Source organism: Methanobrevibacter thaueri (assembly GCF_003111625.1).
Lineage (GTDB): Archaea > Methanobacteriota > Methanobacteria > Methanobacteriales > Methanobacteriaceae > Methanocatella > Methanocatella thaueri.
Genome location: NZ_MZGS01000019.1, coordinates 1 through 57,671, shown reverse-complemented (window position 1 = coordinate 57,671; position 57,671 = coordinate 1). Strand labels below are relative to the sequence as shown.

The window sequence follows — 57,671 nt, the reverse complement described above, 5'->3', positions numbered from 1 at the left end:
GGTTCATCCACACCTTCACGTTTTTTCCATAAAGCGAAATCCTGCTGGTTTTTCTTTGTGGTTTCGGCTATTTCACGATGGGATTCAAGCTCTTCAACATTCCTGTTGGATAGCTTACCGAATTCGTCAAAGGTATCGATTTCAAAATAAACTCCATCCTCGGTTTCATAAGCAAATCCCTTGTCAATCAGCCTTTGGATTTGATCTATGATTTCAGGCATGTGGTCTGTTGCCCTTGCAAACAGGTTCACGCCATTCACATGCAATTTTTCCATGTCTTCACGGTACCTTTTCTCAAATCTGCGTGCCAAGACATCGGATGGAATTCCGCTTTCCTTTGAGCGGTTAATAATCTTGTCATCAATGTCGGTTACGTTTTGAATGTAGAATACTGCATATCCTTTGTATTCCAAGTATCTTTTTATTGTATCAAAAGAGATGTATGTTCTTCCATGTCCTATATGTGCGTCATCGTAAACGGTAGGACCACATACAAATAAGTTAACTCTATTTTCATTAATAGTTTCAAAATCCTCTTTACTACGAGTTAAAGTTGAATAAATTTCCATAAGAATAAACCTCGAAAAAAAGTAATTAAAAAGGCAAGTGAGGGATTTGAACCCCCGTATTATGGTCTGCAGCCACACACCTAAGCCACTCGGTAAACTTGCCATCAATATATATAGGATATTAAAATATTGGTAAGTAATAGTTTAAATACTTTACTATATTTTCCAATATTTTTAGCAATTACTGGCTTCAGAACCTAAACAAGATTGACAATCCTCACCAAGGTCGGATTTGTCGATGTTGAGTTGTTCTAAAACATCTGCTGTTTCAACATGTTTGCATATAGCACATGTCCTTCCTATCAGTTGTGCTTTTGTAGCTCTTCCATCTGCTAATTCTTGAGCAAAGTCCTTTATCATTTGTCTAACATTATCATCAAGCTTGATTCCACTTCCACGTTTATCAGTGATGTATTGGGAAACGGCAGGTTGAGTAATGTCCATCAGTTCAGAAACATCTTTCTGCCTCATTCCTAAATTTAAAAGTTCCTTTGCCAATTCTGATCTAATAGCGGGTATCACATACCATACTACGATTTCACAAGGTGGTTTCATAAAATATCCCTTCTATTTTTTAAACAAATCCTCTAAATCTTCTTGTTCGTCCCTAATATCCTCAGTAAAGCAAATCTCATGCTTATCGAATAATATTTTGAAACGCTCATCATTCTCTTTGAGGTGTTGCTCAATAGTTCTGATTGCATCAGCGACAGGGTCTGGAAGTTTATTGTGGTCAAGGTCAACTTCCTTGTGAGGAACGCCCCTACATTTTACAATGCGTCCAGGAACGCCTACACAGGTTGACTCCGGAGGAACGTCCTTCAACACAACGGCTCCGGTACCTATTTTAGAGTACTCTCCAATTGTGATGTTACCCATTACCTTAGCACCGGCACCAACAATCACTCCCCTTTCAAGGGTCGGGTGCCTTTTGGTCTTTTCAGTACTGGTTCCTCCAAGGATTACTCCCTGATAGAGCAATACGTCATCGCCAACAATTGCTGTTTCTCCAACAACAACTCCCATTCCATGGTCGATAAATACTCTTTTACCAAATGTTGCTCCGGGGTGAATCTCAATTCCTGTAAGAAATCTTGCTAAATTGGAATTCATACGGGCCAAAAGTTTTAAAGAATGATTCCATAGCCAATGACTGACTCTATGGAATAATAAAGCGTAAAATCCTGGGTAGCATAAAAAAATCTCTAATGTAGAGCGAGCAGCAGGATCTTTCTGTTTGATTGCTTTAATTTCATCCCTTAAATTTTGCAACATCTGATATACCTCTAAAGTTTACAATTAAAATATTATAACATATGGTATATATAATTATTCTTATTCAAATAACCAGTCTACAGAGAGATATCTCTCACCGTTATCAGGTAAGATGGCTATTATTCTTTTACCTTTATTTTCTTCTTTTTTAGCTAAATCCAAAGCAGCCCAAGTTGCTGCTCCAGAGGATATGCCTGAAAATATACCTTCTTCACGAGCAAGGGCAAGTAAAGTTTTTCCAGCATCTTCATTTGCAACGGGAACAATCTCGTCAATCACATCTGCATCATAGATTGAAGGAACAAATCCTGCACCAATACCTTGGATCTTGTGAGGTCCTTTTTCACCTTTTCCTAAGGTCTGTGAATCTTTCGGTTCGACTGCAACAATCTTAACGCCAGGAACCTCCTCTTTCAATACCTTACCGATTCCAGTGATTGTTCCACCGGTACCGACACCGCCAATTACAATGTCAACTTTGCCTTCGGTATCCCTTAGGATTTCCTGAGCGGTGGTTTCTGCGTGGATTTTAACGTTTGCAGGGTTGTCGAATTGACCTAAGATAATGGAATCAGGAGTTTCCTCATTGAGTTCATTTGCCTTTGCAATAGCTCCGCCCATTCCATCAGCACCAGGAGTCAATACCAATTCTGCTCCTAAAACGCTTAGGAATTTTCTCCTTTCAATGGACATGGTTTCAGGCATGGTTAGGATTAACTTGTAGCCTTTTGCGGCCGCTGCGAATGCAAGTCCAATACCTGTGTTTCCGCTGGTAGGTTCGATGATTGTTGAACCTTCCTTGAGCAATCCTTTTTCTTCCGCATCTTCAATCATTGCAACTGCAACCCTGTCCTTTACACTACCGGTTGGGTTGAATGATTCTATCTTTACATCTACTTCTGCTTCTAAGTCTTTAGTTAAATTGTTTAATCTTACGATTGGAGTGTTTCCGATAGCATCTGTTATGCTGTCAAGCACTCCTCTTTTCAATTTTGGAATATTTGCCATGATTTTTTCTCCTACTAATTAATTATATTTTAGGCATATTAAAAGGGTTACTTTAAAAGTTAATATAACATTCGTTATAATAACTATTGTTATATAACATTGTTTTACTTTATAAATGTTTTGGTATGACTAAAAAAATAATTAGATATTGTCGTTAAAGTAATCGCAAATGTCAGTGCATGGACAAATCTCACACTGAGGGCCAATCGGTTTGCAGATGTTTTGACCAAACTGAACCATCAAGTCGTTCAATTTAATCCACAGTTCCTCAGGAGCAATCTTGCACAATTCCACCTCAGTATCTTCCGGATTCTTGGTATCCACCAGACCCAAACGATTTGAGATTCTGTGAACATGAGTGTCAACAGGAATTGCAGGAAGCTCAAAAGCAAAAACCATTACGCAGTTTGCGGTCTTACGGCCAACTCCAGGCAGTTTGACCATTTCCTCAACGGTATCAGGAACCTCTCCCCCATACTGGTCAATCAGAATCTGTGAAACCTCCTGAATGCGGGCAGCCTTAACATTATAAAAGCCCGCAGGCCTAATCAATTCCTTAACGTCATCAATCGGAGCGTCGACAACGGCATAAATGTCAGGATATTTGCTGAATAAATTATTGGTGGCCTGGTCTGTGTTCTCATCACGGGTTCTTTGGGATAAAATGGTCCTGATTAAAACCTTATATGGATCATGGTCCAAGAATGTCCTGATGGTAAACACACTTTCCAACTCTTCAATCAACTTGATTACACGCTCTTCCTTATTCATTTTCTAACTCCAATTCAAATCCTAATTCTGCCATTGACTCAATGAAATTCGGGAATGACACGTCAAAGACTTCGCCGTTTGTGATTTCAATGTCATGCTTAAGGCCTATTAGACTGAATGCCATGGCCAGTCTGTGGTCTCCATGTGAATCGACAACACCGGAGCTTACGCCTCCTGTAATGCTCATTCCATCTTCATGTTCAACTAGCTTACAGCCCAGTTTCTCCAATTCACGGCAGGTCGTATCGATTCTGTCGGTTTCCTTAACTCTCGCATGGGCAACACCAGTGATGTGGGTTGTGCCTTCAGCCATTGCAGCCAGAACCGCAACGGTAATCAGTAAATCTGGCGCATTTGACAGGTTGACGTCAATGGCTTTCAAATCACCATTGGAGGCTATTTCGACATAATCCTCCCCACGGATAATTGTGGCACCCATCTTTTGCAGGATGTCCAAAATATATTTATCGCCTTGCTTGGAATCCCTGAACAGATTTTTGATCTTGGCCTTTCCACCGTTAATGGCTATTAACGCCAAAAGATAAGATGCTGAGGAATAATCTCCCTCAACAGTATAATCGCAGGCAACATAATCCTGCTTTTTAACCTTAAACTCATCAATGCGACAGCTTTGATGCTCCTTGTCGCAGGACTCATGCTTTAAATAATATCCCCTTAAGGATTTCACGCCGAATTTTTTCATGATATCCAATGTCATGTTTACATAAGGCTTTGACTTGAATTCGGGCAACACATATAAAGTAACGCCCTTATCGGACAACGGTGAAGATATTATGATTGATGAAATGTACTGTGAACTGACATTGCCGTAGATGTTGGTTTCACCGCCGACATATCCCGGTTTAATTAGGATTGGTGCCTTATCATTATCATTAAGTGATTCGGTTTCAATCCCCAAAGGCATCAATGCGTCCATAAGAAGTCCCATTGGACGGGTCTGCAGGGATTCGTCTCCGGTCAATATGACCTCATTGTCACTTAAGGCGGAAATGCTGGTCATTAACCTTAATGTAGTTCCGGAATTTGCCAAGTCTATCGGTTCTTCAGAGGAATTATGCAGTTTACCTCCGGTTCCAACGACTTCCAAGTAATCATCAGTTTTCTTTATCTTTGCACCTAAAGCCTTGCATACCCTAATTGATGATAATGTGTCTTCTGAATATAACATATCATAGAGTTTAGATGTTCCATTAGCCAAACTGGCCAGAATAACCGCCCTATGTGAATAACTTTTTGATGGCGGTGCCTTGACAACCCCGCCTATTTTTGAAATATTTTTAACCTTAAGCTTCATTTTATCATATCGAAAAGACAATATTCTTATCGATTTTCCCTCAATTTTTTCTATATTAAGGTTTATTTTGTATTATTAATATAATTTTTTGGAAACTTTTGAAAAGAGTTTTGAAAAATAAAAAAAAGAAAAAGAATTAATGAAGTGAATTTCATTTATTCTTGCATTAATCAGATAATCACATTGGAAACAACGTCAGATTCCCCGGCGACCAGAATGCTTTTCCCATCTTGAGCATATCTGAACATGGCAACACCATCATTTTCACTGTAGAATCCTTCCCTGCCGTTGATGGTCTTTTTAACTTCCCCATCTTCAGGAGTTATTTGATCATCAGTGAAGTTTTTATCCTTGACGGACATTACCTGAATGTTAAGCAAATCGCCATCCTCATTTAGGTATTGATAATTGCTTAATGTAACTTCGCCGAATCCCAAATCATAGGAATCATTATCCTTTGTGAGGTCTTTCTGTTCACCATAACCTTTAGGAACATTGAAATCAATTCCATCGATAGTCACATTTGTATCTGCGTCAAATGGAGTGATATCCATTGCATCCAATATGCCATAGTCCTCATCGGCTGCGGACAATGGAGTTAAGGCCATCATTCCCACAACCAAACCAATGATTAAAAAATATTTTACGTTCATGTGAAAATCTATATGAATCGATGTAATTAAACTTTTACATTTATTTAATCATGACCCCCTGCAACATTTTTTCCAAAAAAACATAATTTTAAAAATTATTTGGAACATAAATATTACTGTTAAACAATAAAGGAGGAAAGATTATTTTAAACAAGAAAATATTTCTGATAACTGCACTGATATTCCTGATAATAAGTATCAGTGCGGTCAGCGCAGAAGATATTAATAATACTGACCACACTTTGGAAACCACTGATTCTGAAGTAATCTCTGCAGATGGACCTACCGGGTCTTATGCAGACTTATTTAATGCTATTCAAGCCAGCGATAATGAGTTAAATATCAACTCAGATTATAAATTCAATAGCACAACAGATGGGAATTATAAAGAAGGAATAAATTTCAATTTCAATAATAGCGAATACCTCATCAATGGTAATAACCACATAATTGATGCAGACAATAAAGCTTCCGTATTTAAATTTTCTAACGGTAAAATTACTATCAATAATTTAAAGATTATTAATGCCAACAGCTCTTCAATTATACTTAATAACTGTATAGTGCACACCAATAACGTGACCTTTGAAAACAATCATGATAATGATGAGGGAGCAGCCATATATGCCCGTCAAAGTAACTATTACAGCAATCATGATAAATTCATAAATAATTATGCTAAAAACGGGGCTTCAATCTTCACTACATTATGCATAGTCGAGGTGAACAATTCAACATTCATCAACAGCAAGCCAGTGCACTGGAGTCTGATTTATGGATATCAGTCAGAAATGGTGATTAAAAATACCGTCTTTGCAAACCTGACCTCAAGATATGCCACCGCAATCTACAGTGAAGGAAACAAACTCACCGTCTTGAATTCCAAATTCATCAACCTATTTGCTAATGCAACCGCAGGAGCCATTGGGACTAAGGAAATTAAGTCACTGACCATTGACGGATGCAGCTTCATTAATGTTTCATCATCCAAGGATGCCGGAGCCGTTTATGTAGACATTAATGCCGGCCTCATGGGCAAGGAATATGAAGCCACTGTAAACTGCTCATCCACCGTATCCAAAACATTATTTGAAAACTGCTCTTCAAACTTCGGAGGGGCATACCTTCAATTAGGCGGAAAATTGAATCTGATTGAAAGCAACTTCACAAACAATACCGCAGAATATACCGGAGGGGCAGTATACATCTCAGATGCGATACCGTTGATTGGTAACTGTAAATTCAACAAAAACACCGCCAAATACTTATACGGTGGCGCATTGTACATTGACGACAGCAACAGCAGGATAACCCAATGCAGCTTCATGTACAATCATGCAGGCACTTTCGGCGAAGCAATTTATCTGCATGACACCAAATACGAAATAAAAAATTCACAATTTTCAATGGGAGAAAAGGAAACTATAGTCAGCCTTTTTGACAAGGCAGGTTCCACTTTGAAAAACAATAATTTTAATGGCGGAAAAACCTTATTGGACCAGAAAATCTCTAACACCATAGTCAGTTATGAAGGCAAACAGATTATTCTAAACCCAACAATCATCACAAATGCAACCGCAAGCAGTTCCAGATTTGACTTGCGTGACTACAAGGTAAACGGCATAAGCCTGGCAGGAGTTGTTAAAGACCAAGGAAACAATGGTGCATGTTGGGCATTCGGTGCTACCGGCGCACTTGAATCCGCATTCTTAAAAGCAACCGGAATATTGCTTGACATATCTGAAAACAACATCCAAGGTTCTGCAACACGTTACAGTGAATATGGTACTGAAGTTATAACCGAGGGAGGATATTCCACCTCAGGAATGGGCATATTCCTTTCATGGTTAGGGGTCCTCTCAAGTGAATTGGACAGCTATGATGAACTTGGAAAAATAAGCGTTGCCTCATTTTCACCTGGAGCATCCTATCACATCCAGGATGCATTAATCATACCAAAACGTGAGAGCGCTTTGGATAACGCTAAATTTAAGGAAGCTTTAATAAACTACGGAGGAATAACAGTTCACCTGTACGGCGCTTCTGCAAATAATAACTATTACAATCCTGAGACCCATGCACAATACTACAACGGCAATGGATATGGAAACCACTTCGTAACATTGGTTGGATGGGATGACAATTATTCAAGGGATAATTTCAAAATAAAACCAAAAGGAGATGGAGCATGGATTTGTAAAAACAGTTGGGGAAGCAACTGGGGTGAAAACGGATACTTCTACGTATCATACTATGACACTACCTTTGCAATGACCTCCAACTCTGTCGCTTACATTATAAACAATACCGAAAACTACACCACCGTATATCAATATGATATTGGAAGATCTAACAGATTCTTCATCGATGGAGGAAATATCATTAATTTCGTCAATAGCTATGAGGCTATCGGCAATGAACTAATAAAAGCTGTTGGAACCTACTTTGAAAAAGCGGGCGAATCATATACAATAAAAGTGTATGTTGACGATGCGGTAGTCTACACACAAACCGGAAAATCAACTCATGGTGGATTTGAAACAATCAAATTGGCCAAACAAATTGCAGTTAATTCAGGCCATAAGTTTTCAGTTGGAATAGAAGCAAAAGCAATCCCACTGATTGAAGGAACAAGACTTCATTTTGAAAGCGGAAAAACAATTGCATACTACTCTGACAACACTCATGAGGACTTAGGAAAAATAAACAAGGCAGCCTGTATCAAGGTATACACCGTTGCAAATCCAAATCCTGGAGAAAGTAAATCCCAATACTATTCAAAAGACAAAAATCTGACAGTTTACTCAACTGCTGAAGGAAAAACAATTAGTCTTTATAAAGGAAATGAACAGTTAGGTTCTGCAATCGTCACTGGCGGTAAAGCATCATTCGGTTTAACATTAGACCCTGGAAACTATAGCCTCATTACTTCCTATGATGATGGAGACATTATCGAAGGATTCGAAATAATGAACACCATCGAGATTCCTGAAGAAATTAAAATCGGATACAATACCAATTTAAAACTTGATCCAGTATTTTATGATGAAAACGGTGTTGAATTATTCGACTGCGAAGTAACAATCATGTTAGACAAAGAAACCGCCATAATTCCTATTGACAACAATGATGGAACTCTACACTTTGTATTACATGACCTGTCAATTGGAAAACACACCTTGATTCTGAAAAATCCTGAAACACTCGAAGAGTCTGTAACCACAATCACTGTTGTTTCAAGATTCAGCGAAGATTCAAATGTGAACATGTTCTATGGCGACAAATCAACCTTTAAAGTTCGTGTATTTGATAATTACGGAAATCCGGCTAGTGCAAACCAAATTGTTGTTATCAAATTAAACAAAAAAACATACAAGGTGAAAACAGACAGCAAAGGTTATGCAAAACTAAGCATACCTAATACTGTAAAGCCGGGAAATTACGCATTAACCGCAACTTATGCTGGCCAAACCATCAAACACACAGTTAAAGTAAAACAATCTTTAAAACTCTCAAAGGTTAAAGTTAAAAAATCCGCTAAGAAACTGGTCATAAAAGCCACTTTGAAAGGAAAAAAACCTATTAAAGGCAAAAAATTAACATTCAAATTCAATGGTAAAACATACAAGGCAAAAACCAATAAAAAAGGAATTGCAAAAGTAACCATTAAAAAATCAGCACTTAAAAAGCTCAAAGTTGGCAAAAAAGTCAAATATCAAGTGACCTATCTCAAAAATACTGTTAAAAAAAGTGTGAAAGTTAAAAAATAATTTAACTTTCTTTTTTTATTTTTTTAAAATCAATTTCAAAGTGCAGGACTATCCTCCACCAGGAATGGTGTACTTATCATTGACACCATAGAATATTCCATCCCCTCTACGTTTTTCGCTCACATTCAGCAATGCATTATTGAAGATAATGTTCAATAGCTTATATCCATCCTTGTCAATGAGATCTGTTAATGTAGTGTTGTTTTCACGTATTTTCAGTGCTTCCCTTTCAATGCCGAAGCAGGAAGCATATAAGATCTGTGCTGAATTTTCAGATGCAGATTCCGGAGGGTATTTTTCAGTTAATTCTTTTGACTTGAGATAAGTCTGGAAAGCCTTCCATTCTTTCTTGATTTCCTTTCCTTTGCTTGTCAATTTAGCGTTTTCCAGGATATCTCCATAATTTTTACCGTCAAATCCATTTTCGTTTTTAACGGCTTCGACAAAGTCATTGAAATCCTTTTCGAACTTGTTGGCAACTGAAGTGTTGTTGCTTTGCTTCGCCATTGCCTTCAAGTTGAACTTTTTATTTTTGTTCATGTTCTTAAGCAGCTTGAGGGCCAATGTTTCTGAAGTTTTTAACTCTCCCTTATTTGATATTCTAAGAGTTATCTGCTTCATGACCTCCATATCATGCGGAGTCAATTTTTTGCCCACTTCATGGGATTCATCTAAATCAATGTCACATTTGATTTGGTCTTTGTTGATTAAATCAAGAACAGTGAGGGATAACGCCTTTACCCCTAAATTGTTATCGTTTGAAAACAAAATGGACACCATAGGATATGAATCCTCACTTGGAGGATTTTTAACATTTTCATCATATTGGTTGTTGTTTAAGCCTAACATGTTAATCAACCCTTACTATTTTTTCATATCATTTTATTATTTACTGAATATATAAACATTACCATGAAAGAAATTGAGAAAATGCAAGCGGGACTGGAATACTGTTATGATGACGAAGACATATCCATGATGAAACTGCATGCCATTGAGAATGCAAACATCTTCAATTCACTTCCGGAGGATGATTTGGACAAACAGCATGAGGTTCTTTGTGAGATTTTAGGTTCGGTGGGCGAAAAGGTATGGATTGCAAAGCGATTCTGCTTTGATAATGGAAAGAACATACACATTGGAAACAATTTCACAGGAAACTTCAACCTGACAATTCTGGACATCAACAAGGTGTGCATTGGGGATAACGTCATGATTGGTCCGAACACAACCATAACCGCAGTCGGCCATCCCCTGTCCCCCAAAGGCAGGCGAAAGCATCTGGCGCAGGGAGGTGAAGTCAGAATCGGCAATGACGTTTGGCTGGGGGCCAACGTTACAGTGCTGCCTGGAGTCACAATCGGGAACAATGTTGTCGTAGGGGCCGGAGCGGTCGTGACAAAGGACATTCCGGACAATTCACTAGCGGTGGGCGTTCCTGCAAGGGTTGTTAAAAAAATTGAAAATGACATTTAAAATAAAATATCAATGTTTAAATAAGTCTTATAACAATTTATACACATATGACCTTTTGTGGTGATTCGAATGAGTGAAAACATTAAAAAAGACTTGGATCAAGCAAAAAAGAATTATCAAAGTAAAAAATATGAGGATGCCAAAGACATTTACGAATCCATCTACATTGAGCATCCTGAAGCCTTCACAATATGGGACAAAAGATTCTACAGCTGGGCACTTTATCAGCTTCACGTGAAAAAGCCGGAAGATGAAACAGAGCTATTTGAAGCTGTGGATTTGATAACACAACTTGTGCCTCAGGAAGACCACTCCGAAAAGGACGGGGTTTGCGCATACACAATGTCAATGATGAAGCTTCTTGATTACCTGTACAAGAATAAGGACTATGAAAACATCATTATCTGGTCAGAAAAATTAAATCCTGATTATTTGAGCAAAAAAACCTCCACTTTCACCACTGATGACGGAAGGGAAGTGAAACTTGCATCCAATAAGGAAAAGTACTACAATTGGCTTTCAAAATCATATCAGGAAGTTGAAGACTATGATGAATGCCTAAGCGTTTCCAAAAAGGCATTGGAAGAATTGGACCAATTCACAAACAACGGTGACATCTGGTTTAAATGGAGAATCGCAAGGTCATGCAGGGAATTGGGCGAATATGAGGAGGCCATCAAATACCTAAACGACATCTACAGGTTCAAAAAGGACTGGTACATCCAATGGGAGATTGCTGAAAACTACTTCTTCATGGGCGAGGAGGAAAAATCACTGGAATATGCCGCATCAGCCGCATTAAACCGTGGAGACATTGACAAGAAAATCAAACTGTATTCCTTGCTTGAGGACCTGCTTGAAGATGATGACCCTGAAATTGCACTAAAACATTCCTACCTGATTTATTCCATAAGACTGCATAACGAATGGAACATTGACGAAGGTCTGGAAGAGGAAATAGCAAATGCCGGTTTGGACACCGAAAACACCGAGTACTGGAAAATTGAAAGGGAACTCAAAAGCTATTGGAAAGAATTGAAATTCAAAAATCAGCAACCAACCTTTGGAGTCATTTCAAGAATATTCCCTCACGGAAAAACAGGATTTGTCAAGGATGAGTCAGGACACTCCTATTTCTTCAACGGATTTGAATTCAAAGGAGATCCAAACAAATACCGTGAAGGAGTTAAGGTTTCCTTCTACATTGAAGAAGGCTATGATAAAAAGAAAGACGAATTCAAACCAAATGCAGTTAATATTTACGATATTTAACAACATCCGTTGTTAATATCCTCTATTTTTTTAAAAAAAAAAGAAATTAGGGAAGTAATTATCTAATTACTTCAACAATCATATCTAAGTTTTCAGATTGCAGGATGTCCACTTTTTTACCGGATGCTCCGACAATCTCCTTTTTGACATTCAACATGTCTTCAGGAACTACAATCTCGCCGATTGCAAGTTCATGATTTTCCTCTAAAACGGAACCGATTTCATCGATAGGAGTTGATTTAAGATAACCGATGATTTTACCGGCATCCCCTTTGAATGTTGGTCCGATTTTAGACATGTCAGGTTCAACCTCAATGATTTTCTCATGAACTTCAGGTTTTCCTGAGCTGATTGTCAAATCATTGATTTTGAGTGTTCCTTTAATGTCGTCATCAAATTGATTGAACACATCCACCAAATCATCATCGGAAGTGTAGACATTGACTTCAGCAAGTTCTGCATTCAATGGGATTTTTGATGCTGATTTGAATCTTCTAACTTCATCGATTAACTCAACAGTGGTTTCTCCTTTTGTTTCCATTTCTTCACTGATCAGTTCCTCATATACTTCAGGCCATAATGTTGTGTGGATTGACTCATCTGAGAAGTATTGGTAGACCTCTTCTGTGAAGAACGGTGCAATAGGAGCCATCAATTTAAGGGATGTTTCCACAACGGTTCTTAAAGTGTATTTTGCTGCTTTTCTAGACTCGTCTGAAACATCAGTGTATAATCTGTATTTTACAGCTTCGATGTATTCGTCACAGAAATCATGCCAGAAGAATCTTTCGATTGGGGTGATTGTCTGTGCAAAGTTGTATTCGTCGAAAGCCTTGTCAACAGTCTTGTTGAGATTATTGAGTTTTGACAATATCCATAAGTCCAATGGTCCTAAATTGTCTTTAACCTCATCATATGTGACTTCCTCATCAAAGATTTGCATGCTGATGAATCTGAAAGCGTTCCAGAATTTTCTAAGGAACCTGTATCCATGCTTGATGTCTTTCCAGTCAAATATTACATCGGATCCCGGCACGCTGTTTGCTGCCCATGTTCTTAACGGGTCTGCTCCGTATTTTTCAATTACCTCTTCAGGGCCGACAACAAATTCAGGTCTTGACTTACTCATCTTGTTTCCGTCTTCACCGAATACCATACCGTTGATTACAATGTCGTCAAACGGCTTTTGACCGGTCAAGGCTATACAGCGTAAAGTTGTGTAAAATGCCCATGTACGGATGATATCATGTCCTTGCGGACGGATGTTTGATGGGAAATGATTTACGTAATCTTCATCAGGCCATCCTGCAATGGATAGCGGGGAAATTGATGAATCCATCCATGTGTCCAGTACGTCCACTTCAGGTATGAACTCTTCACAGCCGCATTCACATGCATGTTTTGGCTTGTCTACAGTTGGATCAATTGGCAAGTCTTCAACATCTGGTAAAATGACTTTTCCACAATCTTTACAGTACCATACAGGAATTGGGGTCGCAAATATTCTTTGCCTTGATATACACCAGTCCCATTCCATGGAATCTGCCCAGTTTACCATACGGGATTTCATGTGTTCAGGCACCCATTTCATTTCATCCGCTGCCACCTTAGTCTTTTCAATCAAGTCCCTTACGGCTACGAACCATTGTTCCTTAAGAAGGATTTCGACAGGGGTTTTGCATCTCCAGCATTGGCCCACGTTTTGGTCAACCTCTTCCTTTTTCAAGAGGTATCCTTCAGCGTCCAAGTCTTCAATGGTCTGTTTTTTACAGGATTGCAGGTCCATTCCCTCATATCTTCCGGCGGCTGAGGTCAATGTGCCGTCATCATCCATGACGTCAATGACTTCAAGGTCATATTTTTGAACCCAACTTACGTCAGTCTTGTCCCCAAATGTACAAATCATTACCGCACCTGTACCGAATTCAGGATCTACTTCCTCATCTGCAATGATTTTAACTTTTTGGTGTGACAATGGAACTTCCACATATTTGCCTAAAAGGTGAGTGTATCTTTCATCCTCCGGGTGAATAACAACGGCCACACAAGCAGACATCAATTCAGGACGGGTAGTTGCGATTAAAATGCCTTCCTCTTTAGGGTCAGCCTGTTTGCCTGATTCCTGTGATGATGCGATATCATCATATGAATCCTCAACGGCAGGAGGGAAGTTAACATAGTTTAAGAATGTAGTGTTATCGGAATATTCAACTTCTGCAAAAGCGATAGCGGTTTGACAACGAGGACACCAGTTTACAGGGTGTTTTCCTTGATAGATCAATCCGTCTTCATACATTTTCAAAAAGGAGTATTGGGTTCTTCTCATGTACTCAGGATTCATTGTGACGAATTCGCGAGTCCAATCCTGTGAGTAACCCATTGCCTTCATGTCCTTTTTCATGCTTGCAATGTTTTTGGTGGTCAAATCAATACAGTATTCTCTGAATTGTGCTCTTGAAACATCGTTTTTCTTGATTCCGTGAGTCTCTTCAACTTTAACTTCAGTTGGAAGACCGTGACAGTCCCATCCTTGTGGGAACAAGACGTCAAATCCTTTTTGTCTTCTGTATCTTGCATTCATATCAATGTAAACCCAATTCAGGACGTGGCCTAAGTGAATTGCACCTGTTGGGTATGGTGGGGGAGTGTCAATAATGTATCTAGGACGAGATCCATCTCCAATGTATTTGTAGATGTTTTCATCTTCCCATTTTTGCTCCCATTCTTTTTCTTTTTTAAAGTCATAGTCTTTAGGAATTTCTTTATTTGACATATATCTTCTCCTAAAATAATTAAGTAACAATAATATTTTTAAATATGTATCTTATAGTTTAAAAATATTAAGTACCCGTTGCAATAATAGTTAACTATATTATATAATAACATCAAATTATTAATATTATCAAACTATAGGACTGTGTAAAAAAATGGAATTAATTTGGTTTTATGTTGCTATCATGCTAGCTATAAGCGATGTATTGCACACTACATTAATGTGGAAGGTCTTTAATAATTTCTACATTATTCTAGGTGGTCTGATTCAGCAATCCACCCATTCAGCATGGCAGACATGGTTAGCTCATGAGAGTATGGAAGCCGGATTCCATTTTATAGTGGTTTCAATTGTCTTCCTAAACCCGATTATTGGAATTCAAGCAGCCCTAATTCATTTTGTAATAGATATAACCCACACAATTTTCATACGTGATATGGGTGTGCTAGAACATAGAGCTCTTCATTTTGTGATTGAATCTCTATTTTTCATGTTAATTTATGGATTATAAAAAAGGAGTCTAATAATGCCAGTTATAACATTCAAATATACTGATTTAAAAGATTTAGGAATAGATATGGAAAAAGATGAACTAATAGACACTCTGCCAATGATGTCTAGCGATATTGAGGACTATGATGATGAAGAAATCAAAGTTGAATTCTTCCCAAACCGTCCGGACAACCTATCCGTTGAAGGAGTGGCCAGATCATTTAAAGGTTTCCTAGGTCTTGAAACAGGCTTGCCTAATTACCCAATAACCCCATCAAACGAGGAGGTTGTTGTTGATGCGGAAGTGGCTGAAATCAGACCATACATTGCCTTTGCAAAAATCGACAATGTTGACTTCACTGGCGACAAGCTAAAATACATCATGGACTTCCAGGAAAACCTTCACTGGGTAATTGGAAGGGACAGGAAAAAAGTGGCAATCGGTATTCACAATGCGGATGTTGTAAATGCTCCATTCAAGTATATTGCAACTCCAAAAGATGCCAACGCTTTTGTTCCTTTAGAAAAAGACTCCGAAATGACTCCTGATGAAATCTTGACCGAACATGACAAGGGAAAAGCCTATGCTCATTTAATTGACTCATTTGACAAATATCCATTGATTCTCGATAAGGATGATCAGGTATTGTCCATGCCACCGATCATTAACGGTGAATTGACCAAAATCAAGGAGGACACTCACAACATCATCGTTGACGTTACCGGTACCGATGAAAGGGCCGTTAACCAGGCATTGAACATCATATGTTCATCATTTGCTGAAGTTGGAGGTCAAATCAAAAGCATGGAAGTCAAATATGAGGACAAGACCATTGTCAGTCCGGACTTGACTCTACAGGAAATGAATGTTCATGTTGATACCGCAAACGAATTGATTGGCGGAACTGACTTGAATGCAGAGGACATCAAGGGATTGCTTGAAAAGGCCCGTTTTGATGCTGAAGTCTTAAACGACAATGAAGTCAAAGCTATTATTCCTGCTTACCGTGTTGATATCCTGCATGAAGTGGATATCGTTGAAAACATTGCGGTCCAATACCACATCAATTCCGTTGAGGCCAAATTGCCTGAAATCAATACTGTCGCTTATGAAAATGACTGGTTCAGATCCGAATCCATTATTCGTGAAGCGATGGTAGGTTTAGGATTCCAGGAAATAATGAGCCTGATGCTTACAAGTGAGGAAGCTCATTATGAAAAGATGAATCAGGAAGAAAAGCCTCACGTTCAGGTTGCAAGGCCTATTACCATTGACAGAACAATGATTAGGACCAGCTTAATCAATAGCCTTATGGAGTTTTTAGAGGACAACAAGCATGAGGACTTGCCTCAGAAAATATTTGAAATCGGTGACGTTTTATACCTTGACGATTCAAAGGAAAACAAGACCGTTTCATCTAAAAAGTTAGCTGCATTGATTTGTCATTCCACAGCAAACTTCACTGAAATCAAGTCTGTGATGACAAGTGTCCTGTCAAACCTTGGTTACACCATGGAAATCAGTGACAGTGAAAACAAGACTTTCATTGAGGGCAGGGTTGCTGATGTGGAAGGCGTTTCTGAAAAAGGTTATGTCAAAGGATTCTTCGGAGAAATCTCACCTGAAGTAATCACTAATTTTACTTTGGAATATCCTGTAATAGGATTTGAAATCGAATTTATTAACAAATAAATTCTTTTTCTAATACCATAATTTTCTCATTTGGATTTCAATCTGAGAGTAATTGCTGATGCTTGGTGAAGCATCATAATTATTAAAAACAAGTATGAAAATTAACAATAATATAATTAAAACTATTAAAATTATTGTCCATTTTTTCAATTAAATACCCTCTTTGCCATAAAGTTAGTTTTTTGAATTGGTTAATCTATAAGCTTGGCTATATCTTCGCCTTTTGGTGTTAGTTTATAGATTCTGTTTTTGCGTTTTTCCTCATTGATGCACTCTGCAACACCGCATTCCTTAAGTTCCTTCAGCACTTTTGAAATGTGATTCGCTCGAACGCCAATGTCCTCAGCCAGATCGGTTGGAATTTTATTGGATTCGTTTAATGATTTTACAGACCTCTCACGGTAAGAGGAGCTGATTACATATCCATATACTTTAAGTGTCTCATCATCCATAATAATATACTTCCTTATTCACATCTTAGTAATATATTACTCTCCTATTATAGTTAAACTTATTGTTCTGTTATGCCTTGGCCCGTCAAGTTCAATGAAGAATACTGACTGCCAAGTGCCCAAATCCAATCGATTGTTCCTGATTGGCAGACATTCGCTTGATGAAAGCAGGAGTGACTTCAGATGTGAGCGGGCATTGTCGTCTATCCTGTCATGCTCATAGGAAAAGTTGTCAGAAACCAGATTGTCCAACATGAACTCCAAATCATTCAAAAGGCCCCTCTCATTCTCATTGACGACAATAGCAGAGGTGGAATGCCTTGAAAAGATGGAAACGATTCCCTGGTCAACATCAATCAGTTCATTGACTTTAGATGTGATATCAATTATTTCAAAATTTCTGTTTGTATTTAAATTGAAGGATTTTTGAGCAATCATAGTAAAAAAAAAAATAATAATCAAGAGATTAAAAATCTCTTTTTTAAAAAATAATCAGTAATATTTGTTTCTGCGGTCAATTGCAGTGTAAATAATGAATAATCCAATGATTATCAACACTATTTGCGGAAATACCGCTGCAATCAATGCTGGAATCACTCCCAAGTTAACAAGCAACCACAATACTCCATAGATAACAATTATGACGCCGAAAACAATGGCTATCTTATAAGTCAGGTCCTTCAAATCAGGAATATCGAACATAGGCATTCTATCACTACAACTCTTTTGTGCCGTCATCGGTTCCGATGATTACCTTATCGACCATTTGAGAAAAGATACCGTTTTCAACAACGCCCGGAATCGCATTCAAGTCGATTTCCAAGTGTGCCGGTGATTCGATCTTGTCGAATTTGGCGTCGATTACGAAGTTGCCGTTATCGGTTATTACAGGACCGTCCTTTCTTTGGGCCATCCTTATCTCGCAACTTGCACCCATGTCTTCCAGTTCCTTTATAACCATTCTTGATGCGTCCGGAAGCACTTCAACAGGTACAGGGAAGTTTCCTAACTCGTCAACGACTTTGGATTCATCCACAATGACAATGAACTTATCTGCTGCATAGTCAACAATCTTTTCCTTGGTGTGGGCCGCTCCGCCGCCCTTGATTAAATTGAAGTCTGAGTCCACTTCATCGGCACCGTCCACTGAAAGGTCAATGTCGTGCTCTTCCAAGGTGGTTATCGGTATGTTCCATTGTTTTGCTATCAACAATGACTGGAAGGATGTTGGAATGCCCATTACGTTGATTCCCTCTTCCTTGATTCTCATACCTACCTTTTCAATGAAGAAATGTGTGGTTGAACCTGTTCCAAGTCCTAAAACCATTCCGTCTTCTACATATTCGGCAGCCTTGTATCCAGCATTCTTTTTAGCAGAACTATTGCTACTAGTATCTTTCATTTATATCACGAATCCTAAAGTGAGTTTATTAAGTTTATAACCTTTTTTACATTCCTGCTTATGTTTTCCAAGATTTTCTAAAACGATGCACTTGTCGTTTTCAGCCAAACCGTCAGGGAAACATAAGTCATGAAAATCACAGTTTTCATCACAATCCGGAGCGTTATATGTGAATGTTGACCCCTCAAAAATACTTTTTGAGGTTGTCAATAAATCTATTGATGCTCTTTCGACTTCAACAGGGATTACAATACCTTCTGCATGCACTGGGCATTTCTGCTCGTTTTCCTTAACATCAACGACAACATATTTCCTGTTCAATTCCAAATTTCCGACACATGATGATTTGAACCTGCAGTTTTCACACTCGTTAGCCGGTCCCAAGAAAATGAATTCCTGGCCTTCTTTTGCCAAGTCCTTACCGATTAGAGTAATCATTTAAATCACCTCTGTCTTATAGGCCAATTCATATGCTGCCTCTTTTGAAATTCCATTGTCTCCAAGTATTGTGTATCTTTCAGGCCTGATTTCATGAGCCATCATCAACGCTTCAATAATGTCCTCATCAGCAATACCTATCTCTTTTGCAGTTGTTGGAGCCTGAACGGCTTTAAGGGCATCCCTTATTGCTTTCCAGTCCCCACCATGCAGGTACATCATCATTATTGTACCTAAACCACATTGCTCTCCATGCAGTGCAGGCTTATCTAATATCTTGTCAAGGGCATGTGAGAAGAGATGCTCAGATCCGCTTGCAGGACGTGAAGAGCCTGCTATGCTGATTGCCATTCCTCCACTGAACAGGGATTTCATGACAATGCGGGCACTTGGCTCAAGATTAGGCTTGATGTTTGCAATATTATCAGTAATCAGATGGGCTGACATTATAGACAGTGCCGCTGCTGACTCGCTGAATGACTCGTTCTTTAGCCTGTGAGCCAGTTCCCAATCCTTGATTGCAGTGAAATTTGCAATCAAATCAGCACAACCCGCAGCAAGCAATCTGAATGGGGATTGCGCAAGAACTTCGGAGTCGGCTATGACCGCTATCGGTGAGTGGGCGGTAACGGATATTGAAGTATTAGGATTTTTAATTGATGCCATAGGAGATACAATACCGTCATGTGAAGCGGTTGTCGGCATGGATACGAAATAGACTCCCCTGTTGAATGAAGATAGCTTTGCCACGTCAATGACCCTTCCTCCACCAACACCAATCACAGTGGTGTCTGGTGTAATCAATTCTTCAACTTCAGAGATTGATTCGGCGGATGCATTGCTGACTTTGATTACATCATATTCTATATTGTCCTTTTCAAGGCTTTCTATTACAGGTTTTGCGCCTACATCATATGTATGTTGGCCGGTAACTATTAAAATCTTTTTATCTAAATGCAGTGACTTGCAAATCTCTCCAGTGTCTTTGATAATACCTGGATCAATGTAAACTTCACGAGGCATTTGTATTTTCCTATTACTCATAATATCTCCTAAAATTAATTATACATTAATATATATGTATAAAATAATTATAAATAACTTTCTTTTGATTAAATTTAATAGTAATTAGCAACAAATAATTTAATATTATAAAATTAAACTTAGGTGATATGGTGGAAAATTTTGATGAATGGTTTCATGACATTTTAGAACAGGCCGACATAACTGATTCAAGATATCCTATTAAGGGAATGGCAGTTTGGAGGCCATACGGTTTTCAGATAAGAAAACACTCAATGAACATTATAAAGAACTTGTTGGACAAGGACCATGATGAGGTACTCTTCCCAATGCTCGTTCCTGAAACTGAACTTGCAAAGGAAGGAATACATGTTAAGGGATTTGAAGATGAGGTATACTGGGTAACAAAAGGTGGGCAAAGAGAATTGAACGAACAGCTGGCCTTAAGGCCAACCAGTGAAACCGCAATCTATCCTATGTATTCATTATGGATCAGGACTCATATAGACTTGCCAATCAAGATGTATCAGATTGTAAACACATTCAGATATGAGACAAAACACACTAGACCTTTAATTAGAGTAAGGGAAATCACCACTTTCAAGGAAGCACATACCGCTCACGCCACAAAAGAGGAATCCGACGAACAGGTACAGGACTTCATTGCAATGTATAAGGAATTCTTCGATGATTTGGGCCTTGCTTACCTTATTTCCAAAAGGCCTGAATGGGACAAGTTCCCAGGTGCGGACTACACAATGGCATTTGATGTGATAATGCCAAACGGAAAAACCCTGCAGATTGGAACAATCCACAATTTAGGACAGACCTTTGCAAAAACCTTTGACATTACCTTTGAAGACAAGGACGGAGAACATAAGCTTGTTTACCAAACCTGTGCAGGAGTATCCGATAGGGTAATCGCTTCTGTAATTGGAATGCATGGAGACGACAAGGGATTACGCTTACCACCAAAAGTATCACCGAACCAAGTAACCATAATTCCAATCCTGTTCAAGAAAGGAAAAGAGGAAGTCCTTGCAAAATGTGCAGAAATCAAGGAGCAACTTGAGGCTAAAGGACTGAGGGTTAACCTTGATGACAGGGACATCAGACCTGGTAAGAAATTCAATGACTGGGAGCTAAAAGGAACCCCTATCAAACTTGAGCTTGGACCAAGAGATCTGGAAAACAACATTACCATAGCAATGAGAAGGGATGAAGAGGAAAAAATCGAGCTTGCACTTGATGATGATTTAGCAGACAACGTAATCAAATTGTTGAACAAATCCTCTGAAAACCTATCCAACCAATCATGGACATTCCAGGACGAGCATGTAAAATTCACCGACAATATAGATGAAATCGCACAACTCGTTGAAGCGGGCAATGTAGTCAGCTTCAGATGGTGTGGAGATGAAGCAATCGGAAAAGAAATCGAGGAAAAAACCGGCTATGACATTTTAGGAATTCAGGAGGAAATATCCGAAGGTAAATGCATAGCCAGCGACAATGATGCCCAATACATGGCACTGATTGCCAAAACCTATTAGTGATATCATGGATAACATTTATGCGATAATTCCGGTAACAACATTCAAAAACGCAAAAACCAGACTTTCCCCATTCCTGTCCGAAAAGGAAAGGGAAAAACTCTTGAAGGTGATGCTTCAGGACGTTACAGACACCCTGAAAAAATATGTGGACAAGATATTCGTAATCAGCCGTGACGAGGATGTGCTGAGCTATGCTGAAAGTCTAAACGTCAATACAATCCTGGAAAATGAAAACTCCAACTTGAATAAGGCATTAACCCAGGCAATGAAGCTATGCAAAGGAAAAACCAAAAGAATCATTATTGTTCCTTCAGACATTCCTTTGATTGGAAAAACCAACGTTCAAATGTTGATTGACGCTTCCAAAAATCTGGATTTCATTATTGTTCCATCCAAAGGAGGAGGAACCAACATGATTATAATGAAACCTATGGCTATTCGTACAAGATTTGAAGGATTCAGTTATGAGGAACATCTCAAAGTCGCCGAGAAGAAGAACCTGAACCCACAGGTTCATGATTCCTTTTTCATGGCATTGGATGTCAACACCGCCGAGGATTTGGGCGAAATCATGATTCACGGCAAAAAGACCCACACCAGACAATACCTAAAAGAGCTTAAGGTCAATGTGGAGTCCCATCGCGGAATTGAAAGATTAAAAGTTACCCGAGATGATTAGATGATTGTGATGAGCATTGCAGGCGTTGACCCTTCAGGAGGCGCAGGTGTTCTAACCGACATCAAGGCTTTTCAAGCCATTGGTGTTTATGGATGCGGAATTGTGACTGCACTTACAGCACAAAACCCATACAAGTTTTTCTCAACCATGCCAGTTCCAGAGGAGTTTATTGAGGAACAGATTGACTCCGTAATGGATTCCTATGATGTCGAGTTCATCAAAACAGGAATGCTCTATTCACCCGAAATCATCAAGCTGGTGTCAAAAAAGATTAGGGAATATGACCTTAAGGCTGTTGTTGATCCGGTCATGGTCGCCACATCCGGCGGAGACCTGACAAGAGAGGATATTGCCAAGGCATTCAACAAATATCTGATTCCCCTTAGCGTTTTAACAACACCAAATGTTTCTGAAGCCGAAAAATTAGCTGATTTTAAAATTAACACCAAGGAAGATGCAATTGAAGCTTCCAAAATGATTAAATGCAACAGCATCATCACCGGAGGACATCTGGATGGAATCAACACAATCAACATCGATGGTGAAATCTCAATCGTAAAACAGGAACTGATTGAAACCGACAACCTTCACGGCACCGGATGTAACTTATCTGCAGCGATAACCGCATTTCTAGCAAAAAACAATGACCTTCACACTTCAATCCTAAAGGCACTGGATTATGTGTATGAAGGAATAAAAAATGGAAATTATGGTACGTTAATAGCTAAGATTCAACTATTCGACCATATCTAAATTTTCAACGATTGACTCTTGAAGTGCTATGAACTCTTTTGAATCCCTTTTTCTTGGCCTTTCAATGTCAACTTCAATGATTTTATTTATTCTGCCCGGATTCTTGTCCATTATAACTATCTTATCGGCAAGATAAACCGCCTCATCGACATCGTGGGTTACGAAAACTATTGTGTTTTCAAATCTTTTCCAAACCCCAATGAGCTGTTCCTGAAGCTTGTGTCTATTTTGCATATCCAATGCAGAAAATGGCTCATCCATCAGCAAGATTGGTGAATGATTTAACAGGGATCTAATAATTGCAACCCTTTGCTTCATACCACCTGAAAGTTCATGAGGATAGCTATCCTTAAAGTCAATTAAACCAACTCTTGTTAAATATCTCTCAGCGGTTTCAATGTTTTCCTCTTTGGAACCCTTGTTTGTCATCTCCAGACCGAAGGTAACATTCTGAAGAACTGTCAACCAAGGGAAGAGTGAATATTGCTGGAAGATAACAGCCCTGTCACCGGATGGCTCAACAACCTTTTCGCCATTGGCGATAATCTCACCGGAGGTAGGCTGGTCAAGACCGGCTATCAATCTCAGGAGAGTTGTTTTCCCACATCCTGACGGACCTAAAAGACAAACCAGCTCGCCGTCATCAATGTTTAGATTGATGTCTTTTAAAACTGATAATTGGTCATTCTTTTTACTTATAAATGATTTATTAATATTTTTAACTTCAATTGGCACAATAACACCTACCAGAATATCTTATCTTGAGCCTTGGTAAATACATAATCGAAGATGATACCAATTAACCCGATGTCTAACATACCAACAACTGTTGTACCCGGATCGAATAAACTAGTTGCTGTTAAAATCATATAACCTAAACCACTGCTTGAACCAACCATTTCGGCGGAAATGGTACACATCAAGGCAATACCTATTCCAACCTTCAGACCTGATACAATGTATGGAAGGGTGGAAGGAAGGATTACCCTTTTCAAAACATTCCAATCGCTTGCACCAAGGGTTTGAGCTGATTCAATTAAAACCTTATCAGTTCTTTTAACTCCATCAATTGTATAAACTAAAATTGGGAATACACAACCCATAAAAATAATGAATACTGCAGGAACCATACCAATTCCGAACCATAGGATGGAAAATGGAATCCATGCAACCGGAGGTATCGGCCTTAGGATACTGATTACCAAGGTGGCAATGTCCTCCAATGTCTTATAGCTTCCAAGAAGAATTCCCAATGGAATTGCAACAACAGACGCTAAAATCAAACCGCCGAATACCTTATATAAAGTATCTAATGTATTCGCAAGAAGTTTTCCATTTAATATTAACTCCCAAGCAGATTGACAAACTGTTATTGGACCTGGCAAGATATAAGGATTGACTAAACCTAATCCTTCAGTAATCAAATACCAAAAAATGATTATGCAGATCGGTAAAATTAATGGAATAAACTTATTTCTATAATTTTCTAACATTAAATCACTAACTTAAAAATTTTTTTATACATATATAATTAGGTTTTAATGATATAAAAACTTTAAAAAAAATCAAATAAAAAAGAAAAAAATTATGAAGCGTCGGCCACTTCAATGGCTTTTGCTTCAATATCGTAATTTTTTAATACGGATTTTGTACTCATCACACCAAATATCATTGTTGAGAGATTGTGTATCATTGATGAAGTTGATGGAGGAATAACGCCCAGTACGCCTAAAACCAATAGTGAACCGTTCACCGCAACGATATTGCGATAGTTACTGTTGATTTTATCAAGCATTCCCACACTTAATTTCCTCAGGGTTACAAGATCATACAAGTCATCGGACAACAGGGATATGTCGGCAACTTCACGAGCGATATCTGATGAATGCTTCATTGAAACGGACACATCTGCCGCAGCAAGGGCCGGTGAATCGTTAATACCCTCCCCAACCATTATTACGGTCTTGCCTTCAGCTTTCAGCTCTTCGACAATTCTGGATTTATCTTCAGGAAGTACCTGTGACCTGTATTCAGTGATGCCTAATGCCTTGGCTCCCGCTTTGGCACCACTTTCACTGTCACCTGTAAGCATTATGACATTTTCAATGCCCAATCCCTTAAGCTCCTCAATGACATGTTTCGCTTCAGGTCTTACCGGATCATCAATGCATATCAAGCCTTCAAGTTTTCCATCAATGGCCAGATAAACAACAGAATGCTCTTTTGCTTCTTTTTTGATTTTCTTCTCCTGAGTCTTGGTCAGCTTGACTTTCTCATCATCAAACAGGAAGTGCTTGGATCCTATTACAGCACGCTTGCCTTCATATTCAGTTGCAATTCCGTGTGCCACAATGTATTGAACCTCACTGTGGTCCTCTTCATGCTTAAGGCCTTCAGCTTGGGCTTGCCTTACGATGGCAGTTGCGATACTGTGGGCAAAGTGCTCCTCAATGCATGCCGCCATTCTTAAAATGTCGTCACGACCGTATCTTTTTGACATCGGAATCACGTCAACAACCTTTGGGGTTGCGTTTGTCAATGTTCCTGTCTTGTCAAACACGATTGTGTCGGCATTGGCATAGCTTTCAAGGAACTTTCCGCCCTTAATCATCATCCTGTTGTCTGATGCCTCGCGCATTGCAGAAATGATGGACAAAGGTGTTGTCAATTTTATCGCGCATGAAAAATCAACCATCAAGACGGACAACGCCTTTGTCGGATTTCTTGTAATAAGATAGGTTAATGCTGTTGCAATAAAGCTGTACGGAACAATCGAATCGGCCAATTTTTCAGCCTTGCTTTGGGTATCGGCCTTTAGTTCCTCTGAGTTTTCAATCAAGTCGATGATCTTATTGAGTCTTGTTTCCTTGTTCATTGAATATACTTCAACAATCAGGTTGCCCTCTTCAATAACGGTTCCCGCATGAACTGTTTTTCCCGGCATCTTGTGAACGGCCAACGGTTCGCCTGTCATTGAGGCCTCATTAACCATTCCGTCGCCTTCTATTACTTTACCATCAACAGGTATCACATCACCCATATGGATCTTGATTTTATCTCCCCTCTCGATGTCGACAGCAGGACACTGTTTCTCCTCGCCGTCTTCTCCTACTACCCATACTGTGTCAATGTTTAATGCCAGACTGTCCTTTAATGTGGATTTGGCCTTCTGTATTGTGTAGTCCTCTAATGCATCGGAGATTGACAACAAGAACATCATTGAACTTGCCGGCTTGTATTGCTTGTGCAGCAATGCTCCGGCAACTGCCGCTCCATCAAGCAAAGCGACATCCACATTGAAACGTGTAAGGCTATCAAGTCCATGCCACACATATTTCATGGCATGATAAACTGTCAATGCGTTCCTGACTGGCATCGGCAGGAACAATCTATATCCAATCCTGTTGAGAATCATTTTGGATATCTTCATATAGAAATTCTCGCTGATTTCCTTTGAAGTCTGGGTTTGCACCGGTTCGGCTTCAAATAAGTCGTCCAGTGTGATGCCATCAAGGATATCGAAAATTTTCCTCTTGTTTTCGATGCCCTCTTCATAGTATATCAGGATGCTTCCGTTTCTGTGGGAAGTGTAGACCTCGTTGATGAAACCCTGGTCCAGAAGTAATGAGGCGAGACCATAGCCTTCCCTTTCATTGAAGGCCCATTGGCCGGAACGAACTCTTAAACGGGGTCCGTTATCATACATTACCTTGTATTTCATTATTCAACCTTAAAAATAAAATTATTCTTTAGCTTCTACGTAGATTTCTTTTTTGTCTTTTCTGTGAGCATCTTCTACAATGTCTTCTGCATTTTCTTTCATGTCTTGGAAACATTCTTCAGCGTCTTTTCTAACGCTCATTACGGAAGCCATTCCTCTTGTGGCGGTATCTTTAAATGTTTGTGATTCCAATATTTTTTTTCCTGCTATAGCTGTTGCTATTCCTGCTGCAAAAATTAGTGCATGTTTGTGTTCTACGCATTTGTCTAAAACTTTCTTGTATGACATGTTTTTCTACTCTCCTAATCTTTAATAAAAATAAATGCTCAGCTATTATTATTTAGGTGTGCCTAATATTTAAAGTTTAGGATTACCTAAACTACAATGCACAAATAAATATAACCAACAAACAACAATCTTAAATTGGTGGAAAAATGGATATCCATAAAAAGTTTTTCTCAAAAATAGGATTTAACTATCTGATATTGGGAATCATTACACTGATATTTCAAATAATTATTTTAAACATCATTAATTTGACAAATCCCCAATATCTAACTGACATTAACATAATCAGCATAGTATCCACAATCTGCAATTATATCCTGCCGTTTCCAATCTTTTACTGGCTAATGAAAAAAATCAGCAGCACAAAACTCGAAAAAACAGGAATCGGCATCAAGACTTTCATACTTTACCTGGGAATTACCATAACGTTGATGTGGATTGGAAATCTCATTGGACTGGCCATAACATCATTGCTCAGTTCAACAATGCAAAGCGACATCACAAATCCTGTCCAAGAGCTAATCAACAGTGCCGACATTTGGTTCAATCTCATAATAATAAGCTTATTGGCCCCAATATTTGAAGAGATACTCTTCAGAAAACTTCTAATCGACAGGACCATAAAATACGGGGCAAAGGTATCCATAATCCTTTCGGCAGTGATTTTTGCACTCTTTCATGGAAACCTGAACCAGTTCTTCTATGCGCTGCTTATGGGAGGGTTTTTCGCATATGTATACATAAAAACCGGAAGGATAATCTACACCATAATACTCCACAGCATCATCAATCTTATGGGATCTGTGGTGAGCCTCTTTGTCGCAAATTCAGTTAATAACCTGATGTCAGTTTTTAATTCCCTTGATTTTGCGATTTTGATAACTTATATCATGATTTTACTTTTATTCCTGATTATTGGAATATACGGACTTACCAAATTGGAAAAGGCCAGATTCAATGGGCAAAAAACCGAGATTGCGCTTAAAAATCCCTTTAGAACAATGTTCCTAAATTATGGAATGATTTGCTTAACTGCATTCTATATCATTATGATGATTCGCCAGACATTAGGTTAAAAAGAACTGTCCGCACCCAAAATACGCAAGAGCGATGTAAACTCAATTTAACACAATATATTAATGCTTTAAAAGCAAAAATACAATTAAATATAATGAAAAGGTGCATTTAATATGAACGGTGATGATTTCACATATGCAAAAGGGTATCGCTCCTCAGATAGCGAAATAGAACACATTGACCTTCCGATTGAAGAAATAATGAATGCAGTGGAAAGGGTGGCTGAAAAAAATAGTCATTTTCAAGGAACACTAGTCAGGGAGGAAAAGTTACTCATCATTAAAACCATCCATTTCAGCAAAGTGCTTAAAAGGGTGATGCGAGTATCTTTCATTCCAGATGAGAACAAGGATGGTGCTACTGTAATGTGTGCAACCATGAATGATCTCAATAATCCGCCGGCCACCGGACTTTCCAAAATATTGATTAAAGAGACCCTAAAGGAATTGGGACTGGAGGAGCAGGCAGAGAAATTTTCAAAGAAAAGTTCCAAAAAAGAACTTAAATCATTTGGAAAAGGAATAGCCAATGAGGTACTGTCCATAGTAAAGCTTGCGATAGTCGCCGTTATAGTTCTGGTGATTATAGGACTAATTAAATCGTTATTTTAAAAAAAAAGAAATTCCAATGGAATGCTGAGCATCCATTGTTATGACAACACTTAAATATTGAGACTTAAGCCTTGTCTTCCCTTTCCTCTTCAATAGCTTCAACAACACTGTTTAAGATTTGAAGTGATTTGGAAAACGCAGGCATACCTGAAGTTAACAGGACAACTCTCAAGACATCGACAATTTCCTCTTTGGTGATGCCGAGAACTTCAATAGCACTTCTGATTTGTTTTTTGGTTGCTCTTGGGTCTGCACGGGATGCGGTGATACCAATAGCTATTAATTTTTGGGTCTTGTAATCTAAAACCTTGCCGTCCCATACAGTCTCGTTGATGCTGGATACCAATTCAAATAAGTCAGGATGGCTGTCTTTCAATTCCCTAATACCTTTTCCGTAATAAACATCTCCTTTCATATCTTGTCCTCTCCAATAATTTTATTAGTTAATTAATTATTTCGTTTTTAAATTATATATAATTAGTAGCTCTTGAATTATCTGATACTTACGTGATCTTTGAAACTTTTTTCATATTAGATTTATTTTTGATATTCCTAATTAATCTTTTGCATATGTGTTGAATATCAGTAACTTATCCGGGCAGTAAGATTTAAAATTAAAAATTGCTTTTATTTAGCATAACCATATTTAAAAAATGGAATGTGGTGACGGTTAGGTTTTGTTTTTACTTAACGGTTACAGTGTTTGTGTTTTTCTGCTTTTTGTATGTGGTTAGGATTTTGTGTTTTCCCTTTTTGAGGTTTTTGACCTTGATTTTTGCGATTCCCTTCTTGTTGGTTTTTGCGGTGTATTTCCTGTTTTTTATCTTGAATGTTACCTTTTTGTTTTTTAGTGGTTTGCCTTTTTTGTTTAAAAGCTTTGCTGTGTAGGTCAGTGTCTTTCCCTTTTTGATTTTCTTGTTCTTGGTTATCAGTGTAGGTTTTATTGTGATTTTATTGGAGGCTTTGGCGCTCTTGTATGTGGCGGTGATTGTGTATTTTCCTGCCTTGAGGTTTAGCTTGAGTGAAGCATAGCCTTGATTGTCGGTTTTTATTTTTACGGTGTTCTTGTTTATTTTTATTGTGATTATCTCATTTTTTACCGGCTGGTTGTTGTTGGTGAGTCTTATCTTATATGTTTTTGTTGCGCCGTAGTACTGGATGATGTTTTTGTTTCCTGTGATCTTGTAGCTGTCCTTGTTTACTTTGAAGCTGCCGGTAAGGTTTGTGGACCATAGCATGTCGTTTCCCGGATATGCTGCTGTATAGGTGTATGCGGCCTGCTTGAACTGGCCAAGGTTTCTTGAGCCTGCGCCGTCTTTTACGATGATTCTATAATAGTTGCCGTTAATCTCAAGTAGTACATCCCCGGTCAATTTGTTGTTTGCGGAATCTGTGAGTGTAGCATAAACCATCACGTCATCTGCCTCATTGACGCTTTCAATGTTAATGTTTAAAATTGACTGTGTCTTGACCGTAAGTGTCTTTGTAATGGAAGCGTTTCCATAGGATGCAGTTATATTATAGGTTCCCGCACCTGCTTTGACTGGATAGTAAACGGTACCATTTTCATCACTCTTCAGGACGGTTGTGGTATTCTGGAACTCGATTGTAATGTCTGTGTATTCATATGGGATGTTGTTGGTGTCTGTAAGGTTGATCCTGACATAGCCGGTCCTGTCGGTTTCCAGTTTCTGTGTTTCCAGGCTGAGCACAGGAATTCCCTCGATAGTGAATGAGGTGTTCCAGGAGCTTATGGAATAATACCTGTCGCCGTTGTAGTGGACATAGATGTAGTTGCTTCCCCTTTTCAGTTTGATTTGGGTTTTTACAGATCCGTTGGTCAGGTTCAATAGGGTCACGTCATTGTTTACATATATTGCAACCTCGCCGGTGCAGTTCAGTGGGTTGGTGTGTATTTTGATGCTGCCTGTGAGGTTGATGTTCTGTGTCAAATCGACTGTTAAATGTGAGGTTATTCTTGAGACGCTGAAAGTGGTTGCGGCAGTTGATTCGCTATATTTGGCATCGCCGGGGTAGTATACGGTTACCTGATATGTTCCCTCTTCAAGGTCGGTCAATGTGATTGGTGTTGTGGTGTCGTTGATGAATATGTTTCTTGTTTCGTTGTTTATTTGAAGAACTGCGTTTCCCCTGACGTTGCCGGGATTGATTGTGATGTTCAGTGTTTCGTTTTCACCTGCTTTGATGTCATGGCTTTCGACTGTCAGGTTGGTTTCGTATTTGCTCACGATGAATATTGTGCTTGCAGTTCCGCCAAGATAGTATTCGTCATCATCAAACACGACTGTTAAGTTGTAAACGCCAACTACATAGTTTTTAAGGTTAATTATCCTTATTGAATTAGTATCTGCTCTTGTTTTTGCTTTTCCATCAACATATAATATTCCGTTCATGTTGGCTGTTGAAGGACTTATTTTTATAGTTAATTCCCCATTTTGCCCTATTTTAACTTCCGGCGCATCTAAAGTAATATTGGTCTGTATTTTATGGATGGTAAATTGATAGTAGTGATTTCTTATTTTAAAATAGTCTTCATTACCATTGTATTCAATCTTAACAGTATAATTATTTGGTTTTAAATCTGAAGGCATGGTAAAATTGCATGTTCCGTTATTAAGTCTGATTTGATATATTTGATTGTTAAATGTAAGGGTTATATTTCCTGATACGGGAGTATTGTTGTCGGTCACCTTAATTTTAAATGTAACATTATTGCCGTCATTGTATGTGACATTATTGTACTCCACAATCATATCTGCAAATTCTTTTCCAATGTCAACAATTGTATTAGTTGTGTAGCCTCCAAAATCGGCAAATAATGTGTACTCTCCTTTTGTATTTGTGTTATTAAAATTAAATGTAATATTATTCTGCAATAATGCATCTAATAATTTTTCAGTTTTAGAATTCATGTAAATAGACATGTTTAATCCAGAACCCGGTAATTTGTCCCAATCATTAAATTGAATTGTGTCAAGGCCATTAGTTAATACAAGTGTTATTGTGATGTTTACATTTTGGTTAAGTTTAATTGGACAATAGTCATCTTTAAATGAAGGAATAAAATAATAATTTGGATTTGCATTCCTTATTATACTATTCGGGTTTAAACAGTAAAAATTATAGTTTAAGTTTGTAATTCCACTATTGTATAAAAAACTCATTGGATCGTGTAGACTCCCACTATAAGTTTGAGTGTCAAGTAAATATGTGTAAATTACTGTTAATTTTCCTGTGTTGTATAAGTTTATTGATCCTTCTCCTCCAGAATTTTGATTCCAGTCACTTAGAGTGTTATTACCAAATATGCAACCAGATATCTCCATTTCTCCATCATTTTTAATAGTTCCATAATACATGTTCCAATTTTGATTTGTACCATGAGAAATAGTATTGTCTTTAATAATTGATTTGATTATTGTTGCTTTTCCAGTTTCACTATTGGATATTACTCCAGCATATATATTAGTAATATAAATAAATATGCTCCCATCAGGTTGCTCTACCTCTTTTGTAATATATTCTGGGGATGGTGCATGATTATTTATAATTTGGCTATTTGTAATTGCCATTATTCCTTTATTATATATTCCAATACCTGATGCGGAATCAAATTTGCTTCCGGTGGAATGGCATTTGTTTATTAATGTATTGTTAACAGCCAATATTCCTTCATTATATATTCCTCCACCATAACCACTAATAGTAATTTTTGATTCGGTTATAATAGAATTATTTATTGTGCATTCTCCTTTATTGTATATGGACCCACCGTTATATAATTTTTTTGATTGTGTATTGTTGAATAAGGAGTTTTCAATAGTTAACTGGTTGGTGTTGTATATTGCTCCTCCGTTATTTCCTGTGGTGCTATGGAATGTGGTGTTTGTAATTGTTAGGTTATTGGTGTTGTATATTGCTCCTCCGTTATTTCCTGTGGTGCTATGGAATGTGGTGTTTGTAATTGTTAGGTTATTGGTGTTGTATATTGCTCCTCCATTGCTCCCAACGATGTTATTGAATAGAGAATTGATGATATTGAGATTTTTATTGTTGTATATTACTCCCCCATCAATTGTTTTAACATTACTTTTAATCTTATAGTCCTTGTAAGTATAATTCTGGTTTAATTGTTGGTTAATGGATATTACATATAATGATGAAGTGCTTGTAGTAATTATATTATCAAATAAAATATTTTTTAATATGATTTCTCCATCATTATGGATTAATCTATAGTTAATATTGGTGAAATTCGTATCATTAATTATTAATGCTCCGTTATTGTAAATAATCCCTTTTAATGTTGTTGATTCAATTGGGAAATTAAATGGTAAAAGATTATTGTTATTAAATATCGTATTTGTTATTTTTATGATTCCATTATTGGTTATTAATCCATCACTGTTTACAGTTCTTGTTTGGTAAAATTGATTAATATCATGAATGTTACAATTATTAATTTCCAATTCGCCATCATTATTTATTAAACCAAAACTATTATCTTTAAAAGTACAATTTATCAGTTGTAATTTTCCTTTATTTGATATAATGTAATTATTGTTCCCGTTGAATGTTAAGTTAATTAATGTCACTTGGGCGTTTTGAGTTATTTCGAGTAATGTTTGTGTTTTTTGGAGTAAAAATGAAGCATCATTTCCAATGATTATCATGTTTTTATTTATAGGTATTGTCTTATCAGTGTCTTGTATTAACAGTATATTGTTTAAATTTATTGTTCCATTATTTTTCGCGAGCATTATTGCTTTTCGTAAGGATTCTACGCTATTATTCCATGTCTTGTTGGATGTGTAAGTGTTGTCTATGTTTATTTGAGTGTTGTTTAAGTTTGTAATAATTGTGTTTTTAATTTTTTCAAATTTCAATGTATTTGAGTATACTCCAAACAATGATGTTGTTAAATAGCTATTGGAGTGAATTGTGTAATTAAATAATATGTCTGCAGTGTATTTAACATTTGGCTGTATTTCAGGTAGATTTTGGTCACCAATATTTATTTTTTTTATTATCGTGTTGTTTTCATAGACATTAAAGTCATATGTTGGAAATTCACCATCATGCCAAGGTGTTGTAAATGAAAAATGGATATCTACAGTAATATTTCCACTAACTTCAGAATCACCCGTATCATTGATGATTAATGTGATTTCTGTGTTATATGGTTCAAAATCAGATAAAGTATCTTCCTGTTTATTTAATGTTAAAATTTCTTGATTTGTTTGGTTTATTTCATCATTTTGTGATAGCGTATCTTCATAATTTTGATTGTTTTGACATAGAATGTCTTCAAGATTATTTTCATTATTTGTCGCTAAATCCTCCGTATTATTTTCCGTTGCATATATGCAAGTTAAATTTAAAAATATTAATAAAATAATAATTATTAAAAAGTATTTTTTGATATTCATTTGTTTTCTCCCCATTATAAAATTACTTTTAAAAACAAATAGTATTTCACACTTATTTAATTATTAATCAAGAAAAGTTTATATATTTTTTTATATAAACTATAATTCAATAGATAATTTTTAAATCATGTTTGATAATATAAATTCAAACATACCTTATTAAAAATTATTTATTCAATTATGGAAGGATTTAGTAAAAAAACTGTATTTTTACTTCCTTGTTAAAAAAATTTTATAATAAATAGATATTGGGGGAAAATATGAAGTTAAAACATATATTTTTTTCAATAGTGTTTATCATGTTGCTTGTAGGAATCACATGTGTTTCTGCAGAAAACACTGATAATATCGGAGATTTATCAACTAATGATGCAGATGATATAATTTCTGTAGATGATTTGGAAGATAATGAAGATCTATCAACTAATGATGTGGATAATTCATTAGATGATGGTTCTAGTTTAGATGAAAAAGATGTGCTGCCTTCACGGGGTACAACAACTGTTAATTCTTGGTCTCAATTGGGTAGTGCAGTATATAACAATAACAATTATGACACTGTATATCTTGGAGCAAATATCACTCCAGGAAATCAGATAGTCATTAATCATGATGTAACCATTATTGGTTCTGCTGATACTTATATTGGGGGTAGTAGCTCAAGTAATCCAGTAAGTTATAGCAATATTCCAATTTACTCTAATGCAAATGGTTTATCTATAACTTTAAAAGATATTAGATTCCAAAATTGTGGAGGAAATATTCTCATGAAATTTAGTGGAAATGGGAATTATGTCCTTGACAATTGTACCTTTGAAAACGTAACTGCAACTGGTAGTCATCAAGCAGTAGTACATTTAAACTTAGGTCATTGTGATATTATAAATTGTACTTTTGAAAAATGTAGAACAAGTTATGGTACTGTAAGTAATTATAATGAATATAGTGTAACTAATGTTAATATGGTAGTTAGAGATACTATTTTTAAAAATAATTATGCTTCTGTTGAACCTGGTGCTATTAATAACTGTGGTCAATTAGAAGTTTATGATTCTACTTTTGAAGGCAATTCTGCAGAATGGTGGGCTGGTGCAATCCACACTCACACTAATGCAAACACTACAATTGTTCGTTCTAGTTTTAAAAATAATCACGCTGGATGGAATGGTGGTGCATTATACACATACAGTTATTTAACTATAATTGATTCCAACTTCACAGGCAATGATGCACAAACTAACACTGGCGGTGGAGCAATTGGCGCAAGCAGTTATGGCAGTATACCTATTGTTAGAATTGAAAATTCTAAATTTGAAGATAATACTGCAATCACTGGTAATGGTGGAGCTATTGTTATTAGTTCCGGCACTTTAACTGTTAGTAATTCAGAATTTATAAATAATGTTGCACCTAAACTTAATGGTGGAGCTATTTCTAGTAGCAGTTGTACTGCCACAATTACAAATTCTATCTTTAAATATAATAGCGCTATTCTTGGTAAAGGTGGTGCTATTTATGGTGCAGGTGCAGGTAGTTTAACAGTTGATAATTGTGAATTTGTTAATAACACTGCTAAAGATAGTAACTCAGGTCATGCACTTGCATATTCATATACTGGTAACAGTAATACTGCTGCATACTTAACTTATATTAATAATAGATTTTATGGTCCTAATAATGGTACAGGTTCTGTTTATGCGGCTAATAATAAATTAAATATAATCCATTATAACAATACAGTTTCTGATTATTCAAATTATACCGAACCCGAAGAAGAAAATGAGACTAATGGTACAAGTGGGGATATAGAGATTCCTGAAGACATTCACAGAGGTAATGTTAATTGGACAGTTAATTTAGGGGATGCTTTAAGTGGTACTCCTGTTATTGAAGGTAATTATATTTTAATTCCTGCTGGACATACTTTGTATTGTTATTATATTGATGGTACTTATGTGTGGAATGTTACTAGTGATTGGGGGTATTTCCATGAATTACTTGTTGATAATGATGTAATTTATGCCCCTTGTTCATGGGATAAATTATATATTCTTGATTTGGATACTGGTGTTTCATTGACCAATAATAATATTTACCAAGGATCTAGTCTTTATGCTCCAGTAATGGACGCTTATGGAAATATTTATATTGCTAGTGAATATGGTTATGGTGTGAATAATAATACTTGGATTACTGTTGTTACTTATGAAAATGGAGATTATGTTTATTCTCATAGTATTTTAGAAATTAATAATATACCTTATGGTTCCCCAGCATTATTATCACAACCTATTATAACTGATACTGGTTGTTTCCTTGTTAACACAGTTGAAGGATTGTTAATTGGTGATTTAAGCAATGGTCAACTTTTATTAATCCCTATTGTAGGGGCTGTAGGTAATTTTGCAATTGATTATAATAATCATTATTATTATATTTTGATGAACACTACTGAATCTTGTGGAGTTTTATTTACAGATGATGGAATAAACGGTCCTAATGGTTTTTATATGGATGAAATTGGTGAATTATTGATTATTGATGGTTATACTTATGATTATTTATATACTGTAACTGAAGATGGACATATTTACTTCATTGACCTAGACATAAATCATGATGATTACGGATATCCATTTTATCTTTATGAAGATGATGGTTTTCAGGTGAACCATGTTTCATCAGCTATGGCAGCTTATGATGGAATGTTGTATATTGGTGATGATGCAGGTATCTTATGGGTAGTTGATACAACTTGTGGAGAAAGTGCTACCATTAACAATTATTTGTCATGGGCATTTAATACAAATTCTTCTATTGTTGGAGGAATTGCCATAAATAACGATTTTGTTTATATTGGAACTGAAAATGGCATGTTTTATGCTTTAACATATTAATGGGGGAGATAATAATGCAATATAAGTATATATTTATTTGTATCTTTGCAATATTTTTAAGTTTAAATGTTATTTCCGCAGCTGATGTATCTGATTTTAATGAAACTAATGTAGTTAATGATGTTGATTCAGACGTTGTTTCTACAGTTGAAGGTTCTATAAAGGAATCTAGTTTAAATCATGGAAATACCGATGTTTTAAATGAAAATAATATGAATAATGTTCATATATCTCCTGATGGTGTAGGTGATGGGTCATCAGAAGAGAATCCAATTTCTTTAAATAATGCTATATCTAACCTCCAGGACAATAGTGCATTACATTTGGCTGATGGAAATTATACTTTTAATTCAGTATTAAGTATATCTGTTAAGAATAATATTACTATCTCCGCCAATAATCCGGGGAATGTAATAATTAGTGGTGGATCCAATTCTCTAGCTAGTTTATTTTCATTAGAAGCAGTAAATAATTTTAAGTTAAAGGGTATTATTTTTAAAGATATTACTTTCAAAACTAATCTAATTAAGAGTGCATCTAAAAGTGTTAATAGAGTGACTTGTGATTCACAAGATCTATTTTTTGAGGATTGTAGCTTTATTAATTGTACTACTCCTACTGCTAAGAATGCATTATTATTTTCTATTACATCATGTGGCAATTTTTCCATGAAAAATTGTTATTTTTTAAATAATAATCTAGCTAATACCGTAGCCATTTTACAACTAACTATACATCCAGTATTAAATAGAAGTTCAACACCTAATACTTATTTTAAAAAAAGTTATTGTAATATTCAGAATTGCACTTTTGAAAATAATACTTGTCAAAATTATATAGTTAATTTCCCAAAAGGCAATATTCCAGTTGTTGTAAATTCAGAAATATCTGTGTCTGAATGTAATTTTATTAATAATTCTTTTTCTACAGCAGATATTCATATTGTTAATACTCAATTTTCAGCAGGCAATGTCAAATTAGGTAAGGTAGTGTATTCTAATCCTGAAATTACTAGTATTGTTGGTTGTAATTTTAGTAGTAATGTTAATCTCCCTGCGATTCTTGTTGATTCATTAAGCTCTGAAGGTTTAATTTTTGAAGATAACTTTGTTAAATCAAAATATGGTATTAAATTTAGTGATTCTTCTTTAAAAGCTAAAGGTACATTTGTGAGTCAGGATTATACAACTAGTATGAATGGATTTTATTTAGGTAAACTTCATTCTATTGTTAGCATAACTATTTTAGATGCAGGGGTTGTTAATGTAACTGCTGGTGATAAAATTACTATTTCTACAATATTAGTGGATAATATGGATAATTCAATTAGTATTCCTAATTTAAGGTTGGTTATTAATGGTAGTGAAAATCCTGCTACTTTTAATAATGGTGTTTATGAAACTGAATATATTGTTCCCAATACTTCGGGATTACTTGATATTGATGTTAATTATACTACTGTAGAAAGTGTATCTGGGTATTCTTATATTGATAAACAACATTATGATAATTTTACATTTTCTCTTTTAGATAATAGGATGTGTGAAGTCACTGGTTCAGGTTTGTTCGTTAAGCCGGCATTAAATATGAGTATGGATAACGTTTCAAACAGTTCTTATGGAGAAGACATTTCTATAAGTGTAAACATTTCTAATTTGGAATCAGGTAGTCTTGTTTATGAATTCATTAAAGGTAATGAGGTTGTCAAGACACTCCCTATTTCATTTACCAATAATGTTTCCACCATTACTGTGAATGATTTGCCTGCTGGAGATTATAAAGTAACCGCTAAATATCTTGAAGATGATAATTTCGGAACTTCAACTGTTTCCAAGCAGTTCACTGTCAACAAAGCCAATTCAACAGTCCAGATTATCATTGATTCGACTATTCCTGTTGGTGATAATATTACAGTTCAGGCTGTTTTGCCTGCAAATGCTACTGGTAATGTCACTTACAGATTGAAAGGTGAAAACAAGACCGTTAATGTTACTGGCAGTGCAGTCTTTGCTGGTTTGAGTGAAGGAAACTATACTATCTATGCAGTGTATAATGGTGATGATAACTATAATCCTAGTGAAGAGTACAATGCCACATTCAGGGTTGTCAAAGTCGATCCTAAATTGGTAATTGAGTATTCTGTTCCTGTGATTAATGAAAACGTTACTGTTACTGTTATTATGGATCAGGATATTACTGGTGATGTTAATGTTACCGTCAACAAGCTTGACCCTGTGGTCAGACAGGTTGTCAATGGTACTTTGACATTCAATATCGCTAATGTTCCTTATGGTCCTCAAAACATTACAGTAAGCTTCAGGGGCAATGACAAATACAATGAAATGGAAAACAACACTTCATTCTTTGTAAACAAGTTGGATGTCAATTTGGCAATTGCTGCTGATACAGTTACTTACGGCGAACCTTTAGTTGTCAATGTCACTGCCAATGAGAAGTTCAGTGGTGATGTCATTGTTAAAATCGGCAACCTCACTGAAATCGCTCATGTGGTTGATGGTAAAGGCAATGCCACATTTAACAATTTGGCTGCAAACAGTTACATCGTTACAGCTAGTTGCGCAGAAGATGAAACTTTCAATGCAGACACTAAAAACATTACTGCTACAGTTAAAGGTGTTGAGGTTCCTGCTGATAAGGCATTAAACACTAATGTTCCGGCTAACAGCAAATCACCAACTTTCAGTATCAAGTTGGATAAGGATGCAACCGGTAATTTCACTGTTAGTGTTGATAATGGTAAGATTGTCAAGACTGTTTCCCTAAAAGATGGTAGTGCAAGTATTACTGTAGACAATCTGGCTGTCGGCAGTCATCAGGTTACTGTTTCATATTCCGGTGACGGCAAGTATGCACCAATCACACAGAACACTACCGTAACCATTAAGGAACCGGCCAAACCGAAAGTTACCAAGAAGGCTACCAAGATTGTTGCTAAAAAGAAAACATTCAAGGCCAAAAAGAAAGTCAAAAAGTACACCATTACTTTGAAATCCGGCAAGACACTCGTCAAGAAAGTTAAAGTTACCCTTAAGGTTAAAGGCAAAACCTATAAGGCTACCACCAACAATAAAGGTAAGGCCACCTTCAAGATCAAGAACCTGAAAAAGAAAGGCAAATACACTGCCACCATCAAGTTCGCAGGTAACAAAAACTACAAGCCAACCACTAAAAAAGTAAAATTGACAGTTAAAAAGTAAATGATTCCATCATTTACTTTAATTTTTTTCTTTTTTTAGGATATATCTCACTCCATTCCCAAACAATAATTCTGCACTCCTTTTCATCAGATTTGATTATTTCACCGAAGATTTTATAACATATGTTTGACAGAAATTAAATCATATTTTAACAAGTGGAGGTGATAATCATAAGATGTTGGGTTAAATTTGTCTTTATATCCTTAATGTTTATTGTTTCATTGACCTGTGTTTTTGCAAGTGAAAACGCAACGGTCCTCAATGAAACCGGTATCGAAGATTCTTTTAACCTTTCGAGTGATTGTGAACCGGATGAATTGTCCTCTGCAGGCCAGTTCAATGTCACAGGCGACAATGTCAGGCAGTTTTTCAGAGGGGGAACGTTAAATAACGGTTACTCAAATGCCGAGCTCTTTATAACTGAGGATATGGATGGCCTCGGCGTTCTGACTGTAAGTGCAACTAACGTTACCATCAACGGCATGAACCATACCCTGAAAGACACGGTGTTCAAAATCAAAGCCAACGATGTCACATTAAACAACATCACATTCATTGAAACACAGCCTTTCAGCGGCAATGACTATGCCGCCGTCCTGATATATAACGGCGATAATGTTAAATTGCACAATCTAAACATCAACGTCACGGCACCAAGGGACAGTGACGCCTTTGGAATATACTCCGAAGGAAGCCAAAGAGAGCCGATCACTAACCTCCAGATTGTAAACTGTACCATAACTCTCAAGGGCGACAACCGTGGTGCTGGTCGTGACTACGCCTTAAGGCTTGAGTATTCGCCGTATGCACGTGTATTGAACAGCACGATCAATGCCGAGGTATCGCTTAGAACGGTGATGTTCCATGACACCAGTGCAAGTCTGGATTCGGAGTTCTCGCTGGCAGTTGGTGTGGAATTCTCAGACAATCTGTTGTTCGACGGCAACGTTGTAAGGTGCACTGCAGGCGCAAGGCCTGAATGCGCATATCCGACACTGGATGCAATATTTATAGGCGATTCATGTGACTGCAACTTCACGAACAATGAGGTTTACCTGAGCGATTATCTCACATACAAGGACATTCCCAACTACCTCTACGGACTGGACATCTACCGTGACGACAACCTCTTGGTGGAAAACAACAAGTTCCGCGTGGAAACCACAGGGGGCGCATTGGCGGCAGGTACCGCATACCCTCTGCAATTAACCGGTCCGGCCGAGGGAATCGTCATACAGTACAACGACATCTACTCCAAAAACAACGGCCCGAACATCGGAATATACTCCCAGAACTTCAACGGCGCAAACTACATTACCATACTCAACAACTACATAAATGTCACAGGACTGGCGGGAAACCATTCCTGGGCACTGGTTGCAGGTATAGAGGCGCAGGACGACAACGACATAATCATGAACAACATCATTGAGGTCCACAACATCCAGAAGGTCAAATGGGAGGATAACATCTACGGAATATCATACTCGCAGAAAACCAACAGCTCACACTCCTATCGCGTCATAAACAATACGGTGATAAGCGACGGATACTACCTGTCATACATGCTTGATGCCGAAAACACCAATGTCAACAACAACACCCTGGTGAGGACGGACAAGTATGCAGACACCAACTATGACCCGTTCAAGAGGGGTGACGGCATCGGAGCAGACACCGACCAGGCCAAGAACAACAGCTTCTCGGGAAACCGCGTAATCACAATATTCGAGTATGACCTGGAGCATCAAAGCAACGTGCTGGACGGCGGCGAGGAATTCCACTACGAGACTCCGACCAACAAGGACAACCTGTCCAATGTAATAAACGGAAGCGGAATCTCACCCCAAAAACCGGGGTTCCCGGGAGGCAATCCATTATTGCCAGGCAATGACGGCGGAGGCGCATTCAACACCGGCGGCAACAATGGCGGAGGGTTCCACAGTCCTGACGGTGACGGCGGCTATAACGGCTGGCCGGACATGAGCGGGGATGACGGAAAAAGCCTCTCACATAAAAGCCAGGGCAGGTCTGGAGATACGGTAAATTCGTTCAACAATCAGGGAAGCTCAGACAACTCATACAACAATCTTGTGGCAACATCAAATTCGACTTCAAGCAAGACCCCAAGCGTTGAGGGCGTCACCGTAAGCGGTGCAAGTTCAAGCTCATCATCATCTGCAGGAGGGGCAGCCGGAAGCAGCGGTGTAGCGCAGGACGACTCAAAGGCGTATGAGATAACAAAGAATATCGTGGAGAATGGTCCGGATGACATGATAAAGTTCATCGCACTGGCCATTGTCTGTGAGATACTTTTGATTATAGGATATAGACGAAAGGAAACAGAAGATGTTACAGATTAACCATCATTTGATGGTTGATCTAAATTTTTTTTATTTTGACTCCCAAAGGGGGAGGATTTACAACTGCAAGAATAATCAATTGAACGATTGATTAAACACATACTTTTTTTATCAACCACTATTTTTATCAACAATACTATCATTATGGTTGACTCTATTTTTGAATATCATATTTTCATGTGAGTTAATGTAGATTGCGCAACTTTTTTTCAGAATCACGGTTGTGCTTTTGCACACAGTCGCAGTTGGCAAATGTTTATAATTGATGGGGTTGATATTGTTAATTATAAAAAGAAGAAAAAATTAATCTGTTGGTGAGTATTGTATGTATGATAGAATTGAAATAGCTCGTGAGTTTGTGGATGCCATAGCTTCAGATAACATAATCAAAACCCTGGTATTTGGTTCTGTTGCACGTGGTGACGATACTAGTGAGTCTGATATTGATATTCTTATTATCATTCACACTGACAATCGCCAAATGGAATCCCTGATAGACAAAAAGGTTGTTGATTTTATTCTTGAAAAAGAAGAGGTAATATCCCCTCATGTCATGACTGAAGAGCATTTTAACAAAACCAAAGATTACAGTTTCCTTCAAACTGTAATGGCAGAAGGTGTTGAAATATGAATATGGATGAAGTCAACGGATACATGGATCTTGCAGTAGAGGAACTAAGCATGGCTCAAATACTATTCGATGCCGGAAAGTATAGGGGTTCTGTAACCCATTCTTATTATGCAATGTTTGACGCTGCAAAAGCATTGTTGCTTATGCATGATTTTGTAAGCAAAAAACATGATACTATTTTAACACAGTTTAGCAAGGATTATGTCCTTGAAGATGATTTCAGTCAGGATATTTACCAACATTACTCAGATGCTAAGAAACTTAGAAGAAAATCAAGTTATGATTTCACAGTGAATTTTAATAAGCAAGAAGCATTAGATTGCTTAGTTCATGCAGAAGAGTTCATTGCTGAAGCCAGACGATTCTTATAATCTTATATTCACTTTATTTTTATTATAGACTGTTTAAACATTATTAAAAAATAAGAAAATTGGGAAAAAATACTATTTCCCAATCATTCCTTTTAAACTGTCTATATCGGCTCGTAGTCTGTCCAGTTCACTTTTAAGTTCGTTTTTCTCATTTTCAATCTTGACAAACTCCGGTGATTTGACATGCAACTTTTTGACTTCGGTGTTAATGGTAACAGCGGGAAGATGCTCGATGTATTCGTATTTTAAATCTTCAGGGTTGATCATGAAATATGCCTGGTCGGTTCTGCTTTTGGATTTGCCCTGCAAATCATTGACATCATCCAGACTCATGCCGTCATTGTACAAGGCTGAAGCGTGGAATTTACGAAGCATATGGCTTCTGAAACGGTTGTAATTTCCCACTTTGCCCAGTCCCAAATCATCATTTATCTTTTGAAAATTAATTGAAAAGTAACCAACAGCCATCTTAAAGAGCTTTGACTCGTTGGTAACCTTATCAGTACGTGACAGTATATGTGCATTGATGGCCTTGACCGCTTCGGGGCTGCAGTAGGTTGTGTAGTACTTGTTGGTCTTTTTTCGGCGGATATTGAATGTGGGAACAACAGTCTCATCATCCTCAATCAAATCGATTATCTCAAACATATCCATATTCTTATGGGGAATATACTCGGACAGCGCATCGATATAATCCTGTATTGTCAGGCTCAGGACTTCTGCTCTTGCACATCCGCTGGAGCAGATGAAAAGTATCGCTGCCTTCATCACAGGAGTTGCAATACTGACCGCCTCACGGATTATTTCCTTGTCGGGCAGATCACTGTAATAAATTGGCTGCGGTTTCTGTATGGATTTCTGGTTGATTTTCGGCAGGGAATAGATTTCAATGTCATAGAACTTATAGAACTTGGTGATGCACATCATAACGGACCTTGTAGTATTCAGAGCATAGTTGCTTAGATAATGCTGCCTGAATTCCAGAAGTCTGCTTTTGATTTTTCTGTGCTTCCATTTGATTCCCTGGTTTTCCTCATCTTCCGCTTCCTTTAGGAATTCATGAAGTTCCGTTCCAAAATAGTTTGAATACTGCTTAAGCGCATATGCATACGCCTTCTTTGTACCTTCAGAATGGTTGAAGGTCACAAATATATTTTTCAATAACTCATTGTCTTTCATATTTACACCTCTCAATTTCGGTTGTAAAAAAAATTTCAAAGAGCAGTAAAAAATGATTTTTGCAATAAGTATTCAATAATTTGAATCTGATATAATTAATAGCTACTTTTTTCTTTTAATTTAATGAGAACATTGACATTAACTTGATTCTCTTGGACTGGAAATCTGATTTTCAAAGGTTATATTAATAGTTTTTATGATTACTAATCGCCATATTCAGAAAAATAATGTTTTAACCGCCAATTCCAAGCAACATCAACATGAAAATAAACTCGTCCGTTAACAAATGACAAAGGAATGAAACCAGGACGTTTTTAGTTTTAATGTATCCGTAAAACTCAAATATTGATCCAAAGCCCTGTATAAAGAGTGCAAATATGAACATAATAGGGTTAAATGCGTGCATTGATGCAAACATTATCATTATTAAAGCAACGGAAATGATTACGGATAATTTACGGTTATTTGAGTATTTGTAAATCACTCTCAAGAGGAACATGAATGGAATGAATTTAATGAACTCTTCACCCAATACATTAAATACTGTTATAACCAGTGTCATGGCCCCTACAGATGTTGGGTCTACGGTTCCGCTGCTTACTATCCCAATTTGCTCCAAGACCATTCCAATAGCTAATGAATATATCATATATCCTGCAAAAAGAGCCACTACAAGAAGCAGATCCCTGCGGGAAGGCTTTCTGAATATCGCTTTATAATCCCATTTTAAAAAATACAATACCGGAACAATTAACACTATACAGCCCATTAATGCAAAATGAAGCTTATCAGATACAGCCAGGAAAAATCCCATAAACCATACAATAAATAAAACAACCCAACCCCATTTGGGGATGTGAGGATTCTTATTGTAAAACGGGAAATCAAAATCCCCATCTTCAAATTTAAACCTATCTAATGCTGTCATATTATTGAAATATTGTTTAATAAATATTTATAATTATTGAAATTTTTTTAACATTTCAAGAATTCAATAAATAAAAAAAGATTATTCATAAATTGAATAATCCTTCATTTTGAGCGTTTTCCGGGATTTCGCCAAACCAGTCAGTTTTCTTTCCAACGTAATACATTATAACGTATAGAATTATTAAAAAGACAATTGATGTTGCAACATCCCATAATTGCGGAGTGGAATTTGATGCCTGCAGCCCAAGCATGACGAACAAGCCAACAGCAAAATTATTCGCAACATGAAGAGCGGAACTTACTTCTATACCATTTGTCTTCCATGCAAAAAATCCAAAACCAATACCTGAAACAAATGTTTCAAAGATTCCTATGGAGTTATATCCATGGCCCAGTGCAAATATTATGGCTTGAAGAACCAGCACTAAAACAGGTATTCTAAACCATGAGCCCAATGTTTGCATAAAAAATCCACGGAATACATACTCCTCTGCAATGGATTGGAGAGGTACAGAAATCAGGATTACAAGAAGAAATGCTAATGAGAAACTATATGTGCCTTCAGGTCCTCTAATAGCGGTGTCTATTGCCATAAATATTATATACAATATTACCGGAATTACCAATGCCTTGAAAAAGAGCTTGAAATTCCATCCTCCGCGTGAAGAGGAATAGGAAGAAAACGGCCTGTCATTAACAATTTTTGATGCAATATATAATGACGGGATAAATATAATAATAAGCAAATCAGTAAACAATATCGCCATTGGAGATGTTAATGCTTCATATCCTCCACTGAAAACGGATTTAACAAATTCAGGCCCCACTGTTAGGTAAAAAACCGCTACTATAGCTACCATGAGTATGGACAAAATTATTAAACTCAATATAAAAACAAGTATCGGTTTGTACCATCTGTAGTTCTCAAATGTTCTTGGAAACGTGATATAATCAGATATTTTATCATTCATAGTCATGATTATAAGTTTCTGATTATTCATATATTAGCATTTACATTTATTCCGCCTTAATGAAGTAAATTTCTTACATGAATAGATTTCAGGTTAAAAAAAGTAATCATTGAAAACATTTAATTATAAAATATTTTAAAAAGAATAACCGTAGAGAGAAATCCAAAAAGATTGACCTTGAACAGGTGTATGAGAATGAAACTTGAAAATTGCCAATACAAGACATCTGACAACAGCATAATCAACTATTATGAAGCTGACAGCAGCAACCCCATACTTTTGATAATTCATGCCCAAAGTGCAAACTCAAGCAGCTATTCCGATGTAATCAAGGAACTGTCAAAAAGATTCCATCTGATTCTGATTGATTGCTATGGCCACGGAAAAAGCTCCCACAACAGGGAAAAATACAATATAGTAAGCCAGGGCGATGATTTGATTGAATTTATAAAATGCAAAACTGATGAAAAGATATCCATATTGGGCCATTCCTCAGGAGGCCTCATTGCCTGCTATATCGCTTCAAAATCAGATCTCTGCGATAATCTTATACTGGAAGACCCTCCGATCTTTTCATGTGCAGGGGAAAAAAGGTTCAAGTACTACAACTACAACGACCTTTCAACGGTCTGCCACAACTTCATCAATCAGGATGAAGAGAAAGATTTTGTGTACTATTACTTCATGAACCAGTACATGTGGAACTTCTTTCCCGAAAATTCAAGGGAAAAAATCAGAAGCAAATCCGGAAAATCCGCACTGAAATACAGAAAAAAACATCCCGACAAACCTCTGAAAATAAGATTCTGGCCAAAAAAATTCCTAGAGGCATTCAATGGAATGGAGGAGTATGACCCTTACTTTGGAGAGAATTTCTACAACGACGCATTCAACTGCAACATCGACTACAACAGACTTCTTTCACAAATAAGCTGCAAAACCCTATTCATGAAGGCAAATACCGAAATTGGAGATGACAGCATCATTATGGGTGCCCTGACCGATGAAGACCTTCAGCAGGTAACAGACCTAATCAATGATATAACTGTGGAATATTTTGACTGTGGACATGGAATCCACAATGAAAAGAAAAAGGAGTTTGTAAAAAGCGTGATTGAAACCTTAAAATGAATGAATAGATTAAATTAATTCTAAAAAAAGTAGTGTAGAGAGACCATAAGTATGACAACTATCACATGAGTTTTCATATAACTCTCCTCAAAATAATTTTAATTAATTAATGATTTAATTTTTAAGTTATATAATATTTTAGTACATTTAGAAAAAAGAGAAATGAAAATTGGATAATTAAGTAGTCCCGAGCGGGGTCGAACCGCTGTCTTTGGGTCCAGGGCCCAAAAGGATTGCCGCTACCCTACGGGACTATACAGTTATTTTTAGAACTCATCATATATAACTTGAATACTAAACCATCATGAAAAAGAAATTATTCGAATACAAATACATCGGCAAGGAATTCCTGATTTAATGCCTTTTTAATATTATACGCATCAAGCAACGTTGGTTCAATTGTGCCATCCTCTATTGCCTCCAATTCCTCAACAGGAACATCTGACATGACTGAAAGGTCATTCAATGTGATGTTGTTTTCTTTTCTCAACTGTTTGATATGGTTCCTCATAATATTACCTGAAAAAAAACTAATTGTAATATATTTATTACATGTTATATATTTTTTTCCAAACAATGCTATGAAAAAACTAATTAGACACAACTGTCACATTACCTGCATAAGTGCAACCCACATACTTTCCATTGCCTGCGAATGTGAAATCACCATAATAATTGTCTTTACCCGTATCAGGCAAATATTGGGCATCTTCAACCGTGAACTGTCCATTTTCATCAGTTGTCACATCGACTAAAGTACCCATTTCATATCCTGGCTTGTGGAAGGTTATTGTCTGATTTGCAACGCCATATCCGTATGCATCAACCAGCATTCCGGAAAATGATCCTCCTTCTGCGACTTCAGTCTCATTAATCATTATAAAAGTAGCCACATTATTGTTGAACTGGAACCAGAACACTCCAATACAGATAACGAAGGCAACCAATAATAGTATCAGGTAATAACTTTTCTTTTCCATTTAATCACCTTGGTAATATATTGGAAAAGTAATAAAATAAAGTTAACTAATTTAAGATAGCTTCACGGACCTTATCAACGGCAATCTGCTTTTTGGCAGGAAAAGCCGCAATCTTAACTTTAAGGTGTATTGCATCACCCTTGTCAAGAATGGTCCATTTTTCATCAAAGGCATCTGATTTGTCAAAACGTAAAAACCAGTTTCCCTTCTCATCCATCTTACGTTCCAAATCGTCATTGAGCTTATCCAAATCAACGCTTTCCAAAAGTGTGTTGAAAAAAGCCTTAGTGTATCGTTTTTTAGAAACGACACCAGATAAAATAAGTATCTTGTTCTCAAGTAATCCTTCAGCCTCTTCAGCCTCTATTTCGGCTTCAGGAAGAATGTTTAAAATAGCTTGAGAAATCTCATCGGCACTTTCATCTTCATAAACGAAAGCCCTGAATTTAATATTATGAATCATTTATATCAAAAAAAAATAAAAAAAAGGAAAAGAAGAATTATAAATCTCTTCTTCTAGCTTGTTCTGAGCCTTTTCCTTTAGATTTGATTCCACGTCCTTTGTTACCAGCACTAGTTAAGCCTCTGAGAGCTCTGTTAGTGTGTTTTTTGGAGCAAATCCAATTGATTTTTTTATCGTTAATGATAGAAGGACTGTTTGGATCAACTAAAATTACTTCATAATATTTATGTTTTCCAGTAGACCATACCCAGTAAGAGTTTAAAACTTCCATGTTAGGGTATTTTTTAGCTACACGTTCTTCAGCAATTCTTTGAATGGATTTTGCTTGGGTAATTTTGTTTACACCCATTCTTTTAGGTTTACGGCCATTGAAACGACGGGTTTTCCTTCTTCCACCACGTCTTACTCTGGTTCTTACTACTACGAAACCTTTTTTAGCTCTGTAACCTAAACTTCTAGCTCTGTCGAGCCTGGTAGGTCTGTCAATTCTTTGAACTGCTTTTTGATTTTTCCATTTTGGAGCTCTTTGCCACATGAGTTCACGTACGTAGGACTCATCTGGGTTTTTCCATGCGTCTCTAATATATTTATACATAAATTACACCTTTTTGTTCAGCCACGAAGGCCACATCCATATGGGAACTTATCCCAAAAAAAGTAATTTTACTGTTAGAAAAATAACAGTAATCAAATATTTGTTTTATGTATTTATAAATGTATCGCAAAATTAGTTTTTCATACAAAATTTACTGAAAAAAAAATAAAAAACACAATTTATATTAAACATCATAAGTCAAAGTCTGATTCAATTTTTTTAAGAAATTGTCCAATAGACTCATCCCATTTTTGCAAATCTTCATCAGAAACATTATCTGGTTTTTCCAAATTTACTGTAAATTCCCCCGGATACTTTGGAATCCCCCTACATTTAGACACATATCCAAATCTTCCTTTTAAATTATAAGACATTATTGAATCTCCCTTTTAATTAAAAATAAATCGATTTCGTTTATTTTTTTATCAATATGGTTTAACAAATAATCTCCAATATATACTTCTACCATAGAATTAATCATATTTGCATCATGACATAATAATCTAATTTTATTATTAATACTATTCATATCTTTCGCAAGACGATATTGAAAATTTTGTCTAATTTCTTTTTCAACCAGACCCCTAAATTCAACAATCCAAAAAACATTAATTGAAGTGATAATTTCATAATCTTCAAATTTATTGCCGAGAATATCAAAATTATCCGAAGAGGGAAAAGAATAATAATCTTTAGGATGATTATGCAAAGAAGCTATATTCCTCCCTTTAAGATGAATTTTATCGTATGCACCCCCAGTTTTATCCTCTTCACCTTTCCAACAATATATTACTTCACCATCTGTGTAATCAAAGTACAACATCCATTCAATATCCTCATTAACCGTTTTCTTATGAAATTCGTCAACCAGTTTACAAGCTTTCGGACAAAAATCATTAGGTAAATCATTGCGACTGATGAATTTGACAGATTCATCAACTTCCAATCGTTTATAGTCCAGCCAGCCCTTATCTGGAATGTGAATTTCATCAAATGACAATACCAATCCTCCACGATTGTCATTTAAAAATCTCTTGAATTCATTTAGCAAAAATGATTTTGATATAAATTTTAACACTAATGAAATTCCATATTCAATATATCTAAAATTCATGAATTAATATTATAATTTAAGGTATTTAAATGTCTTGTTTTAAACAAGAACAATTTTACAAGCTTAAATCAATATTACAATCCCATACAATTAATTAAAAAAATAGCAAAAAAAGGGAGTTAAACTCCCAAAATCATCTTTAACCCGATACCATCACAAGTTCGCCTGTGGTCGGATCCTCATAAACCTTTCCAACCTCGTTATAGCCACTGTCCTCAAGCCCTCCGGCATCAGTGTAGTTTTGTGTGAATGTATCCGCAGTTGAAACGTCCTGAGTTGACTGTGATTGTGTAATCATGTCCGGATTGGCTGATAATGCCATGATTGCGAAGATCAAAAAGCCTAATGCCAACACAAGCATCGCATCTGAAAGGTTGTTTAACCCACCCATAGGGTCATCATCGATAGATTCCGAAATCCTTCTTCTTTTCCTAAGCATGATTTCACCATTTGTTAATAGTTTCCAATTCCGCTTCAGCAACGGTCTCAACATCAATCAATTCTGACTCATACCACTGTTTCTTGTATTTGGATATTAAAAAAGCAACAGCACCAACGCTCAATCCGGTAACGGTTGTATCGAATGCTATTGTTAAAGATTGGGCCAAAACCGCAATGTCACCGGTTCCAAGAGCTGCAAGACCCGGACCCAATGGTATCAATGTACCTAACAATCCTAAAATAGGCCCGACACGAACAAGAATATCAGTCTTGTTTGTTTTTTTAATCAATCTGGTTTCCTCTGCTGAGATTAATTCACTTGCAAGTGCCTTTCTCGCTTCAGGCCCAATATCATGATTGTCTGCGATTCTTGTCAATATTTTCTTTTGATAGTCAAACAGGTCACTGTTGGAAATTTCTGCCTTCATCTGATTTACATTGGTTGAAAATGAAACGCGCCTTACCAAATCTTCCAAATCAACAGATGAAATAGCTTTTCTTGAAATAAACTCATTAACCAATCCTCCAAAGGCTAAAATGACTATGACGATTGAGATTACAATCAGAATAACAACCGGCGTCAATAAACTTTCAGAGATGATGTGGATTAACGAAGTTAACGTTTCAGTTCCTTGAATAATCATTTATTTCCCCCTAGTATCATTTATAAGGACACCAACGACCAAAACAACAATGATTCCTATAATAACATAAATTAACTGATAGGTTGGAGTTAAAATCAAAAAAGGACTGAACATTGAATAGTCAAGAGCTTTTGTGGAATCGTAAGTCAATGCAAAAATAAACATCAATATGGAAAACAAGCTCATGTATTCACCTATCACTACAGGATATTGTCTTTTTGCGTGATGTAATAATTTTGTGAGTTGATAAACAACAAATAATATTATAAAAACCAATAATGAATATAAGGCCATTGATAAAAAGTCCAGATTTGCTTGGGATGACAATAGTACTGTTGAAATTACAAATGCCAAAGAAATTGAATAAAACGGTATTTTAAAATCATCTCTCCTGATATAGTATACGATGGATACGAAGATTATTATTGTTATTGCCAAAAACAAATAGCTGAAATAATCCGATAAAAATGATAATTGACCATTTAAAAGACTTGAGGCATTCATTATTGCAAAGGTAATTGCAGAACATATTAATGACAATATTATGACTTTCAAATTACCTAAATTGTAGTTTCCAAGCATCAATGCAATATTTGCAACAAATAATGCCATAACTACTAGCAAATAGCCTCCAATCAAATCCATTTTCTAACCTGCATATTCGTTATCTAATAAAATATTTAGCAAACTGAATATATAAACATATCGTAATGAATTATTTAAAAATAAAATATCAATCTATAAACCGTTAAAACAATGAAATAAAAATTAAAAACAAGACAATTTAAAAATTAATAAAAAATTTTGAGTTAAAAGTAAAAATATTAGAAATTAAAAGAAAAATAAAATTCAATATAAATTATTCTTCAATTAATTCATAATAAGATCCTTCAGCACATGACCTGCAAACCGGTTTTCCACCAATGAGCTTATGCCTTCCATCAGATACCTTTTCACCGCACACTGAACAGAATGCAGTGGTGTAGGGTTTGCCAGGCATGTCTCCCGGACCCAATTCAATTCTGACCTTGTCGACCTTGAACAACTCTTCAGGAGGAGTTCTTCTAAATCTTGCAATCATCTCCTCCTTGGTTTCCTCATCCTTGAATTTCTTATTGGCGTCGGCATCAGTGATTCTTAAAGCCTCACCGGTGTCCTGGTTAAGGAATGTTGCAGCAAACTTGCCGTAATACATCTGTTTCAAGGTTCTTTTACCCATTGAACAGCCGGTAACGGATTGCACGGCATCAGACATGCACCTGTCGATTTCCAAAAATACGATTAGGTTCTTATGCCTCTGATTTAATTCCATTCCCAAAAGCTCCAGTCCATACATTGCTAGTTTTGTTCCAATGGCGATTCCACCGCAGACATGACCGTGAAACTCAGCGGCCTTTGCCAACTGTTCGTCGTAATCCTTTTCATTCATGTTATCACCTTTTATAAATCTAATGTTAAGTTTGTTTTCATTGGTACACAAACTTTTCTTTTGTCATCTAATTCCATCAATTTAACATCAATCGAATATGCCCTTTTCAAGTTTTCTTCAGTCACCACATCATCCGGAGTTCCAAAATCAATGAATTTCTTATTCTTCATGATTGCAACTTTTGTTGAGCTTAAAAATGCATGATCCGGAAAGTGTGAAGACATTATAATTGACAAGCCCGATTTTGCAAGATTGTCTATTATTTCCAGGAGTTTGATCTGATTTCCAAAATCCAGGTGTGAGGTCGGTTCGTCCAGTATCAGAATATCCGGCTTTTGACATAACACCCTTGCCAAAAACACCAGCTGCCTTTCCCCACCACTCAAATTGGTGTATTCCTTATCTTTAAGGCCTTCAATTCCAAGGGTTTTCAGGGCATCAAGCGCTATTTTCCTATCTTCCTCCTTTGGAGAGTCGGTTAAATTCAAATAGGGTGCCCTTCCCATCAAAACAACATCAAAGACCTTGAAAGGAAATGAGGGAACATGTGATTGTGGGATATACCCAACATGTTTTGAAATTTGCCTAAACGATAAACCCTTGATGTCCTCACCATTGATTAGGATTTCTCCAGAGTTAATCTCGTTCAATCCGTTCAGACATTTTATTAATGTGGTTTTGCCTGTTCCATTTGGCCCTAGAATGCACAATACGTCTCCGCTTTCTATTGAAAAGCTAATGTCTGAGAAAATTTCTTCTCCATCATAGTCAAATGAGATATTTTTAACTTCAAATAGTTTATTTTCTATGACCATTCAGAATAACCTCGTTTAAGCAAGTATAGGAAAATTGGAACGCCAATGATTGCTGTCAATATTCCTATTGGAATTTCAATGGCTATCACTGCACGTGAAATATTGTCAATCAGTAGCAGGAAACTTGCCCCCAGACTCAGTGATGCCGGAAGCAGTGTTCTATTATCTGGACCCACGATCATACGGGACATGTGAGGTATGATTAAACCTATCCAGCCCACTATTCCACTTATTGAAACTGCAGCTGATGTCAGCAATGTGCATCCCGCAATTATCAGTAGCCTGACTCTTGAGGGGTTCAATCCGAGTGATTGTGCTTCTTCATCTCCCATCGCAAGCAGATTCATGTGCCATCTTAAAGCCAGAAGTATTATGAGTCCGATAATGACTGGTATTGCAATCATCAATAGCTTATCGACTGTTATTGAGGCCAGTGATCCCATCAGCCAATAAACGATTTCAGGGAGTTTGTCATCAGGATCCGCTATAAATTTAATTGCTGAGATTAATGCATTGAAAAATGCGGAAATCGCAACCCCTGACAATACCAAGACAAGTATTCCTCCGGCCTTATAGGATTTTGATATCAAATAGGTTGCAGACACTGAAATCAAACCGAATATGAATGCGAAAATTTGGGTTATGATATTGGCTCCGCTGAGCAGGATTCCAAGTGCAGCTCCGAAACCCGCACCGTTTGACACACCCAAAAGGTCAGATGAGACAAGAGGGTTTTTGAATATTGACTGGAATGCTGCGCCTGAAATAGCAAGGCACGCTCCAACCACTAATGCTCCTATGATTCTTGGAAGCCTTATTTCAAATACTATTGTCGTTATTGTAGGGGACACTTCAAGCTGCGGAAATATTGGGGACAATAATGTATTTAGCACATCAATCGGACTGATCGGATATCTTCCAATTAGAAATGAAGCAAAGAATATAATTACTGGAAAAAAGATTAGAAGTATTATGCTTACAATCTCTTTTGTTTCCTTATCCATTTAAATCACTATAAATTTGATTCCTTCAATCCTGAATCAATCAATATCTGTTTAGCCTCATCATCACTTAAATCAAAATGATAAAAGTTGGAGTAGAATTCCTTAGTTGCATCCACCATGTTTATGTCCTTGTAATCGTCAGGATATATTACCTTTGCAGTCCATGGAACACCGATAATCATGTTTGCCCCAACAGGCCTGTCAAACCATTTGAATGGGGATTGTGGAGATAGGTAAACCTCCTTATTTTTAACTGCATCCAGCTTTGCCCAGTTCGGATTGTCATAAACGCTTGCATAGAATTCCGGGTCATTGGTAATAATCACATCAGGATTCCAGCTGATTACCTGTTCAATGGACACCTGAATTCCGCCGGTTGTGTTGCCCTGGTTAAGGGAATCCGCAACGTTCACTCCACCGACCAAATCAATTAATTGACCATGTGTTGAGTGAGACGGATTTGTCTGAAGCCCATCATCACCTTGAGCATAGTAGACTGTTTTTTTGTCACTGTCAGACAATTTGGACGCCTTATCATGGACAATATTCAAGTACCTGTCATTGAAATCGTTGAGTTCTTTTGCCTTGTCCTGAGCACCAACGACCTCACCCATAAAGGTTATGGATTCCCCTATTGTTTCGACATTTGTGGTATCCTTAACCGCAACTACAGGTATTGTTCCGAATTTTTCCTGACGTTCCTTAACGGTTGATGCGTCACCGTCTCCGCCTTCGTCAATTGATTCTATGACAATGTCCGGTTCTGAGGCTATGAATTCCTCATAACTTCCATCTTGTGTTCCATACCATCCTCCAACAACAGGATAGTTTTGATATTGGCCTGGAACATACTTTAACTCGTCATCTGTCCATTGGAAATTGACCGCTTTCAGTTTGTCGGGTGCAATCATGTATAAAACGGTAGTCATCGGAGGGCTTGTTGCCACAACATTGCTGACAGATGCAGGAATTTCGACATCCCTATCAATCATATCGGTTACGTTCTTAGAACCTACCGTTTCTACAGTTGAAGGTGTTAAAAACATGTGAGTGGCCACTCCCGCCACAACTAAAATCACCAATAACAAGATTATTACTTTAATTTTCTTTTCCATTATCTAAACCCCAAATATAATGTTCGATAAGAATATATATTCACTAAGTTATTTAATAACTTTTCTAAAAAAATTCAATATAATTAAAAAATCATGTTAATAAAATAAAATATTAATTCAAAGATTTATTATTACTTTAAACTGCATAAATACTCTTTATAAATATAATATAGATAAAATAATGAATTTTATCGTTAGAAATATTTTTATAATGGCTATCTTCAAATAACTATATTAATTTCTTTGACCCATAGTAAGTATTATGAAAATGCCTGGCGAACTTGACTCAAAATTACTGGCTCCCTGTGGAATCAATTGCATCAGCTGCGAGAAATTTCAAAATCCATGTGGAGGTTGCCTGATTAGTGACGACGGCAAGAGCAAGGCTAGTCTAAAATGTAAAATTAAAACCTGTTTTGACAAGAAGAATTTCATCTACTGTGGACGCTGCAGCGAGTTTCCATGCCCACAAATGAAAAAGCACTCAAAGAAATATATCAAAAGACATGGCCTCGACACATTAAGCTCCGCCAAAAGAATCAAGACAACAGGCATCGGCAGGATGATGGCACAGGACCGTGAAAGGTGGTCATGTCCAGAATGTGGAGGCGTTGTGAAATTCCAAAATAAAACCTGCAGCGAGTGCGGATTTAAAGTGGGAGTGTCCGATATTAGTTAATTATATTAATACTAATCACTAAAATGGATATTACTTAAAATTTCCAATGGATATGGAGTGAATTTTAAAAATTCACCAAATTTATTTTTTATATAATTAAAAAACAACTTATCGCAACAAATATCAAATTTAACAATTAAACTATTGAATATTTAATATTTAACTGTGAAAATCAACTATTTTT

54 protein-coding genes and 2 tRNA genes (1 of these 56 running past the window's edge) are annotated in these 57,671 nt (G+C 36.8%); 17 read left to right on the top strand and 39 right to left on the bottom strand.

Going from position 1 to position 57,671, the window contains the following annotated elements; genetic code table 11:
• From cysS to MBBTH_RS04200, 8 genes are all read right to left on the bottom strand, one after another.
• Nucleotides 1-569, bottom strand: partial view of a cysteine--tRNA ligase gene (gene cysS, locus MBBTH_RS04235; RefSeq protein ID WP_116591814.1) — the 5' end (the start) only. It extends 778 nt beyond the left edge of the window; the window shows 569 of its 1,347 coding nt (coding positions 1-569); the start codon lies at nt 567-569; the stop codon falls past the left edge of the window.
• 31 nt (nt 570-600) lie between these two features.
• Nucleotides 601-672, bottom strand: a tRNA-Cys gene (locus tag MBBTH_RS04230).
• A 71-nt stretch (nt 673-743) separates the two neighbouring features.
• Nucleotides 744-1,124 carry a transcriptional regulator gene (locus MBBTH_RS04225; RefSeq protein ID WP_116591813.1) on the bottom strand — a complete coding sequence of 127 codons (381 nt, stop codon included), beginning with the start codon at nt 1,122-1,124 and terminating at the stop codon, nt 744-746.
• A gap of 12 nt (nt 1,125-1,136) precedes the next feature.
• Nucleotides 1,137-1,844, bottom strand: coding sequence for a serine O-acetyltransferase (cysE, locus tag MBBTH_RS04220; RefSeq protein ID WP_116591812.1), 708 nt, complete (start codon nt 1,842-1,844; stop codon nt 1,137-1,139).
• 60 nt (nt 1,845-1,904) lie between these two features.
• Nucleotides 1,905-2,852 carry a cysteine synthase A gene (gene cysK, locus MBBTH_RS04215; protein ID WP_116591811.1) on the bottom strand — a complete coding sequence of 316 codons (948 nt, stop codon included), beginning with the start codon at nt 2,850-2,852 and terminating at the stop codon, nt 1,905-1,907.
• A gap of 141 nt (nt 2,853-2,993) precedes the next feature.
• Nucleotides 2,994-3,623, bottom strand: coding sequence for an endonuclease III domain-containing protein (locus MBBTH_RS04210; protein WP_116591810.1), 630 nt, complete (start codon nt 3,621-3,623; stop codon nt 2,994-2,996).
• Nucleotides 3,616-4,938 carry a 3-phosphoshikimate 1-carboxyvinyltransferase gene (gene aroA / locus MBBTH_RS04205; RefSeq protein ID WP_116591809.1) on the bottom strand — a complete coding sequence of 441 codons (1,323 nt, stop codon included), beginning with the start codon at nt 4,936-4,938 and terminating at the stop codon, nt 3,616-3,618. The genes MBBTH_RS04210 and aroA overlap by 8 nt, the downstream gene beginning before the upstream one ends.
• Nucleotides 4,939-5,108: 170 nt before the next feature.
• Nucleotides 5,109-5,591, bottom strand: coding sequence for a hypothetical protein (locus MBBTH_RS04200; RefSeq protein WP_116591808.1), 483 nt, complete (start codon nt 5,589-5,591; stop codon nt 5,109-5,111).
• A 242-nt stretch (nt 5,592-5,833) separates the two neighbouring features.
• Here MBBTH_RS04200 and MBBTH_RS04195 point away from each other — a divergent pair, with 242 nt between their 5' ends.
• Nucleotides 5,834-9,361 (top strand): C1 family peptidase, encoded by a 3,528-nt coding sequence (locus tag MBBTH_RS04195; RefSeq protein ID WP_116591807.1) that lies wholly within the window; start codon nt 5,834-5,836, stop codon nt 9,359-9,361.
• Nucleotides 9,362-9,409: 48 nt separating this feature from the next.
• Here MBBTH_RS04195 and MBBTH_RS04190 read toward each other — a convergent pair whose 3' ends face one another.
• A complete protein-coding gene (locus MBBTH_RS04190; protein ID WP_116591806.1) occupies nt 9,410-10,210 on the bottom strand; it encodes a DUF2207 family protein in 801 nt (266 codons plus the stop codon).
• 81 nt (nt 10,211-10,291) lie between these two features.
• Here MBBTH_RS04190 and MBBTH_RS04185 point away from each other — a divergent pair, with 81 nt between their 5' ends.
• Complete coding sequence (locus MBBTH_RS04185) at nt 10,292-10,837, top strand: sugar O-acetyltransferase (RefSeq protein ID WP_243409667.1); 546 nt, start codon at nt 10,292-10,294, stop codon at nt 10,835-10,837.
• A 69-nt stretch (nt 10,838-10,906) separates the two neighbouring features.
• Nucleotides 10,907-12,109 (top strand): tetratricopeptide repeat protein, encoded by a 1,203-nt coding sequence (locus MBBTH_RS04180; protein ID WP_116591804.1) that lies wholly within the window; start codon nt 10,907-10,909, stop codon nt 12,107-12,109.
• 58 nt (nt 12,110-12,167) lie between these two features.
• On the opposite strand, the gene MBBTH_RS04175 is transcribed toward MBBTH_RS04180, so the two are convergent.
• Nucleotides 12,168-14,882, bottom strand: coding sequence for a valine--tRNA ligase (locus tag MBBTH_RS04175; RefSeq protein WP_116591803.1), 2,715 nt, complete (start codon nt 14,880-14,882; stop codon nt 12,168-12,170).
• Nucleotides 14,883-15,036: 154 nt separating this feature from the next.
• Here MBBTH_RS04175 and MBBTH_RS04170 point away from each other — a divergent pair, with 154 nt between their 5' ends.
• Nucleotides 15,037-15,393 carry a hypothetical protein gene (locus MBBTH_RS04170; RefSeq protein WP_116591802.1) on the top strand — a complete coding sequence of 119 codons (357 nt, stop codon included), beginning with the start codon at nt 15,037-15,039 and terminating at the stop codon, nt 15,391-15,393.
• A 15-nt stretch (nt 15,394-15,408) separates the two neighbouring features.
• On the top strand, nt 15,409-17,067 hold the full coding sequence (pheT, locus tag MBBTH_RS04165; protein ID WP_116591801.1) for a phenylalanine--tRNA ligase subunit beta: 1,659 nt from the start codon (nt 15,409-15,411) through the stop codon (nt 17,065-17,067).
• Between the two features lie 191 nt (nt 17,068-17,258).
• On the opposite strand, the gene MBBTH_RS04160 is transcribed toward pheT, so the two are convergent.
• Genes MBBTH_RS04160 through MBBTH_RS04135 form a run of 6 tightly spaced genes read right to left on the bottom strand, consistent with a single transcriptional unit; the run spans nt 17,259 to nt 20,403 of the window.
• Nucleotides 17,259-17,519 carry a winged helix-turn-helix domain-containing protein gene (locus tag MBBTH_RS04160; protein ID WP_116591800.1) on the bottom strand — a complete coding sequence of 87 codons (261 nt, stop codon included), beginning with the start codon at nt 17,517-17,519 and terminating at the stop codon, nt 17,259-17,261.
• Nucleotides 17,520-17,555: 36 nt separating this feature from the next.
• The gene (locus MBBTH_RS04155; protein ID WP_116591799.1) at nt 17,556-17,957 is read right to left on the bottom strand and encodes a secondary thiamine-phosphate synthase enzyme YjbQ; all 402 of its coding nucleotides are present in this window, start codon (nt 17,955-17,957) and stop codon (nt 17,556-17,558) included.
• A gap of 54 nt (nt 17,958-18,011) precedes the next feature.
• Nucleotides 18,012-18,227, bottom strand: coding sequence for a hypothetical protein (locus tag MBBTH_RS04150; RefSeq protein ID WP_116591798.1), 216 nt, complete (start codon nt 18,225-18,227; stop codon nt 18,012-18,014).
• Between the two features lie 7 nt (nt 18,228-18,234).
• Nucleotides 18,235-18,921: a ribose-5-phosphate isomerase RpiA gene (rpiA, locus tag MBBTH_RS04145; protein WP_116591797.1), complete on the bottom strand. Its 687-nt coding sequence runs from the start codon at nt 18,919-18,921 to the stop codon at nt 18,235-18,237.
• Entirely contained in the window at nt 18,922-19,359 is a 438-nt protein-coding gene (locus MBBTH_RS04140; RefSeq protein ID WP_116591796.1) for a UPF0179 family protein, read from the bottom strand.
• Nucleotides 19,360-20,403, bottom strand: coding sequence for an NAD(P)-dependent glycerol-1-phosphate dehydrogenase (locus tag MBBTH_RS04135; protein ID WP_116591795.1), 1,044 nt, complete (start codon nt 20,401-20,403; stop codon nt 19,360-19,362).
• Nucleotides 20,404-20,531: 128 nt separating this feature from the next.
• Between MBBTH_RS04135 and proS the strand changes: the two genes are divergently transcribed.
• Genes proS through thiD form a run of 3 tightly spaced genes read left to right on the top strand, consistent with a single transcriptional unit; the run spans nt 20,532 to nt 23,370 of the window.
• Nucleotides 20,532-21,935, top strand: coding sequence for a proline--tRNA ligase (proS, locus tag MBBTH_RS04130; RefSeq protein WP_116591794.1), 1,404 nt, complete (start codon nt 20,532-20,534; stop codon nt 21,933-21,935).
• Nucleotides 21,936-21,942: 7 nt separating this feature from the next.
• Nucleotides 21,943-22,617 (top strand): 2-phospho-L-lactate guanylyltransferase, encoded by a 675-nt coding sequence (gene cofC / locus MBBTH_RS04125; protein WP_116591793.1) that lies wholly within the window; start codon nt 21,943-21,945, stop codon nt 22,615-22,617.
• The gene (gene thiD, locus MBBTH_RS04120) at nt 22,618-23,370 is read left to right on the top strand and encodes a bifunctional hydroxymethylpyrimidine kinase/phosphomethylpyrimidine kinase (protein WP_116591792.1); all 753 of its coding nucleotides are present in this window, start codon (nt 22,618-22,620) and stop codon (nt 23,368-23,370) included. It abuts the gene before it with no gap.
• Here thiD and MBBTH_RS04115 read toward each other — a convergent pair.
• The 4 genes from MBBTH_RS04115 to MBBTH_RS04100 form a co-directional block, all read right to left on the bottom strand.
• Nucleotides 23,353-24,105 (bottom strand): ABC transporter ATP-binding protein, encoded by a 753-nt coding sequence (locus MBBTH_RS04115; RefSeq protein WP_116591791.1) that lies wholly within the window; start codon nt 24,103-24,105, stop codon nt 23,353-23,355. The genes thiD and MBBTH_RS04115 overlap by 18 nt on opposite strands.
• 8 nt (nt 24,106-24,113) lie before the next feature.
• The gene (locus MBBTH_RS04110; protein ID WP_116591790.1) at nt 24,114-24,863 is read right to left on the bottom strand and encodes an ABC transporter permease; all 750 of its coding nucleotides are present in this window, start codon (nt 24,861-24,863) and stop codon (nt 24,114-24,116) included.
• A 92-nt stretch (nt 24,864-24,955) separates the two neighbouring features.
• Nucleotides 24,956-27,091: a heavy metal translocating P-type ATPase gene (locus MBBTH_RS04105; protein ID WP_116591789.1), complete on the bottom strand. Its 2,136-nt coding sequence runs from the start codon at nt 27,089-27,091 to the stop codon at nt 24,956-24,958.
• A gap of 21 nt (nt 27,092-27,112) precedes the next feature.
• Nucleotides 27,113-27,379 (bottom strand): DUF6110 family protein, encoded by a 267-nt coding sequence (locus MBBTH_RS04100; protein ID WP_116591788.1) that lies wholly within the window; start codon nt 27,377-27,379, stop codon nt 27,113-27,115.
• A 146-nt stretch (nt 27,380-27,525) separates the two neighbouring features.
• Here MBBTH_RS04100 and MBBTH_RS04095 point away from each other — a divergent pair, with 146 nt between their 5' ends.
• Together MBBTH_RS04095 and MBBTH_RS04090 are read left to right on the top strand one after the other, a co-directional pair.
• A complete protein-coding gene (locus tag MBBTH_RS04095; protein WP_116591787.1) occupies nt 27,526-28,455 on the top strand; it encodes a CPBP family intramembrane glutamic endopeptidase in 930 nt (309 codons plus the stop codon).
• Between the two features lie 114 nt (nt 28,456-28,569).
• A complete protein-coding gene (locus tag MBBTH_RS04090) occupies nt 28,570-29,067 on the top strand; it encodes a hypothetical protein (RefSeq protein ID WP_116591786.1) in 498 nt (165 codons plus the stop codon).
• 64 nt (nt 29,068-29,131) lie between these two features.
• Here the strand turns inward: MBBTH_RS04090 and MBBTH_RS04085 are convergent, their stop codons facing one another.
• Nucleotides 29,132-29,482, bottom strand: a complete 351-nt coding sequence (locus MBBTH_RS04085; protein WP_116591785.1) for a carboxymuconolactone decarboxylase family protein — start codon at nt 29,480-29,482, stop codon at nt 29,132-29,134.
• 268 nt (nt 29,483-29,750) lie between these two features.
• Complete coding sequence (locus MBBTH_RS04080; RefSeq protein ID WP_116591784.1) at nt 29,751-34,517, bottom strand: Ig-like domain-containing protein; 4,767 nt, start codon at nt 34,515-34,517, stop codon at nt 29,751-29,753.
• Between the two features lie 260 nt (nt 34,518-34,777).
• Between MBBTH_RS04080 and MBBTH_RS04075 the strand changes: the two genes are divergently transcribed.
• From MBBTH_RS04075 to MBBTH_RS04055, 5 genes are all read left to right on the top strand, one after another.
• Nucleotides 34,778-37,414 carry a PQQ-binding-like beta-propeller repeat protein gene (locus MBBTH_RS04075; protein ID WP_116591850.1) on the top strand — a complete coding sequence of 879 codons (2,637 nt, stop codon included), beginning with the start codon at nt 34,778-34,780 and terminating at the stop codon, nt 37,412-37,414.
• A 14-nt stretch (nt 37,415-37,428) separates the two neighbouring features.
• Nucleotides 37,429-40,632 (top strand): Ig-like domain-containing protein, encoded by a 3,204-nt coding sequence (locus tag MBBTH_RS04070; RefSeq protein WP_165814025.1) that lies wholly within the window; start codon nt 37,429-37,431, stop codon nt 40,630-40,632.
• A gap of 206 nt (nt 40,633-40,838) precedes the next feature.
• A complete protein-coding gene (locus tag MBBTH_RS04065) occupies nt 40,839-42,995 on the top strand; it encodes a right-handed parallel beta-helix repeat-containing protein (protein ID WP_116591782.1) in 2,157 nt (718 codons plus the stop codon).
• Between the two features lie 325 nt (nt 42,996-43,320).
• Nucleotides 43,321-43,626, top strand: a complete 306-nt coding sequence (locus MBBTH_RS04060; protein ID WP_116591781.1) for a nucleotidyltransferase domain-containing protein — start codon at nt 43,321-43,323, stop codon at nt 43,624-43,626.
• Entirely contained in the window at nt 43,623-43,997 is a 375-nt protein-coding gene (locus MBBTH_RS04055) for a HEPN domain-containing protein (protein ID WP_116591780.1), read from the top strand. Before MBBTH_RS04060 ends, MBBTH_RS04055 begins: the two co-directional genes overlap by 4 nt.
• Nucleotides 43,998-44,069: 72 nt before the next feature.
• Here the strand turns inward: MBBTH_RS04055 and MBBTH_RS04050 are convergent, their stop codons facing one another.
• From MBBTH_RS04050 to MBBTH_RS04040, 3 genes are all read right to left on the bottom strand, one after another.
• Nucleotides 44,070-44,924: a tyrosine-type recombinase/integrase gene (locus tag MBBTH_RS04050; protein WP_449405528.1), complete on the bottom strand. Its 855-nt coding sequence runs from the start codon at nt 44,922-44,924 to the stop codon at nt 44,070-44,072.
• A gap of 484 nt (nt 44,925-45,408) precedes the next feature.
• Nucleotides 45,409-46,104, bottom strand: a complete 696-nt coding sequence (locus MBBTH_RS04045; protein WP_116591778.1) for a CPBP family glutamic-type intramembrane protease — start codon at nt 46,102-46,104, stop codon at nt 45,409-45,411.
• Between the two features lie 85 nt (nt 46,105-46,189).
• Nucleotides 46,190-46,966 carry a CPBP family intramembrane glutamic endopeptidase gene (locus MBBTH_RS04040; RefSeq protein WP_165814024.1) on the bottom strand — a complete coding sequence of 259 codons (777 nt, stop codon included), beginning with the start codon at nt 46,964-46,966 and terminating at the stop codon, nt 46,190-46,192.
• A gap of 306 nt (nt 46,967-47,272) precedes the next feature.
• Here MBBTH_RS04040 and MBBTH_RS04035 point away from each other — a divergent pair, with 306 nt between their 5' ends.
• Entirely contained in the window at nt 47,273-48,208 is a 936-nt protein-coding gene (locus MBBTH_RS04035) for an alpha/beta hydrolase (protein WP_116591776.1), read from the top strand.
• 182 nt (nt 48,209-48,390) lie between these two features.
• On the opposite strand, the gene MBBTH_RS04030 is transcribed toward MBBTH_RS04035, so the two are convergent.
• From MBBTH_RS04030 to MBBTH_RS03965, 14 genes are all read right to left on the bottom strand, one after another.
• Nucleotides 48,391-48,462 (bottom strand) — tRNA-Gln (locus MBBTH_RS04030).
• Nucleotides 48,463-48,524: 62 nt separating this feature from the next.
• Nucleotides 48,525-48,719 (bottom strand): helix-turn-helix transcriptional regulator, encoded by a 195-nt coding sequence (locus MBBTH_RS04025; RefSeq protein ID WP_116591775.1) that lies wholly within the window; start codon nt 48,717-48,719, stop codon nt 48,525-48,527.
• Between the two features lie 79 nt (nt 48,720-48,798).
• Nucleotides 48,799-49,188, bottom strand: coding sequence for an Ig-like domain-containing protein (locus MBBTH_RS04020; RefSeq protein WP_116591774.1), 390 nt, complete (start codon nt 49,186-49,188; stop codon nt 48,799-48,801).
• Between the two features lie 46 nt (nt 49,189-49,234).
• Entirely contained in the window at nt 49,235-49,651 is a 417-nt protein-coding gene (locus MBBTH_RS04015; RefSeq protein WP_116591773.1) for an RNA-binding protein, read from the bottom strand.
• Between the two features lie 37 nt (nt 49,652-49,688).
• Complete coding sequence (locus tag MBBTH_RS04010) at nt 49,689-50,246, bottom strand: 50S ribosomal protein L15e (RefSeq protein WP_116591772.1); 558 nt, start codon at nt 50,244-50,246, stop codon at nt 49,689-49,691.
• A 191-nt stretch (nt 50,247-50,437) separates the two neighbouring features.
• Nucleotides 50,438-50,620, bottom strand: a complete 183-nt coding sequence (locus MBBTH_RS04005) for a hypothetical protein (RefSeq protein ID WP_116591771.1) — start codon at nt 50,618-50,620, stop codon at nt 50,438-50,440.
• Nucleotides 50,620-51,246, bottom strand: a complete 627-nt coding sequence (locus MBBTH_RS04000; protein ID WP_116591770.1) for a hypothetical protein — start codon at nt 51,244-51,246, stop codon at nt 50,620-50,622. The genes MBBTH_RS04005 and MBBTH_RS04000 overlap by 1 nt, the downstream gene beginning before the upstream one ends.
• A 253-nt stretch (nt 51,247-51,499) precedes the next feature.
• On the bottom strand, nt 51,500-51,799 hold the full coding sequence (locus tag MBBTH_RS03995) for a DUF2149 domain-containing protein (protein WP_116591769.1): 300 nt from the start codon (nt 51,797-51,799) through the stop codon (nt 51,500-51,502).
• Nucleotides 51,800-51,803: 4 nt separating this feature from the next.
• On the bottom strand, nt 51,804-52,445 hold the full coding sequence (locus tag MBBTH_RS03990) for a MotA/TolQ/ExbB proton channel family protein (protein WP_116591768.1): 642 nt from the start codon (nt 52,443-52,445) through the stop codon (nt 51,804-51,806).
• Entirely contained in the window at nt 52,446-53,090 is a 645-nt protein-coding gene (locus tag MBBTH_RS03985) for a peptide ABC transporter permease (protein WP_116591767.1), read from the bottom strand.
• Nucleotides 53,091-53,304: 214 nt separating this feature from the next.
• The gene (locus tag MBBTH_RS03980; protein ID WP_116591766.1) at nt 53,305-53,874 is read right to left on the bottom strand and encodes an FmdE family protein; all 570 of its coding nucleotides are present in this window, start codon (nt 53,872-53,874) and stop codon (nt 53,305-53,307) included.
• An 11-nt stretch (nt 53,875-53,885) separates the two neighbouring features.
• Nucleotides 53,886-54,689 carry an ABC transporter ATP-binding protein gene (locus MBBTH_RS03975; RefSeq protein WP_116591765.1) on the bottom strand — a complete coding sequence of 268 codons (804 nt, stop codon included), beginning with the start codon at nt 54,687-54,689 and terminating at the stop codon, nt 53,886-53,888.
• Nucleotides 54,680-55,693, bottom strand: a complete 1,014-nt coding sequence (locus MBBTH_RS03970; RefSeq protein WP_116591764.1) for a FecCD family ABC transporter permease — start codon at nt 55,691-55,693, stop codon at nt 54,680-54,682. The genes MBBTH_RS03975 and MBBTH_RS03970 overlap by 10 nt, the downstream gene beginning before the upstream one ends.
• An 8-nt stretch (nt 55,694-55,701) precedes the next feature.
• Nucleotides 55,702-56,808, bottom strand: a complete 1,107-nt coding sequence (locus tag MBBTH_RS03965) for an ABC transporter substrate-binding protein (protein ID WP_116591763.1) — start codon at nt 56,806-56,808, stop codon at nt 55,702-55,704.
• Nucleotides 56,809-57,070: 262 nt separating this feature from the next.
• On the opposite strand from MBBTH_RS03965, the gene MBBTH_RS03960 reads away from it, so the two are divergent.
• Entirely contained in the window at nt 57,071-57,487 is a 417-nt protein-coding gene (locus tag MBBTH_RS03960) for a DUF3795 domain-containing protein (RefSeq protein WP_116591762.1), read from the top strand.
• Nucleotides 57,488-57,671 lie beyond the last annotated feature (184 nt).

Coding starts and splice junctions, on each gene's coding strand:
- MBBTH_RS03970 (WP_116591764.1), bottom strand. CDS start 55,693: ATGGATAAGGAAACAAAAGAGATTGTAAGCATAATACTTCTAATCTTT.
- MBBTH_RS04160 (WP_116591800.1), bottom strand. CDS start 17,519: ATGGATGATGAGACACTTAAAGTATATGGATATGTAATCAGCTCCTCT.
- MBBTH_RS04170 (WP_116591802.1), top strand. CDS start 15,037: ATGGAATTAATTTGGTTTTATGTTGCTATCATGCTAGCTATAAGCGAT.
- MBBTH_RS04095 (WP_116591787.1), top strand. CDS start 27,526: ATGGATATCCATAAAAAGTTTTTCTCAAAAATAGGATTTAACTATCTG.
- MBBTH_RS04135 (WP_116591795.1), bottom strand. CDS start 20,403: ATGAGTAATAGGAAAATACAAATGCCTCGTGAAGTTTACATTGATCCA.
- proS (WP_116591794.1), top strand. CDS start 20,532: ATGGTGGAAAATTTTGATGAATGGTTTCATGACATTTTAGAACAGGCC.
- MBBTH_RS04185 (WP_243409667.1), top strand. CDS start 10,292: ATGCAAGCGGGACTGGAATACTGTTATGATGACGAAGACATATCCATG.
- cysK (WP_116591811.1), bottom strand. CDS start 2,852: ATGGCAAATATTCCAAAATTGAAAAGAGGAGTGCTTGACAGCATAACA.
- MBBTH_RS04200 (WP_116591808.1), bottom strand. CDS start 5,591: ATGAACGTAAAATATTTTTTAATCATTGGTTTGGTTGTGGGAATGATG.
- MBBTH_RS03980 (WP_116591766.1), bottom strand. CDS start 53,874: ATGAATGAAAAGGATTACGACGAACAGTTGGCAAAGGCCGCTGAGTTT.
- MBBTH_RS04110 (WP_116591790.1), bottom strand. CDS start 24,863: ATGTTAGAAAATTATAGAAATAAGTTTATTCCATTAATTTTACCGATC.
- MBBTH_RS04005 (WP_116591771.1), bottom strand. CDS start 50,620: ATGTCTTATAATTTAAAAGGAAGATTTGGATATGTGTCTAAATGTAGG.
- MBBTH_RS04225 (WP_116591813.1), bottom strand. CDS start 1,124: ATGAAACCACCTTGTGAAATCGTAGTATGGTATGTGATACCCGCTATT.
- cysE (WP_116591812.1), bottom strand. CDS start 1,844: ATGTTGCAAAATTTAAGGGATGAAATTAAAGCAATCAAACAGAAAGAT.
- MBBTH_RS04105 (WP_116591789.1), bottom strand. CDS start 27,091: ATGAAATACAAGGTAATGTATGATAACGGACCCCGTTTAAGAGTTCGT.
- MBBTH_RS04060 (WP_116591781.1), top strand. CDS start 43,321: ATGTATGATAGAATTGAAATAGCTCGTGAGTTTGTGGATGCCATAGCT.
- MBBTH_RS04070 (WP_165814025.1), top strand. CDS start 37,429: ATGCAATATAAGTATATATTTATTTGTATCTTTGCAATATTTTTAAGT.
- MBBTH_RS04035 (WP_116591776.1), top strand. CDS start 47,273: ATGAAACTTGAAAATTGCCAATACAAGACATCTGACAACAGCATAATC.
- MBBTH_RS03960 (WP_116591762.1), top strand. CDS start 57,071: ATGAAAATGCCTGGCGAACTTGACTCAAAATTACTGGCTCCCTGTGGA.
- MBBTH_RS04180 (WP_116591804.1), top strand. CDS start 10,907: ATGAGTGAAAACATTAAAAAAGACTTGGATCAAGCAAAAAAGAATTAT.
- MBBTH_RS04065 (WP_116591782.1), top strand. CDS start 40,839: ATGTTTATTGTTTCATTGACCTGTGTTTTTGCAAGTGAAAACGCAACG.
- MBBTH_RS04050 (WP_449405528.1), bottom strand. CDS start 44,924: ATGATGTGCATCACCAAGTTCTATAAGTTCTATGACATTGAAATCTAT.
- cofC (WP_116591793.1), top strand. CDS start 21,943: ATGGATAACATTTATGCGATAATTCCGGTAACAACATTCAAAAACGCA.
- MBBTH_RS04025 (WP_116591775.1), bottom strand. CDS start 48,719: ATGAGGAACCATATCAAACAGTTGAGAAAAGAAAACAACATCACATTG.
- MBBTH_RS04045 (WP_116591778.1), bottom strand. CDS start 46,104: ATGACAGCATTAGATAGGTTTAAATTTGAAGATGGGGATTTTGATTTC.
- MBBTH_RS04175 (WP_116591803.1), bottom strand. CDS start 14,882: ATGTCAAATAAAGAAATTCCTAAAGACTATGACTTTAAAAAAGAAAAA.
- aroA (WP_116591809.1), bottom strand. CDS start 4,938: ATGAAGCTTAAGGTTAAAAATATTTCAAAAATAGGCGGGGTTGTCAAG.
- MBBTH_RS04010 (WP_116591772.1), bottom strand. CDS start 50,246: ATGTATAAATATATTAGAGACGCATGGAAAAACCCAGATGAGTCCTAC.
- MBBTH_RS04040 (WP_165814024.1), bottom strand. CDS start 46,966: ATGGTAGCTATAGTAGCGGTTTTTTACCTAACAGTGGGGCCTGAATTT.
- MBBTH_RS04100 (WP_116591788.1), bottom strand. CDS start 27,379: ATGTCATACAAGAAAGTTTTAGACAAATGCGTAGAACACAAACATGCA.
- MBBTH_RS04020 (WP_116591774.1), bottom strand. CDS start 49,188: ATGGAAAAGAAAAGTTATTACCTGATACTATTATTGGTTGCCTTCGTT.
- thiD (WP_116591792.1), top strand. CDS start 22,618: ATGATTGTGATGAGCATTGCAGGCGTTGACCCTTCAGGAGGCGCAGGT.
- MBBTH_RS04015 (WP_116591773.1), bottom strand. CDS start 49,651: ATGATTCATAATATTAAATTCAGGGCTTTCGTTTATGAAGATGAAAGT.
- MBBTH_RS04075 (WP_116591850.1), top strand. CDS start 34,778: ATGAAGTTAAAACATATATTTTTTTCAATAGTGTTTATCATGTTGCTT.
- pheT (WP_116591801.1), top strand. CDS start 15,409: ATGCCAGTTATAACATTCAAATATACTGATTTAAAAGATTTAGGAATA.
- MBBTH_RS03995 (WP_116591769.1), bottom strand. CDS start 51,799: ATGCTTAGGAAAAGAAGAAGGATTTCGGAATCTATCGATGATGACCCT.
- MBBTH_RS04140 (WP_116591796.1), bottom strand. CDS start 19,359: ATGATTACTCTAATCGGTAAGGACTTGGCAAAAGAAGGCCAGGAATTC.
- MBBTH_RS04085 (WP_116591785.1), bottom strand. CDS start 29,482: ATGAAAGGAGATGTTTATTACGGAAAAGGTATTAGGGAATTGAAAGAC.
- MBBTH_RS04080 (WP_116591784.1), bottom strand. CDS start 34,517: ATGAATATCAAAAAATACTTTTTAATAATTATTATTTTATTAATATTT.
- MBBTH_RS03985 (WP_116591767.1), bottom strand. CDS start 53,090: ATGGATTTGATTGGAGGCTATTTGCTAGTAGTTATGGCATTATTTGTT.
- MBBTH_RS03975 (WP_116591765.1), bottom strand. CDS start 54,689: ATGGTCATAGAAAATAAACTATTTGAAGTTAAAAATATCTCATTTGAC.
- rpiA (WP_116591797.1), bottom strand. CDS start 18,921: ATGAAAGATACTAGTAGCAATAGTTCTGCTAAAAAGAATGCTGGATAC.
- MBBTH_RS03965 (WP_116591763.1), bottom strand. CDS start 56,808: ATGGAAAAGAAAATTAAAGTAATAATCTTGTTATTGGTGATTTTAGTT.
- MBBTH_RS04055 (WP_116591780.1), top strand. CDS start 43,623: ATGAATATGGATGAAGTCAACGGATACATGGATCTTGCAGTAGAGGAA.
- MBBTH_RS04190 (WP_116591806.1), bottom strand. CDS start 10,210: ATGTTAGGCTTAAACAACAACCAATATGATGAAAATGTTAAAAATCCT.
- MBBTH_RS04090 (WP_116591786.1), top strand. CDS start 28,570: ATGAACGGTGATGATTTCACATATGCAAAAGGGTATCGCTCCTCAGAT.
- MBBTH_RS04150 (WP_116591798.1), bottom strand. CDS start 18,227: ATGCCTATGTTCGATATTCCTGATTTGAAGGACCTGACTTATAAGATA.
- MBBTH_RS03990 (WP_116591768.1), bottom strand. CDS start 52,445: ATGATTATTCAAGGAACTGAAACGTTAACTTCGTTAATCCACATCATC.
- MBBTH_RS04210 (WP_116591810.1), bottom strand. CDS start 3,623: ATGAATAAGGAAGAGCGTGTAATCAAGTTGATTGAAGAGTTGGAAAGT.
- MBBTH_RS04155 (WP_116591799.1), bottom strand. CDS start 17,957: ATGATTGCTCAAAAATCCTTCAATTTAAATACAAACAGAAATTTTGAA.